The sequence below is a fragment of the Promicromonospora umidemergens genome, assembly GCF_024171995.1.
Classification (GTDB): Bacteria; Actinomycetota; Actinomycetes; order Actinomycetales; family Cellulomonadaceae; genus Promicromonospora; species Promicromonospora umidemergens.
The window spans coordinates 57,672-113,731 of the sequence record NZ_JAMTCT010000015.1; the positions used below are offsets into that span (position 1 = coordinate 57,672).

Below are 56,060 nucleotides of genomic sequence, written 5' to 3' on the forward strand. Positions count from 1 at the left end.
TGCGTTCGCTGTACTGCTTCGCGCGACGTTCGTAGAAGAGCCGGTGCGGCTTGTCCCAGCCGAGGGTGAAGAAGTCTTCCAGCTGCTTGTGGAAGTCCTGCCGCGCGGCCAGGTCCTCAGCACTGACCGGAGTCTGCTGGTTGGTCGCGGCCACGATGCCCTGAATCACGTCCTCGTCCTTCGAGTGCACGATGTGGACGCTGACGTACACCTGATCGGTGAGCTGATCGCGTTCGTGGAACAGCACGTGGCAGGTCTGGCATCCGTTGACGATCTGGAAGTCGTCCAGCACGAAGTTGTCGCCGACCCGGTTCATCTTCCGGGTCACGATGGTGATGCCGTTGTTCATCACGGCGAACCTCTGCCGCTTGACCGGGTCCCGCAGGGTGTCTCGTATGCCGCTGTTGACGGCGTTGTATCCCTGGAAGGCCCGGACGTTGCTCTCGAACAGGTTCTCCCGCAGCTTTCCCGAGTCGTCCTCCAGCACGGTGCGCACCAGCTCCGAAGCGCCGACCAGTCCCACGAACGACTGCTCGACACCCGGAGCCGTCGGCATCGCGAACTGCTTCGGCACCGGCACGGTGACCTCGACGGTGCTGATCGCCTGCTGGTACAGCGCGCGCAGCTCCGGCCGGTTCACACAGCGCACCTCGACCGTCTCGAACCGGTTGAGCTTGCCCAGATGCCTCTCGGCCGATCGCGCCTTGCGGTGGACCATCTCCGCTATCTGATCACCGGTGGTCACATAGCGGACGTGCAGCTCCGGCAGCCGGCCGGCCAGCCGTGCGGGGTCCTGGTACACGGCGTCCAGGCATTCGCGCAGGCCCTTCACGTCGTCCGACACCTCGTACGGGATGGCTTCCGCCCCGCACAGGTGGCCAAGATTCTCCGCGAGGTCCGAGATCACCTTGGTCTCGAACTTGCTGCTGGTCTTGGCCTGGATGATCACCACCTGCACCTGCGGCCGCCTGCGTTCCTGCATCGCCACCTGGACGTCCGTCGGATCCCGGTACATCTGCCCGTCGATCAGCACCGCGTAGGCGTCGATGCCGAGGTCGTTGCCCCCGCCCGTGCGGTATGTGTCGGGGTTGAACGGCTCGTTGTAGTACGAGTTCAGCACGCAGTAGGCGGCGAACGCCTCGAACGCCTCTGCCTCAGGCAGCTCGGTCAGGTCCTGGTCCTGCTGGAAAGCCTCGAGCAGACTCTGGATCACTCTCTCCACGGTGGGTCCCCTTCTTCCTCTCGTGCGCGGACCTCACACCTGCCGGGCGCGGTCGATGACCTCCTCGACGGTCAGCGGGCTCGACGGGTGGTAGCTCAGGCAGATGGGGGTGCGAATCTTCTGAAATGCCAGCCCCTCGGCAACGGCATAGAACTCACCGGTGCCCAGCCGGGAGATGTCTGGTACCGCACTGGACTTCGCGGCTGCCATCTCCCTGGCAGCGGTGATCTGCGACGGACTGTTGAGGAACCCGTACAGCTGCGTGGCGGCGTTGCCGGAGATCCGGTTGTGGATACCGCGTGGCGCCTGCGTGGCGAACACCAGGCCGAGTCCGTACTTGCGGGCCTGCGAGGCCAGCGCGAGGGTGCTGTGCGTGCTCGCGGTCAGCGAACCGGACGGAGCGATGGTCTGCGCCTCGTCCATGACCAGTAGTCCACCGAGCGGCCGGTCCCCGGCGGGGTTCCGCTTGATCCAGGCGAACAGAGCCATCTGGAGCTGGTTGACGAAGCTCTGCCGTTGCTCCTCGGTAGGCAGGCCGATCAGGCTGATCACCGAGATCCGGGCACGTTTCCCCGCCTCGGGGGTGAGCAGCACGCCGGGGTCCACCGGTTCACCGACCCCGCCGAACAACGGATCGTTGATCGTGGCTGCACGCAAGGTCTGCGCCATGTCCGCGGCCATCTCGTGCGCTTTGGCCAGTCGCGTCACGCCATCGGGCAGGTCACCGAGCAGATCCAGGAAGTGGCTGAGCCCTTCGCCGCCCTTGCGTGCGAAGTACTGCAGCGCCTGGTTGAGAACGGCCCGTGAACGCTCGGCCTTCGCAGTCGGACCGTCGGCGCGGGCACGCGGTGCGAGCGCGGCGACCGCCGTGTCAACGGCCTGGCGGAACTCGTCCGGGTCGTCGGCAACCGCGGCGAAATCGGGCAGCGGGCGAAACGCCAGCGGCCGACCGGATTCCCGGCGGGGCGTCCAGACCACGACATCGGTGTTGCGAAGGTAGTCGTCGGCGCGGGCCGCGTCATGGGGTCCCCAAGCATCCGGTGGCTGCGGCCACGGGTCGCCAAGCCGCGCCAGGTCATTGTTGGGGTCGAGCACGATCGCGGACACGCCACGCAGAGCGCACTCCTCGACCAGCCGGCGGATCAGCACTGTCTTGCCCGATCCGGACCCGGCGAAGATCGCCGTGTGCTTCCGCAGCGACTCCAGACTGATCGTCACCGGCGCACCGGTGTCCATCCGGTCACCCACGTGCAGCGTCAACGGATCCGCTGCCGCCTGGCCCGGAGCCACCACCACCGGGTCGGTGGTGTCAGGGGCAACGAACGGCAAGGTTGCGGCGGACGGTTGCGGCATGGGGACCGGCCCTGGTTCAGGACGCGGCGGTTCCGGGTCGTCCCTCGGATCGCCGAACACCGCGCGCAGGAGCGCGGTGCGTCCGGCCGGGCGGCGGCTGAGCAACCATGCCCTGAACCGGGCCGGTGGCTGGGTGCCAGCGAGTCGCTCCAAGGCCGCGAACGTGCGAAGTCCGGTCTCCAGCGTCTCCCTCGACAGCTCGATCACGACCCCGCCGGCCGCCTCGAACTCCTGGACCTTCTGCCGGGTCTTGTTGCCGTTCGACCACTCACCGGTGCGCAACAGGAAGACTTTACGTTTCTGCGCCGATGGGTCCAGCCCCGTGGCGATCAGGACCCGGTCGATCCGATTGATGACCGCCCGCCCGTCTCGCCACCCGATCGCCCGGAACGACCAGTAGATCTTGTCTTCGGTGTCCTCGTCGATGATCCGGTGCACTTCAGCGTGCAGGGCAGGATTTCCGGCGGCCATCGTCTCCAGAGGCAGCACATAACGGAGGCGTTCTTCACCCTGCTCGACGATCCACCACTTCAACGCTGAACGGATAAGGCGCGGTACGTGCTGATCTTCCTGCTTCGGGTCGAGTGACTTTGCGACGTCCGCGATCACGCTCGTATCGTTCACCAAGGCGGTCAGCTGCTCGTCGATCTCGGTGAACGCACCCTGATCTGACGGCAATGGCGCAGGCCCCGGTCGCGGCGTAGGCGTGTCCTTGCCACTCGGCTCGGCAATGCTGGTCAGCTCGACGACGTGGTTCGCGCCCAGGCACGCCCGGAGGTGGGTATCGATCTGGCGGATGAGGCCGCGAGCAGTGAACAGGCCAGAGTCGGCGAACGCTTCCGGCCGTACCGGCCAGGTTGGATAGGGCGGGGTAAATCCGACCTCGCCGAATTTGAGCGCGAACCGCCTTTCGATGAGCGTCCGCCCGATCACTGCTGACGGGACGGTGTCCAGCTGCTCGGCGTGGCGGAACCGTTGCTCGACGGAGCCCAGCGAATGTTGGTGGATTCGCTTCCAGACCGGCTCGGTGCAGGCAACCAGAACCAGTGTCCGACGAGTGACCTCGCGCAGCTCCATGAGCCCGCTGCCGACGTCGTCGAACATCTGCTTCCTGGGCAGACCCATCGATTCAGGTTCAGCGTCAGGTCCCTCGGACGCGGCGCCGTCGGCCGCTCGATCCGATTGCTGGATAAGCGTGTCGATCTGGTCCAGGGCGATCACGCTCGGCCCGGTGAGCGCGATCAGCTTGAAGAGCTCACCGACCGTCTCGTGCGGCTTCCTAGAGGCGGCGCGAATACCCCATTCGGCGCGTTCGCCTACCACCAGCTCGTCTTCCGCCGACAGTAGATAGGCGCTGCCGACCTCCCTGATCGCCAGCGACCTGCTGGCCAGCAGCGTCAGGGCTCGCAGAGTGTGTCCACATTCGAAGGCGAGCTGCTGGTCGACGTCGTCCAGCGCCTCGACGATGCCGTCGAGTCCCGACCGGGTCGGTTCGTCGTGCCCCATGAGCTGCCGGTGCAAGGGTTCGGGCAGATCGAGTCTTTGAGACAGTCCCCGTCGCAGGGCTTCACCCTGCTTGACTCCGTCACGGCCGGGTCGCAGCAGGCCGCCGAGCACGTCGTGCACCACCTTCTGCCAGAAGGCCCGCTCGTGGCGCAGGTCAAGGGCGAAGAAATAGCCGCCCGCCGCCATGACCCGCGACCGTACGGCCGCGACAAGGTGAGTCTTTCCCGAACCGGGCTGTCCGGTGACGACCACGCCGAGCGGGCTCTCCGCGGAGCTGGCCTTGGCGTCGCGGAAACCGTCCATGACCGTACCGAACGCCGAACCGTTGAGGCCTGCGACGTGGGTCTCCGGGTCCTCCCACACGCCGTCCCTGCTGATCGCCCAGTTGACCCTGGTCAGTTCCGCCAGTGCGCCGCGCTCGATCTCCCTCATGGGCGCCCGATAGACATGAGGTGCACGTCCGTGCCTCCCATGCGCAGCGCGGCTGCCCTGTCTGCCTCGGTCAGCGTCTTCTGGTCGAACTCAGGATTGAGCCGCACTTCCCGTTCCAGGACCAGACGCAGCAAGGTGGCGTCCAGGTCGGCACGCGGTATGTCGGCGACGGTGTGCCGCAGCCGCGCAAGGCCGACCCAGGAACCTGGCGTGGCAGCCAGTGCGGCGTACGCGGCACGGATCCGACCTATGATGTCGACGGCGGGCACGGTCGGCTCGTCATCCAGGGCGAAGATGTCCGCGACACGCAGATCGGATCGCGCCATGAAGGCTGCGAACCGGCGGGTCAGCGCGTATTGCAGCCGCGTGGGTTTCGACGCACGCTCCGGAGCGGGGCTGCCCAGCTCTTCCCCACAGCGCCGCCAACCCTCGTCCGTGAGCTCGTGCATCCACGCCCGGTACCGGCCCGTCTGCCACGCCCTGATGTAGCCCAGGTCGACCAAGCGCTCCCGCGCCCTCTTCTCGATCGTGATACCCAGCTCATCTGCTAGCCCAGCGTTGGACACCTCCCGGGTCAGCGTCATCAGCGCGAGCAGCGCCGACCGTTCCGGCAGGTTCAGCTGGGTGTCCGACATGGCGCAAACGTACCTGGATTCCGACTTGACGGGCAGTGTCGTCGCAGGCCACGGCGCAAAACTCACCCGCCTGGTGAGTCTGGGGCCGGGTGTGGAGCTCCGCTTCACCAGATTGCCCTCTTCGAAGTGCCCCGACACTCCAGTGAGTGACCAGCTCAGCCCTAGTCACTGTGGCGTCCCGAGGCTCCCTGAAGGGAGCCACTCGACGTCCCAGCCATCCTCGGTCACGGCGAGCTCGAATTCGCTCATGCCCATGAACCACCAGTCACCGATCGTGGTCAGAGAGCCAGCCTGACCCTCGCAGATGATCGCGATGATCGCGCCGCTCTCGTCCGCTTCGGCAACGACGAACTTGCCCATGTACGGGCCAGCAGTGAAACGGGCGTCGCGTCGACTCGTCGAGCTCACCGTAGGGATCGACATGCGCCTACCGCTCCACGTTCTGCGCGGCGGCACCCTGACCGATCACACCGTCGCGAAACGCCTGGAAGTCCGCCCACCCGTCTCTGCCGCCTTCCTCGATGAACTCGCCAGACGAGCAGTCGAGCGCACTGCACCCGAGGACGTGCGCGGTCTCGCGGACCACCTGGACGACATCGTCGCCACCACCGCGCACGTGCAGCATGATCGACCGGACCGGGTCCTCGCTGCCGATGTTGAACTCGATCGACCAGCCCGACCGCTCGAGGTCGCCCCACGTCGGGTCACTCAGGTCCAGGTCCGCGAACGCAGCCTGCAACCGGCTGAGAACCTCGGCGACCGAACCGATTGGTAGTGGCTCGTAGTCGCGTGGGATCTCCTCGATCGTGGTCTCGGGCGGTGCGTTGAACAGGCTGATGTCCCAGCTCATCGTGCGGCTCCTTCTCGACGTCTCGCAACGACACGCACCGTAGCGGTACCCGCCGACATTCCCGCTGAAGTCGACGTCGGCAAGCATGAGGTTCGCCTCCACCGTGAACACGCTCTGTGGCGCGACGCGGAGGGTGTCGAGGCAGGTCTCGGAGTCGCTGCCGATGGTGATCAGACGCAGTCCCAGGTGATGCGGCCTTCGAGTGTGTCGTGAGAGAGGAAGACGTAGGCGGTGCCGCCGCCGAAGTTCAGGGCGTACGGGTCATCGTCGGTTCCTTCGGCGCCGTCGAGCTGGAGGAAGAACCGCCACGACAGGCCGGGCGGGACCGAGGGGAGGTGCGGCTGCCAGAACACCGGTGTGCCGCCGACATAGCTGCGGGTCGTGTCGGCGCTGTCGTCGAGCTCTTCGTAGGGATCGGGGTACAGCCCGCGCCGTTCGGCGTCGCCCTCTGCGGCCTTCGCGTCGAGGAAGCCGTCCGTAGCCGGGTCCAGGGATGTGAGGTCGACGGACAGCTCGACCGGTACCTCGTCGTCCCAGGTGGTCCCTCGGGTCCACAGCGTGGGACCGGTGGCGGCATCGGCGGTGCGCACGACGTCGGGGACGCGGCCGCCGGGTTGGATGATGACGGCGTTCTCGCCCGCCTCGGGGTCCCCGGTCTCGCGCAGGCCGGGGTCCTCGGCCGTCATGAACAGGTACGCGATCCGGCCGTCACTCTGCGGGACAGGAAACTGCCCGATGAACATCATGAGGGCACCGTCGGTCCGCGACAGCGGCCACTGCGGCGCTTCGAGCCAGACCGGCTGCCCCCCAAGCTTCGCATCGGGCGTGGTGATGGGTTCTGTGGCGGGACGGAAGGACATCCCCAGGCGCGGGGCAAGCCACGCATCGCACGCGCCGGCGACCGTACTGGTGAGCTGCTGCACGGACGCCATCCTGCCGCAGACGTGAATCCCGCCCGGCGCTCCGGGCGATGCTCAGGCGCGGCTCATAGGGTCCAGCCAAAGGGCGTGTGCGTCGTTCGCCGGTGAGGTCGAAATGGCGCCGGCCGGTGCAGGGTGGTCCAGATCGGGTGGTACTACAGTCCTGGTCGTGACGAAGGAGATCCGTGACATCAGGCCGCAGCTCGCCCTGGTGGGGGACGACCTATGGGTGCGGGGATGAGCGCGCCAGGCCCGCAGGAGGGGGCAGCACTGCCGGTGTTCCGGTACCACCCAGACCCGATGGCGACCGGCGCCGTAGCGGCCGAACCGGTGGTTTGCCGGGTGTGCAGGCGGGAGCGGTCGCACCGGTACACCTTGCCCGTCTACTCCGAGCACGACGTGGACTCGGTGTGCCCGTGGTGCATCGCCGACGGATCTCTTGCGGCAAGGTTCGACGCGTTCCTCAACGACATTGCCGGTCACCTGCCGCAGGGTTTTGAGGATGACCCTGACTGGGCCGACTGGTCCACTCCGCCGTACCTCCGGGTCCCGGAGGCAGTCCGCGACGAGGTGTGCCGCCGTACGCCGGGGTTCTCGTCATGGCAGGAGGTCGACTGGTTGGTCTGCTGCAACGACGCGATGCAGTACCTCGGCCTGGCCGACAGCTGCGCGATCGAGCACGAACCCGGGTTGCGGCGTGCTCTGGAAGAGGTCGGCGTACCTGGCGAATTCATCGCTGAGCTGCGCGCCGACACCAACGCCTCGATCCTGTGCCACTGGTTCCGTTGCCTGCACTGCACCACGAGCCGGGGTTTCGTCGACAGCGACTGACCTCTGCCGGAGGTCGTGCACTTCCTACCGCTCGATCCGTTTGCCCGTGCTCCGGCTCATGTCAGCAGCGTGGTGATCGCATCGAGGAGTCTCCGACGCAGGTTGTCGTCGTCCCAGACGAGGCTGTCCCAGATGCCGGAGGTGACGATGCGAGCGTCCTGCTCCGCAAGCGCGCGCAGTCCGGGAACGACATCGGCGTCGCCCATATCGGTGAGCAGGTCTGTGCCATCGATGCTGCCCCACGGACCCGCGATCTCCTCAAGAAGCAGCGGAATGAGACCGGCTGTAGCAGTGCCGGCACGCCAGAGCGCGCGGGCCGCTGGAACCCGTGCAGGGCCGCGGAACGACTCAGTGCGTTCTGCGAGGCCTCGCAATGCTGGGACAAACCGTCCGAGGAGTTCAGGCGGCAGCTCTGCGGACAGCTCGGCCGCTCGGGCTGCGGGCCTCTCACCGGCTCGCAGCACCGCGTCCAGGGTCGGGGCTACGGCGTCGATGTCCCCGACGGCGCGCCAGACGATGCGGGCAGCGGCGACTTGGAGTTCCCGGTCGGGGTAGGTCTCGGCAGCGCGTCCGGTCAGGTGTGCTCGCAGGCGCGGAACCAGGGACGTCGCGTCGGGTCCAGCCTCTGCGACCAGGTTCAGGTCCCAGTCGGTGAGCCGATGACCGTTGTCCAGGAGCCCTGCGGCCACCGCTATCAGCGGCGCAGGCTCCTCACACAGTTGATGCAGGGCGTGGGCAGCCCGTAGCGCGGGAAGCCCGTCGCCGTCGGCCGCCGCGCGGAGCGCAGCCTCGGCGCCACGGGCCGCCGGGCCGATCGCGGCCAGCGCCATGGGAACGGCGTACGGAGCCACGGGGAGTGCGTCGACAAGGACGCCGAGGGCGGGTGCCGCGGCCGGCCCCCAGCCCCTGAGGACTGCGATGAGCGGAGCAGGGCCTCTCGACGATCCTGCGGAAGTCGCCCACTCGACGCGCTCGCTCGCCGAGGCATCAAGCACGATCGCCAGTCGGCCACGGATGGCGGCCAGGAGGTCGGGGGCGAAGGACGGGACGTTGTCGCCGAGCAGCCGCAGCGCGTCTGGCGACCGGCCGCGTTCCCATGCAGCAGTCAGTGCTGGAATGACGCGGTCGTCCCGGAGTCGGGTCAGAACGGCGATCGCCATGTTCGCGGGACCGCGGTGGTCGGTGACGTCGCCGAGCGCGAGGTGCGCCAGTTCCGGCGCCAGGCTGGACACCGCATGGCCGGCGTCGCCAGCTGCCGCGACGGCAGCCGCTACGACGTCGGCGTCGTCGTCAGCCAGAAGTTCGCGGAGCTGCCCAACGGACTCCCGCGCGGCGGACCGGCTCGCACGCGAGCGGAGGGCGAGGTTCTCCGCCTGACGGACACGACTCTGCGCAGAGCCAGTCCCCATCATCGTGACAACAGTCCGCGCAGCAACGGAGTCAAGACGTTCGATCACACCGTCGACCCGCGTGAAGGACTCCGTCCAGGCGCCGTTCCACTCCGCTTCCCGCTCGATCGCGGCCGCGAGGTGTTCCAGCGCCTCGTCAGGCACCGCGCGCCTGGCGTCGAGGAGCGCATGGGCCGCAGCGAGCGGAACGGGGAACGGATCGCGCAACGCGGCCTCGGCCACCGGGATGCCGACAGCAGGATCGACAGCACACAGACCCAGCACGATGCCTGCCTGAACCTGCGGATCGTCCTCAACCTCCCGCCGTGCGGCCAGAGCAGACGCAGCCTTATCCCCGGCGCCCGAGTAGGCAACTGCGTAGGTAGCGGCCTCACGGACCGCCTCTTCGGGGTCCTCCAGCAGCGGTAGGAGCGAGTCCGAGTGGTCTCGCAATGCCTCACGAACCGCGGGTAGGGCGCTGCCGTCGCTCATGTTCGGATCTCCGAACCCGCCCAACGCGAAGCACAGGGCATCCCGGTGGTGAACAGCGCGACCGGCGGCCAGGCCCACGATGAACGGCACCGCGACCGCAGTCACGGGATAGACCGTCCCCTGGTGCCAGATCGAGGAAAAGAACTCATCGAGCGCCTCACCCGCAACCCCCTCGTCCGGCGACGCGAGCCCTCGCAGAATCTCGGCCGCATCGCCCGCGGGCCCATAGGCCCCGCCCAAGCGGTCCCAGTCGATCGTGTCCAGGTCATCGAGCACCGCGCGAGCCTATCCGCTGACCGGCCGACCGAAACCGACATCCGTGCCTTGGCGCGGAGCGAGCGGCCCGTTAGGGCCAAGATCGACGGGTGCCGCGGCGTGGAACGCCAGCCGCTGGTCAGCACCGGCTGCCAGGTCCTCACAGAGCTTGCCGATCGTCAGGAACACCTCCCGCCGGTCCTTCCTGGTGCGGTCAGCGATCATGTCGGCGATGTTCTCCTCCAGGTCTCTGACGCGCTCGCCCGTCCACACCTTGCCGGCGAGAGTGACCAGCAGGTCCTCCAGCCGGCGGTCGGGCACATCCCAAGTTCCATGGGTCACGGCGAATCGCGCCAAGTGCTCGTCGTGGCCCATCCTGAGCAGGATCTGCTGGCCGGCTTCCTCGTGCTCCCGGCCCGGGCCGGTTAATTCAGCACGGTGGACGATCTTGCCGATGTCATGCGTCACAGCGCCGAACTCGACCGCTCGACGGTCGATCTTCAGTTCCGGGAAGGTCTCAGCGACCCCGTCGAGAAGGTTAACGGCGACGTCGTGGACGAGCCGCAGGTAGACCGCGAGACGTATCGGGGTCTCGTGCCCCGACAGTACCCCTGCGAGCCATTCCGGCAACGGCAGGATCCCGGTCATGCCATAGGAGCCCATCAGTAATTCCGGACGGGGCGCAGCGGAGTATTCGTCGAGCCCTGCGTCCCACCGACGCCATGCTTCGCGCCATCCGACGAACGGTCCGCGATTGCCCCACGCCTCGTCGTTGCTTCCCGGAGAGTCGTCCAGGTCAGCGGTCACGAGACGGCGGAGGAACTCCACCATCCCGATGTCGAACCCCACCAGACTTGGAGTCTGGTGACGGCGCCAGACCACGACTGGCCACGTGTCCGGGTCTTCGCCTGGGGCCTGCCCCAGGAACGGTTGACATGTCTTCTTTGATGAGTCAGGCCGCGAGGGCCAGGGTCCGGTCAGCGTAGACGGTCTCGAACTCGATTGGTGTCATGCGGCCCAGGCGGCGTTGTCGGCGGCGTCGGTGGTAGGTCCTCTCGATCCAGGTCACGATCGCCAACCGGAGCTGCTCGCGGGTGGTCCAGGGGCGCCGGTTCAGGACGTTCTTCTGCAGCAGGGAGAAGAACGACTCCATCGCGGCGTTGTCCACGCAGGCTCCGACCCGGCCCATCGACCCGGTGATCTGCTGGGACTTCAGGGCGCGGCGCAGCTTCTTGGACCGAAACTGCGACCCGCGGTCCGAGTGCAGCACCGTGCCGAGCGCGTCTGGGGTCGTGGGGATGACGTCACGCCTGCTCACGGCATGGTCCAGCGCGTCCACGGCCAGGCGGGCCTTCATCCGCGAGTCGATGGAGTAGCCCACGATCCGCCCCGAGTACACGTCCTTGATCGCGCACAGGTAGAGCTTGCCCTCGCTCGTGGGGTGCTCGGTGATATCCGTGAGCCACAACCGGTTGGGTGCACTTGCGGTGAAGTCGCGCTGGACGAGGTCGTCGTGCACGGGCGGGCCGGCCTTACGCCCGGTGCCCTTCTTACGGTGGATCACCGAGACGATCCCGACCTGCCGGCACAACGCATGCATGGTGTTCTCGCTCACGACGTGTCCGGCGTCTTTCAGGTCGTCAGCGATGAGGCGGTAGCCGAACTCCGGGTCATCGGTGTGGATGTCGAGGGCGGCGTTGATCAGGTGGGCCTGACGCCACTGGGCGTCGGTGACCGGCCGGGCCAGCCACTTGTAGTACCCCTGCCGGGAGAAGCCCAGAACCCGGCAGGTCACCGCGACGGGCAGACCGTCAGCGGCAAGCTCTTGGACCAGCGGGTAGGTCATTTTGGGGAGATCTCCTTGGCGAAGTACGCCGCCGCGCGACGCAAGATCTCTACTTCCTGCTCCAGGACACGGTTGCCCTTCTTCAGCTCACGCTGCTCTGCAGACTCGGCCTGCGTGGCACCGGGACGGTTCCCGTCCTCGACGTCTGCGGACTTGAGCCAGCGGCGCAAGCACGACTCGGTGATCCCGAAGTCCTTGGCGACCTGCGCGATCGGCGTCTGTCCCTGACGGGCGACCGCGATCACGTCACGACGAAACCCGGGTGGGTAAGCCTTAGGCACAACAACATCCTTCCAGCACCGACCACAGGCCGGTACGGATCAGATGTCAACCATCCCTGGGGCAATCCCGACCAGCATCTTCAGACCGCAGACTCGATCCAGCGCAGAATCTGAGCGTTCGTCTGCGGTGCGTTCTTGTGCAGCTGCACGTTGTGACCGCTGTCGGGCACGACGATTGACGTGAGGCCGGCCTGGTCCGAGTAGTACGGCCCTTCGTCGGCCAGCATCGTCTGCGGGGTGCACGTGTCGACGGTGCAGTACTGGTCCTTGTCCCCTGTGACCAGGAGGGTGGGCACGTTGATCGCCCGTGAGGGAGAGCGCGCCGTGGGAAGGTTCGCGCCGCCTGCGTCGTCGTCGGACGATTCCTCCTGGCGAACCACGTGGCTCATGCTGTCTCGCGAAGACTTGGAGGAGTCGTTCGTGGCGCCCGCCCAGGTGCCCTGCGCGGACGCCACGAGGTCGCCTACTTGATGACGCGGCCGCCGTCGGCGACGATGACCTGCCCGGTGATGAAGCTGGCCTTGTCGCCAGCGAGGAACGCGATGACCTCCGCGATCTCGGCCGGCTTGGCCGGGCGGGTGATCGCCGCCTGGTCGCGGAGCTTCTGGAACGCCTCTTCACCGCCCATCTCGGTGATGACGGCCTCCGTATCGATGGAGCCCGGTGCGACGGAGTTCACGCGGACGTTGTGCTCGGCGAACTCGGCCGCCCAGCCACGCGTGTACCCGTCGATCGCGGCCTTCTGCGCCCCGTACGTCGCCATGCCCGGCATGGCGAGCATCGACGCGATCGAGGACACGCTGATGATGCTGCCCCACTTCCGCTCGATCATGCCGGGCACGAGCCCCGCCACGAGCTGGAAGGGTGCCTGGATGTTCGTCTCCCACGACTCCGCGTTGCGCTCCACGGTCTGCGTCAGCACCGGTCCCAGTGAATCGCGATAGCTGGCGGCATTGTTGACGAGGACGTCCACGCTGCCGACGGCATCGATCAGCTTCGCGACGCTCTTCCGGTCACCCAGGTCCACCAGCGCGAAGCGGACATCGCCAAAGGCAGCAAGATCGCTCGCGACCTGTTCGCCGCGCTCGGCATTGCGGCCGGTGATGATCACCGACGCGCCCTCCTCGGCGAGCTTGTGCGCTGTCGCCGCACCGATACCGCTGGGAGCCCCTGCTCCGGTGACCAGCGCAACCTTGTTCTCAAGCGACATGACTCTCCCATCTCGGCGCAGTCTTGCCGCGCCTCTCAAGATGTAGCTGTCCGCTACAGCAATAGATCGTTGTGAGCACCCCAGACCCACGGTGGCGCGCTCAGGAAACCGTGAAGGCGCATGCGCGCCAGATTCACGGCGTGGACCGCGGACGAATATCAGGCCAGGCTCGGCATCGGCAGGGACACCGGGCGGCATTCGTCAGGATCTGACGGGCTGGCTAGCGAGCTCCCCGATCCGGTCCATGTTGGCGTATCCCCATTCGCACAACGGGCGCAGCGTCTCGGCGAGACTCGAGCCGAACGGCGTCAGCGAGTACTCGACGTGCGGGGGAAGCTCCTGGAAGTCCTTGCGGACCAGGATGTCGGCTGACTCAAGGTCTTTGAGCGCGCCGATCAGAACTTTCTCCGTCACACCGTCGACGAGGCGGCGCAGCTGGCCGAACCGCTGCGGACCATGCGCGGCGAGCTGCCACAGCACCAGAGACTTCCACCTGCCGCCGACGATGGACAGGGCGGCGTCCAAGCCGGAGTAAAACCCGCGCTCACTCATCTGCAGACACCTTTCCATCGGTCAATCGCTGTTGCCCTCGCTGCCCGAGGTATTCGGGACTCAGGCCTCGGGCCTGGTGCCCGCGGTCAGCGGCCCCGCCACGCGAGCATCTTCTCCAGCTCGGAGAAGTTGTACCCGTTCTCGTCCGGGTGGATCTCAGTGGTGAACAGAGTGACGCCCTCGGCGACGAAGGCTTCAGAGGTGGCTTCGTCGGTCCAGTCGATTCCCCGCTCGATGGTCGCCTCGTCGCGTCCGGCCTTGTCCGCGAGGCCCTTGAGCAATTCGTTCTTGCGACGAAACTCCTCGATGGGCTCGAAGCTGTGCCAGATGTCAGCATGACGCGCCACGATCGGCAAGGTGCGGCGCTCACCACCACCGCCTATCAGGATCGGGATGTCGCGCACCGGGGCCGGAGTCAGCTCCTGCAGCCGGTTCTTGATGCGCACGAGGCTTTCCTCGAAGTGGTCGAAGCGCGACTTGGTCGTGCCGAAGTCGTACTGATAGACGTCGAAGTCCTTCTGGTACCATCCGGTGCCCAGACCGAGGATGAGGCGACCCCCGCTGATGTGGTCGACCGTGCGCGCCATGTCGGCAAGCAGGTCGGGGTTGCGGAAGGCGACAGCTGTCACCAGGAGCCCGATCTCGGCCCTGCTCGTGCTCTCGCCCCATGCCGCCAGAGCGGTCCAGCCTTCGAAGTTGTTGACGTCTGCCTGCACGTCGTGCAGCTGCGGGATGCCGTCGACGATGTCAACGGCGGGCTTGTGGAAGTGGTCGTAGCCAAAGATCGCATCGACGCCCAGCTCCTCGGCGTGCTGCACCGCTCGGCGCCAGGTCGCATAGTCCGGCGTGCCGCCGGGCCACAGCTGAACTCCGATGCGAACGCGGTGGGGCTGGCTCGCGGCGGCCTCGATGTCGGTGGTGCTGGACGTGCCGGGCATGAATGTGCCTTCCGATTGTTCGCTTGATTGCCTCCGCGACACCGGGTCTCGTGCACCCAGACGTGGAACGGGGCTTGACGACCAGGCCTGGTCGCCTGCGCCAAGACCGAGTCAACTGCCGCTGCTTCCCACGGACAAGTACCTACTTTTTTGTAAGTACCCCCCGGCGCGGGTGGCTCAGGGACCACAAACCGGGTGCCAGTCAGTGCGATTGCGATTCCTCGCGCCTCGTCGCCGGAGGTCGCTGCACACCTACGGCATAGAGCCGAACTCCCGAAAGGAGCCCTCATGCCGCACACCAGCCCACCACCCGCCCATCCCACCCGCCTGGTCCCGCTAGCCGACGCCGCCGAGCACCTCCACGTGTCCGTCAAGACGCTGCGTCGCCGAATCGCAGACGGCACCATCGCGGGCTACCGAGTAGGCAGGCTCATCCGGGTCGACCTCGATGAACTGACACAGAGCCTTGTTGTCGCGATCCCATCAGCGCGTTCCATGTGAAACCCAGGACCGGTCGCGGCAGCGCGCACCTTGCGACCACAGCAGCTGGACCTCCTCGCGAGGGAGGTCCAGCCACTCGAGCATCAAGCAGCCCTGTCCCTCTCGGCCTTTGCACGCTCCAGCTCCAGCCGGATCTCCTCCCCCGCCGTCACACTCATCCGCGCAGCGAGCTCGATATCCCGGGCCATCGTCGCCTTCTGATACCGCAGCACCACAGTCACGTCGGAGTGCCCGCCACGCCGCATAAGCTCGGCCAGGGTCGCTCCCTCCTGTGCAATCCGGGTCAGCCCCGTGTGCCTCAGGTCGTGGAACCGGTAGCCGTCCGGAAGTCCCGTCACCGCGCCCCGAGCGGCCGCCCAGATGCCGTTCCATCGCGACGCCGACAGGTACTGGTTACCCCCCACACCCGGCACCACCGGCGACGTCCGTGCTCGCCCCACGTGCTGGTCGAGGTGCTCGCGCAGCCGCTCGATCATGAGCGGCGGGACCGACATCGACCGGAGGCCGCTGTCCGACTTCGGAGCCGTGAGCTTGCCCGTACTCCCGTTCTTCTGCCGCCGAACGTACAGCGTCGCCGCCGTCCGGTCGCTGTTCCAAACGATGTCGTGCCGCTGCAGCCCCAGCACCTCCCCGCGCCGCAGCTGGCACCACGCCGCGAACAGCACGGCGATCCGCCAGGGCTCCGGCACGGCCACGTAGAGCGCGTCGACCTGGGTAGGCGTGGCGACGTCGTCCTCGGGTGTGTGGGCGTCGTCGTGCCGTACGGACTTCCGGGTCGGCGTCGGCACGTCCGGCATCTTCGCGAGCAGCCCGTCACGCACCGCCGCCCTAAGAATCATCTTCAGCACGTCAACGGCGTCACCAGCGATCCCGTTGTGTGGGGCGTCCTCCTTGAGCACCGAGGGCATGGCGACGAGCTTGATCACGAGCGCCCGCACCCGCTCAGTGGAGATCTCCCGGACCTTCACGTCCCCGAGCGGAACCATGAGGTAGTTGCGCACCCGCCCTCGGTACGCAATCACGGTGCCTGGCCGGCGGAGCTTGCCGCCTTTGCCAGGCTCCGTCGCGATGCGCTCCAGCCACCGCTCGGCGTACTCGCGGAAGGTCACGTCCCGCGCGGCTGCGGCCCCAGCGGCGGCCCGCCGCCGTCGCACGGCCTCGCCGGGCGGGAGCCACTCTCCTCGACTGATTGCCGAGTGCACCCCATTGAGCCACTCGCGAGCGTCACCCTTGGTGAGGAACGTCAGCGGCTTGTCGTCCGCGGTCCGCGCCGAGTAGACCTTTTCGTCCGGACCCACATATCGTGCCTGCCAGCGCTTCGAGGGCAGCTTGCGCAGCCTGCCCCATGCCTCTCGCTTTTGCGGCCGTACCTCGGTTTTCGTGCCCATCGTCGGTTCCTTCCTGGTCGTGTCGGCGTGCCTCCTGCGTGCCTCTCGGGGAGGCAATTCGGGGCTCCTCACGTCCATAGGTGTCCACGACACCCCGGGACGCGAAGAGGCCCGGATCCGCGGAATTCCGCGGATCCGGGCCTCTGACCAGGCCGACCGCACAAGGGCGGCCGAGCGACCAACTAGAAGTTGATCATGTGCCCAGCAATACCGTGCACCGTCTCCTGCACAGACTCCGACAGCGTCGGGTGCGTGTGCACGTTGCGTGCCACCTCGTCGGCCGTGAGGTCCCACTTCTGCGCGAGCGTGAGCTCGGGCAGCAGCTCGGAGACGTCCGGGCCGATCATGTGGGCGCCCAGAATCTCGTTGTACTTGGCGTCGGCGACGAGCTTGACGAAGCCCGTGGTGTCGCCGAGGCCGTGCGCCTTGCCGTTCGCCATCGTCGGGAAGTTCGACACCTTGACGTCATAGCCCTCGTCGCGGGCCTGCTGCTCCGTGAGGCCGAAGGACGCGACCTGCGGCGAGCAGAACGTGGCACGCGGCATCATGCGGTAGTCGCCGAGGGGCTGGGTCTCGGCCCCTGCGATGGTCTCGGCGGCGACGACGCCCTGCGCCTCAGCGACGTGCGCCAGCATCAGCTTGGCGGTGACGTCACCGATGGAGTAGATGTGCGGCACGTTGGTCCGCATGACGTCGTCGATGGCGATGGCGCCACGCTCGGTGAGCTGCACGCCGGTGTTCTCGAGACCGAACCCGCTGACGTTGGGCGCGAAGCCGACGGCCATGAGGACCTTGTCGACCACGAGCTCGCCCGGCTTGTCGTCCTTGACGCCCTTGTAGGAGACGGTGACCGACGAGCCGTCGTCCTTGACGGTCTGGACCGCGGTCGAGGTCAGGAGCTTGACGCCCAGCTTCTTGTACTGCTTGGCGATCTCCTTGGAGACGTCAGCGTCCTCGTTCGGCAGCGCACGGTCGAGGAACTCGATGATCGTGACGTCCACGCCGTAGTTCTTCAGGACGTAGCCGAACTCCATGCCGATGGCGCCGGCGCCGACGATGGCGATCGACTTGGGCAGCTCCCGCGTGAGGATCTGCTCCTCGTAGGTCACCACGTTCGAGGACAGCTCGACGCCGGGCAGCAGGCGCACCTCGGAGCCGGTGGCGATGATCGCGTTGTCGAAGGTGACCGTCTCGGTGCCGCCCTTGTTGAGCGCCACCTCGATGGTGTTCGCGTCGCGGAACGTGCCGCGGCCGTCGAGCTCGGTGATCTTGTTCTTCTTCATCAGGAAGTGGACGCCCTTGACGCGGCCGCCGGCCACGTCGCGCGAGCGGTCGAACGCCTTGCCGAAGTCGAACGTGACGTCCCCGGTCATGCCGAAGAGGTCCTTCTGGTGGTTGAAGATGTGCGCCAGCTCAGCGTTGCGGAGCAAGGCCTTCGAGGGGATGCAGCCCACATTGAGGCAGACACCGCCCCAATATTTCTCCTCGATGATCGCAACGGACTTACCGAGCTGGGCAGCGCGGATAGCGGCGACGTAGCCGCCGGGGCCCGCACCGAGGAGTACGACGTCGTAGTGGGAAGCCATGGGACAAGGGTATTAGTGCGCGCCAATCGCCGTGACGTGACTTCGGTCTCGTTCCCGCTACGACCCACGGCACGCCGTCAGCGCACGCTGTCGACGCCCTTGTTCGCCAGCACGTCCGCCGCCTCGTTGCCCGGGTCACCGGCGTGGCCCTTGACCCAGACCCAGCGCACCGTGTGCTGGGCGACCTCGGCGTCGAGCTCCTGCCACAGGTCGACGTTCTTGACCGGCTGCTTGCTAGCGGTCTTCCACCCGTTGCGCTTCCAGCCGACGATCCAGGTCTTCATACCGTTCATCACGTACGACGAGTCGACGTGGATGGTGACCTCGCTCGGCTGCTTGAGCGCCCGCAGCGCCTCGACCACAGCCTTGAGCTCCATGCGGTTGTTCGTGGTGAGCTTCTCCCCGCCGAACAGTTCCTTGGAGTGCTCCCCGGCCTTCAGGAGCGCACCCCAGCCGCCCAGCCCCGGGTTGCCCTTGCAGGCGCCGTCGGTCCACATCTCCACCACGGGTTGCGTCTGTGTCACGGCGCAACCCTAGCTTCGTCAGCGCGGGTACTCGGCCCCGTTGAAGGTCACCCGCAGGGAGTACAGCGAGGTTCCCGCCGTGATGTAGAGGTGGTTGCGCTTGAACCCCCCGAAGGTGAGGTTCGCGACCGGCTCGGGCAGGAGCAGCTTGCCGATCAGGTCGCCGTCGGAAGCGAAGCAGTGCACGCCGTCCCAGGCCGCCGCCCAGATCCGGCCGGCGGTGTCGAGGCGCATCCCGTCGAAGCGGCCGGCGTCGCACGTGGCATGGATCGCCCCACCGGTCAGATGCCCGTCGTCCGTCACGTCGAAGACCCTGATGTGGCTCGGGTCCTGGCGGGTGTCCACCACGAACAACCGCTGCTCGTCGGGCGAGAACGCCAGGCCGTTGGGCCGGACGAAGTCGTCGGCGACGACGGTGACCTCCCCGTCGACCGGATCCACGCGGAACACGTAGCAGGCGCCGTCGAGATCGGAGTCGCCCTTGTTGCCCTCGTAGTCGCCGGTGATCCCGTAGCTGGGGTCGGTGAACCAGACGGACCCGTCGGCCCGCACCACCACGTCGTTCGGGCTGTTGAGGCGCTCGCCGCGGTAGCTGTCCGCCAGGACCGTGAGCGAGCCGTCGTGCTCGGTGCGCGTCACCCGCCGGTTGCCCTGCTCGCAGGTGACGAGGCGCCCCTGGCGGTCGACGGTGTTCCCGTTGGCCTAGCCGGATCCGTGCCGCAGGACGCCGACGGCGCCCGTCGTCTCGTCGTAGCGCAGCAGCCGGTCGTTCGGGATGTCGCTGAAGACGAGGTACCGCCCGCCCGCGAAGTAGGCCGGTCCCTCGGTCTTCCTGGCCTCGGAGAAGTGGCGCTTGATGACGTAGTCGCCGTCACATCCGGTAAACCGCTCATCCAGCGCGACAAACTCGGCAGGAACCGTCTCAGATATAGACACGATTCGGAGATTAGACGAGAGGGCCGATTCTTGTACAGCCATCGTCATCGGTATAGTCCCTGCCATGGATGACGTCGACCGGGAGCTCCTGAAGCTGCTGCAGCAGGACGCGACCACGCCGTACACAGCGCTGGGCAAGTCCGTGGGGCTTTCCGCCGGCGCGGCTCACGACCGGGTGCGCAAGCTCCGAGAACGCGGGGTGATCCGCCGGACGACCATCGAGATCGACCCCGACGCCGTCGGCCGTGGCGTGCTCGCCTTTGTCATGGTCGACGCGAACGCCTGGATGGGCGACCCGTCCACCCGCGACGCGCTGGCCCGGATCGCGGAGATCGAGGAGGCGCACATCGTCGCCGGAGCGGCCTCGGTACTCGTGAAGGTGCGCACGGCGTCCACCGAAGAGCTGCAGCAGGCACTGCGCCGGATCTTCGGCGTCGACGGCGTCACCGGCACCGACGCGATAGTGGTCCTGGAGACGTTCTTCGAGCGCCCCACCCACATCTCGCCCCACCCGATCTGAGGAGTGTCAGAGGCGCGGCGTAGCGTGATCCGTGACGTCGGAAAAGCACCTGGGCCACCCGGAGGAACGGTATGAAGTTCGGATTCATCAGCAGCTTCGGCACGATCGACCAGCACGTCGCTCTGGCTCGCGAGAGCGAGGAGCATGGTTGGGACGGCTTCTTCACCTGGGACGCGATCAGCCTGGACGGTGAGTGGGCGATGCCTGTCTACGACCCGTTCGCCGTGCTCGCCGCCGCTGCCACGGTGACGGAGCGCATCACGCTCGGTGCGATGGTGTTCGCCGTACCACGGCACCGCCCGTGGGAGCTCGCGCAGCGTGCGCTCACGGTGGACCGCCTGTCCGGCGGTCGTCTGGTCCTGCCGGTGGGTGTCGGGGTGACCGACGACCGTGGCTTCACCTCTGCTCCGGGTCAGGCGATGGGTTTGAAGGAGCGGGCAGCGCTGCTGGACGAGACGCTGGCCTGGCTCGAGCAGTCCTGGTCCGGAGAGGGCTTCGAGTTCCAGGGGGAACACATCAGCACCGGCCCGTTCCGCTTTCCCGAGCAGCCGGTGAACGGCCGGATCCCGGTGTGGCCGGTCGGCGTCTGGGACGCTGAGCGGCCGCCCGCCAAGAACCTGAAGCGCACGCTGCGCTGGGACGGGATCGTCCCGCAGCTGCGCGGCACGACGGACGATCTGACGACAGAGCACATCACCGGACTGGTCGACTGGCTCACGGCGCACCGGTCGGACGGGACCGAGGGGAACGGCACGGCGGACGCCCGGAGCGACCGTCCGTTCGAGGTCGTCCTGCAGGGCAAGCTCTCCCCCGACCCTGCCGAGGCCGCAGAGCAGGCCCGCGTCATGGCCGACGCGGGCGTCACCTGGTGGATCGACTCGTGGTGGGACCCGGCCACCGTCACGCCGGAGCTGCTCCTGGAGAAGGTGCGCCAGGGCCCGCCGCCTATCTAGAACGACCGTTGGTCGAGCTTGTCGAGACCGGTCTCGACAAACTCGACCAACGAAGGTTCGGCCGGTGAACGACTGCCCGGTCAGACCGGGCGCGCCGCCTCGATCTCCACGGACGGCAGGTGCCGGGCCGGCAGCGTCTTCGGACGCCACGGCTCCCGGGTCGCCTCGAACGCGGTGATCTTGTCGGCCTGCTGCAGGGTGAGCCCGATGTCGTCGAGCCCTTCCATGAGGCGCCACCGCGTGTAGTCGTCGATCTGGAACGGCACGGTGACGTCGTCGGCCGTCGCGGTCTTGGCCTCGAGGTCAACGGTCACCTCGGTGCCCGGCCTGGTCTCGAGGATCTTCCACAGGATCTCGAGGTCCTCGGGCGAGACGACGCCTGCCACGAGGCCCTGCTTGCCCGAGTTGCCGCGGAAGATGTCGGCGAATCGGGAGGACAGCACGACCCGGAAGCCGTAGTCCTTGAGCGCCCAGACGGCGTGCTCACGCGAGGAGCCCGTGCCGAAGTCCGGCCCGGCCACGAGCACGGAGCCCGCCGAGTACGCCTCCTGGTTCAGCACGAACGAGGGGTCGCCCCGCCACGCGGCGAACAGCGCGTCCTCGAACCCGGTGCGCGTGACCCGCTTGAGGTACACGGCGGGGATGATCTGGTCGGTGTCGACGTTGCTGCGCCGCAGCGGGACGCCGACACCGGTGTGGGTGTGGATCTTCTCCATGGTCGTGCTCCTCTCAGCGCAGCGCGGGCTGGCCGGCAGCGGACCCGCTCGGGGCGGACCCGATCGCTACGGGAATGGGCAGGTCGACGACGGACTCGCCCAGCGGGGACGCGCCCACGCCGTCGAGCGGCGTGCCGTCGAACGTGGTGATGTCGATGGCGTCCGGCAGGTCCAGGTCACCGACGCTCGACAGGGTGCCCCGGATCGCCGTCGCCGCGGCGACCAGCGGCGAGACCAGGTGGGTACGTCCGCCCTTGCCCTGGCGGCCCTCGAAGTTACGGTTCGACGTGGAGGCCGACCGCTCCCCCGGCGCGAGCTGGTCCGGGTTCATGCCCAGACACATCGAGCACCCGGCGTTGCGCCACTCGGCGCCGAACTCCTTGAAGATCACGTCGAGGCCTTCGGCCTCGGCCTGCAGCCGTACCCGGGCCGAGGACGGGACCACCAGGACCCGCAGGGAGTCAGCCTTCTTGCGGCCCTTGACCACCTTCGCGACGGACCGCAGGTCCTCGATGCGCCCGTTGGTGCAGGAGCCGATGAACACCGTGTCGACAGGGATGTCGCGCAGCGGCGTGCCTGCGGTCAGGCCCATGTACTCCAGGGCCTTGGCAGCGGTCTCGCGCTCGCCCTCGTCGGCGATGTCCGCCGGGACCGGCACGGAGGCCGACAGCGGCAGGCCCTGGCCCGGGTTGGTGCCCCAGGTGACGAACGGCTCGAGGTCGGCGGCCTCGAGCACCACCTCGGCGTCGAACCGCGCGTCGTCGTCCGTGCGCAGGGTCCGCCAGTACTCGACGGCGGCGTCCCAGTCCTCGCCCTCGGGCGCGTGGGGACGGCCCTCGAGGTACTCGAACGTGGTCTCGTCCGGCGCGATCATGCCCGCGCGGGCGCCGGCCTCGATCGACATGTTGCAGATGGTCATCCGGGCTTCCATGGACAGCGCGCGGATGGCCTCGCCGCGGTACTCGAGCACGTAGCCCTGTCCGCCGCCGGTGCCGATCTTGGCGATGATCGCCAGGATGATGTCCTTGGACGTCGTGCCTGCGGGCAGCGTCCCGTTGACCGTGATCGCCATGGTCTTGAACGGCGCCAGCGGGAGCGTCTGGGTGGCGAGCACGTGCTCCACCTCGGACGTGCCGATGCCGAACGCGAGAGCGCCGAACGCGCCGTGCGTGGACGTGTGCGAGTCACCGCACACGACGGTGAGACCGGGCATCGTCAGGCCGAGCTGCGGCCCGACCTGGTGCACGATGCCCTGGTCGGCGTCGCCGAGGCTGTGCAGCCGGACGCCGAACTCCTTGGCGTTGGCGCGCAGCGTGTCGATCTGCGTGCGGCTCGTCAGATCGGCGATCGGCCGGTCGATGTCGAGCGTGGGAGTGTTGTGGTCCTCGGTCGCGATAGTGAGGTCGGGTCGCCGCACCTGACGTCCGGCGAGGCGCAGCCCCTCGAACGCCTGAGGGCTCGTGACCTCGTGCACCAGGTGCAGGTCGATGTAGAGAAGATCGGGTGAGCCGCCCTCGCCTCGACGCACCAGGTGCGCCTCCCAGACCTTCTCCGCCAGCGTGCCGGCCATTGCGGTTCGCCTCCCTGTAACTACCTCTGTCAGAAACAACTTTGGGCTTCGACTTGCAATCTCACGTTCCGAGACGGCAATATCGCGGTATGGACGATACTAGCGGAGTCGGCGTCTTGGACAAGGCGGCGTCCGTCCTCGGGGCACTCGAGGCCGGACCGGCCACCCTGGCGCAGCTCGTCTCCTCGACCGGCCTGGCTCGCCCGACGGCGCACCGCCTGGCCGTGGCACTCGAGCACCACCGGCTCGTGGCCCGTGACATGCAGGGCCGTTTCGTGCTGGGTCCGCGCCTCAACGAGCTGGCCACGGCCGCCGGTGAGGACCGCCTGCTGGCGGCTGCGAACCCGGTGCTCATCGCGCTGCGCGACCACACGGGCGAGAGCGCGCAGCTCTACCGGCGACAGGGCGACCACCGCGTGTGCGTCGCCGCCGCCGAGCGCCCGGTGGGCCTGCGCGACTCCATCCCCGTAGGGGCGACGCTCAGCATGAGCGCCGGCTCCGCCGCCCACGTGCTCCTGGCCTGGGAGGAGCCGGACCGCCTGCACCGCGGCCTGCGTGACGCGACCTTCACGGCCACCATCCTCTCCGGTGTCCGACGCCGGGGCTGGGCCCAGTCGGTCTCAGAACGTGAGCTCGGCGTGGCCTCGGTCTCCGCGCCGGTGCGCGGGCCGTCGGGCCGGGTCGTGGCCGCCGTCAGCGTGTCCGGTCCGGTGGAGCGCCTCTCCCGCCAGCCCGGCCGGCTGCACTCGGCCGCCGTCGTCGCGGCGGCGAACAAGCTCACCGAGGTCCTGCACCGGTCCGGCGAGTAGCCGACCGGAGCGGTGCCCACGAGGTGCACGGCTCGTGAGCGGTCTGTAAGCGTCGGTTCGCCACGCCGGGCCTGGTGATTCCCCTGGTCGGGGTGATATCAGTAGTCTCGTCCGAGACGTGTGCACACCAGGGGCGCACGCGGCAACGTCGGAGGAACCTGATGCCGCCCAAGGTGAAGCTCATACTCATCTGGCTCGTCGTGATCTTCCTGCTGTACTCGGTGGTCAACGACCCGGAAGGCTCTGCCAACGTCGTGCGCGCCCTCTGGGACGTCATCTGGGGAGCGATCACGAACATCGGTGTGTTCTTCGAGGAGCTCTTCACCGGGTCCATCGGCCGCTGACCCCGTAGGGTCGGCAGCGAGGCCGACCTTCTGACCGGGCCATCGGTTCGAACCGACGCACCGCAACCGACCACACCTCCGGGGAGACCCGCATGAGCGCTACAGCGGACTTCGTCGTCCCCAACCGCGCCCTGCAGCGGTACATCCTGGCGAACGAGAAGATCATCATCGCCACGCACCGCCACTGGGGCATGCTGTGGGAGCCGATCCTCACTGCGGCGGCCGCCTTCGTGCTGGCCATGGCTCTGCTCGTCGCCGTAGACGCCAACGTCCGGAACGACATGGGCTGGGTATGGCTGCCGTTCGCCGTCCTGGGCGGGCGCCTGCTGTACAAGTGGCTGGAGTGGCGGGCCCGGTGGTTCGTCATGACCGACCGCCGGCTGCTGCTGCTCGACGGTTTCCTGGTCCACCGGGTGGCGATGATGCCGTCGGAGAAGGTGACCGACCTCGGGTACGAGCGCACGCCGCTGGGCCAGCTGCTCGGCTACGGCACCTTCCTCTTCGAGACCGCCGGACAGGACCAGGCCCTCGACCGGGTCACCTGGGTACCCCGGCCGGACTCCCGGTACCGGCTCATCATCGCGTCGCTCTTCCACCCGGACGCCGCTGACGCCGAAGCGGCCGCGCAGGCCAACCCGGACATCCGGCCGGAGGCGAGCCTGTCGGCGGACGCATCCTCCGCACTCTCGCCGCCCTCGCTCATGCCGCGGATAGGGCGGCGCAGCAACCCGCCGACGCAGCGCATCGAGCTACCGACCGCCCGGAGCGGTGCCGACCCGGACAGCATGGCCGAGGAGAGCACGGCCAAGGACACGACGATCCCCGCGAGCACCGACCCCACCGGGGTCACCTGGTCGGGGACGGGCAGCGGCACGCACGACGAGCACGTGCCCGGCGGACCCACCGCCGACCCGAACGCCTCGGAGGTGCGGCCCGAGCCGTTCATCGAGGGCGGCAAGGACCCGAAGATCCGCTGAGCGGGGCCAGGGACCCGATACGGCCCGAGACGGCGAAAGGCCCGGTCCGCGTGGACCGGGCCTTTCTGCTGTACCCCCAGTGGGATTTGAACCCGCGCTACCGCCGTGAGAGGGCGGCGTCCTAGGCCGCTAGACGATGGGGGCCCGAACGGATCCGCCGACCGAAGCCGGTGGACCTGCGTACCCCCAGCGGGATTTGAACCCGCGTTACCGCCGTGAGAGGGCGGCGTCCTAGGCCGCTAGACGATGGGGGCCTGAACTGCCGGTCAAGGACCGGTTGTCGGTGAGAACCGTAGCGCACCAGGTCGCCGATCTGCATCGACTGCGGTGCGCTGCGCTCTGCGCTGGGGTACCAGGACTCGAACCTAGACTAAGTGAACCAGAATCACTCGTGCTGCCAATTACACCATACCCCATGGGGGTAATAACCGTCTGGATACACCTGTTTCCGACAGGCTTTCCGTGGAGGCCTTACCGCTGGAGAACACTACCTGACCTCGGACGGTGGTCAAAACGGAAAGAGCGTGCTGTCCGTCACGCAGGGGCGATCGGGCTGGTGAGGCGGCTCGGAACGGCACGAGACGGCGCCGAGAACGCCCTCTACCTGGTGCTGTAGCCGAGGGCCGCCGGGAGGTCCGCCAGCGTCTCGATCACCACGACCCCCGCTGCCCGCAGCGTGACCGGGTCCTGCGGGTCCCGCAGGACGCCGTCAGACAGCCCAGGACAGCCGTGGTAGCCCGGACCCCGCCGGTGACCCGGCCGGTCCAGCCAGACGCCCGTCAGGCCCGCCCCGTGGGCCGCCAGCGCGTCCACCGTGGGCTCGTCGCCCACGTACGCCGTCCGGGCCGGCTCCGTACCGAGCAGCCGCGCGCCCTCGAGGAACACCCGGGGGTCGGGCTTGCCGAAGCCGAGCGTGTCGACGCCGACCAGCACGGGCAGGTCATGGAGCCCGGCCAGCTTCAGCTTGCGCTCCTGCAGCTCCGCCGCGGCGTTCGTCACCACGCCGACCCGGATCCCCGCCGAGACGACCGCGTGGACGGCGGCCAGGGCGTCCGCGTGCGCCGTCCACGACTTCTCGAAGGTGCCCCAGAACAGCGCGTCCCAGGCCACGAAGGACGACTTCGTGACGGGCGCCCCGCCGAACGTCTCGTGCAGCAGCACCGCCCGGAGCCGGCGCTGCGTCACGTGGTCCAGCTCGCCGCTCGTGTAGCGGTGGTAATAGCCGCCCGGGTCCGTGCGCCAGTGCGACAGGATCTCCGGTTCCCGCTCGGGCGGGACGTGCGGCAGGTACGCCGACCGCACCGCAGCCAGCGCCAGCGCGAAGGCCCCCTTGGTGTCGACGAGGGTGTCGTCGACGTCGAACAGGATGCCGTCCGTCGTCATGCCCTCACCAGGGGACCCACCGCCGCCGCCGTGGGCTCGGGCACCACCAGGGCCGGCCGCCGCCGTCGGGCCCACCACAGCAGCACGGCGGCCGTGATGACCGTGCCCGCGATGCTGACAGCACCCTCGGCGGGCGCCACCTCGGTGATCAGGAGCGAATCATCGAGGCCGTCGTAGGCGATGGCGAGGCCGAACGCCAGCAGGTTGTTCGCCACGTGCATCGCGACGGCGATCTCCAGCCCGCCGGTCCGCCAGACGAGAAGGCTCGCGATCAGGCCGAACACCAGGCGGTCGCCGAACAGCCACGGGCTCTGCGTGCCGTGCGCGAGCGCGAACAGGAGCGCCGTCACGAGCGCGGGCACGATGATCGCGAGCCACCGCCACCGGAGCATGCTGCCGATCCACTGCGAGAGCCAGCCGCGGAAGAAGTACTCCTCCCCGGCCGCCTGCAGCGGTGTGGTGAGCACGATCACGGCGGCGAGCCCCAGCCAGCCGGACGCCGGGGTGAGCGGCCACCAGCCGGACTCCTCAGTGCCCGGGTCGGCCCCCGAACCTGCATCCGGGCCGGCCGACCCCGTGCCGGCGTCGGCCGTGAGCCCCAGCTGGGTCAGGAGGAGGTCACCGGCGAAGGTGAGCGGCACCAGGAGGAGCAGCGCCACCCCGATCCCGCCGAGCAGCAGTCGCCAGCGCACCCGCCCCAGGACGGACGAGACCAGCCCCGCACGCCGGGCCTGCGCCCACGTCGCCACCAGGGCGAGGGGGATGCCGAGCGCGAGGCTGAGGTTGGTCACGAGCAGACCCGCCGGCGAGACGAACCACGCGTCGCTGAGCGACGACGGTTCCGGCAGCTGCACGCCCACCGCCTGGCCGACGAGGAAGACGACCACGTACAGCAGCATCACCCCGACCAGGAGGACCACACAGGCCACGACCGCGGCCAGCCCGAGCAGCGGCCGCCACCACCTGTGGCGCGGCCCACGCAGGGCCTGTGGATACTCGCGCGTCGTGTGGAGCATCTCTGCTGTGGACATCGCGGCGTCAGGCGTCATGGCGTCGGTCACCCGAGCACGGTAGACCAGAACCCCGGACGAGGGTGAAATACCGCCCGTGTCCCGCACGAACCGGAGCGCCGCCGGCCAGGGCCGACGGCGCTCCGGTGCACTGCCGGCGGATCACTCCGCCCCGGCAGGCACCTCTTCCGACGTCCGGGCGGCGGTCTCGGTCAGGCGGGCCAGCGCCGCGTCGATGCGCGTGAGCGTGCGCTCGCGGCCGAGCACCTCGAGCGACTCGAACAGCGGCAGGCCGATCCGGCGGCCGGTCACGGCGACGCGGACAGGGGCCTGGGCCTTGCCGAGCTTCATGCCGTGCGCCTCACCCACCGCGGTGACGGTGTCCTTGAGCACCTCGGCCGTCCAGCCGGCGAGCGCCGGGTCGGCCAGGGCCGTACGCACGTCGGCGAGGAGCTCGGCGGCACCGGCCTTCATCGCCTTGTTCCAGGAGTCCTCGTCGAGGACCGGGGCGTCGAGGAACAGGAAGTCGACGTTGCTCGTGATCTCGGACAGCAGGGCCACCCGGGAGTGGGCGAGCGGCGCGACGGCGTCGAACACCTCGCTGTCGAACTGCTCCTCGGTCCACGGCGCGTACGGGGCGTGCAGCCACGGGCCGCAGGCCGTCGTGAACTCGGGGACGCTCAGGGCCCGGATGTACTCGCCGTTGAAGGCGGTGAGCTTCTTGATGTCGAAGAACGCCGACGAGGAGTTGATGTCCTCGACGCGGAACCGGCGCACGAGCTCGTCGAACGGGAGGATCTCCTCGTCGTTGCCCGGTGCCCAGCCCAGCAGCATCAGGTAGTTGACCATGGCGTCGGGCAGCACGCCCTCGGCCAGGTAGTCCTCCAGCGCCACCTTGTCGCGGCGCTTGGAGAGCTTCTGCCGCTTCTCGTTGACGATCACGGGCATGTGCGCCCACTGCGGCGGGGTCTGCCCGAGGGCCTCCCACAGCAGCTGCTGCTTCGGCGTGTTGGGCAGGTGCTCCTCGGCACGCATGACGAGGGTGATGTGCTCGTCGATGTCATCCACGACGTTGGCCAGCAGGAAGACCGGCGAGCCGTTGCCGCGCGCGATGACGAAGTCCTCGAGGTTCTTGTTCGGGAACGTCGGGTTGCCGCGGATCAGGTCGACGACCCGCGTCTCGCCGTCGTCGGGCGTGCGGAACCGCAGGGCGCGGCCCTCTGCGTACTCCAGGCCCCGGTCGCGGCAGAAGCCGTCGTAGCCGGTCTGCTGGTTGCCGGTGCGCGCGAGGACGGCGTCGCGGGTGCAGTCGCAGTAGTACGCCTTGCCCTCGGCGAACAGGCGCTGGGCGGCCTCCTTCTGGATGCCGGCGTTCTCCGACTGGAAGTACGGCCCCTCGAACGCCGGGTCGTCCTTGGTGATGCCGAGGGCCTCCATGGCCGACAGGATCCCGTCCACCCACTCGGGCTGGTTCCGCGAGGTGTCCGTGTCCTCGATGCGCAGCACGAACGTGCCGGCCTGCTGCTTCGCCACCGCCCAGTTGAACAGCGCGGAGCGGGCGCCGCCCACGTGGAACATGCCGGTCGGGGAGGGCGCGAAGCGGACCCGCACGGCCGCATCGGCTGCCGGGTCGGTCGAGGTGTCGGTTGCTGAAGTCACGAGCCCAAGCGTAGGCGCTTCACGTACCTGCGAGCCGGGACCGGCACCCCGCCCGTCCTCGGTCGCGGGCCAGGGCCACCGGCTCGGTCAGGTCGGGGTTCGGCAGCGCGTCGAGCGCCCACCAGCGCACGTCGAGCGACTCGTCCGAGACGACCGGCTCCGCACCGGCGTCCGCCACCGCGACGAACCGCACGTCCAGGTGGTGCACCGGGCGAGCCGCGTCACCGGTGCCGGGCCGGCAGAACGGCACCACGTGCTCGTCCAGGTGCACCGGCACCGGATCGACCGCCAGCGGCAGCCCTGACTCCTCGCGCGCCTCCCGTTCGGCGGCGCCGGCCAGGGTCGTGTCCCCGGCCTCCAGGTGCCCGCCGAGCTGGAACCACAGCTTCGCCTTGCCGTGCAGAGTGAGCAGCACGCTGGCGCCGTCGTGCGAGAGCACGATGGTCGACGCCGTCAGGTGGTCCGGTACGGAGCCGCGGAACACACCGTCACGGTGCGCCTCGAGGTGCCGCACGTACCGGGCCCTGAGCAGCTCCTGCCCCGGCGTCGGCCCGGTCCAGGAGCGCAGCACCCTGAGCGCGTCGCCGTGCAGCGACGCGCCGTCGACCGCCGGCACGTCAGCGGCGCACGATCGGGTTGGCCAGGACGCCCAGGCCCTCGACCTCGCACTCGACGCGGTCACCGTGGTCGATCCTGCCGACGCCGGCGGGCGTCCCGGTGAGGATCACGTCGCCCGGCAGCAGCGTCATCGCCTCGGAGATGTACGACACGAGGAACGGCACGTCGAACACCATGTCGCGGGTCCGGCCGTCCTGGCGCGGCTCGCCGTTGACGCGCGAGCGCACGCCGACGTCCTCCGGGTTGAGGTCGGTGTCGATCCACGGGCCCAGCGGGCACGAGGTGTCGAAGCCCTTGGCGCGGGCCCACTGCCCGTCGGTGCGCTGGGCGTCGCGGGCCGTCACGTCGTTCGCGACCGTGTAGCCGAGGATGTACGACGACGCGTTCCGCGGCGTGACGTCCTTGCACACCTTCGAGATCACGACGGCCAGCTCGGCCTCGTACGAGACCTCCTGCGTGAAGTCCGGCAGCACGACCGGGTCGTCGGGGCCGACCACCGACGTGTTCGGCTTGAAGAACAGCAGGGGGCTGGCCGGGACCTCGCCGCCCATCTCCTTGGCGTGGTCGACGTAGTTCTTGCCCACGCACACCACCTTGGAGCGGGGGATCACCGGGGCGAGCAGCCGGACGCCGTCGCCCAGCTCTACGCGCTCGCCGGTCGGCATGGCCGGCATGTACAGGGGGTCGCCGCCAAGGACGGCGAGGAAGGTCCTGTCGCCCTCCTGCTGCACGAGAGCGAAGCGGGGATCGTTTCCGGTGGTGAATCTAGCGATGCGCACGTGCCCCAATCTACGTCCACGTCGGTCGTGGGGCGTCAGGCGCGGGCCAGGACCTCGCCGTTGAGGACCGCGAACCAGCCGTCCGGCGCCGCCGCCCACTCGCGCCAGCCCTGGGCGAGCTGCTCGAGGGCGACGTCGTCCGCGAGCGCCGAGTCCTTGGCCTGGACCGCGAAGTTGGACTGGGTGCAGCGTTCGGCCCACAGGCCGCCCCACCAGGTGCGGTCGTCGGGGGTCGCGTAGCACCAGACGCTCGCGCCGGGCTCGATCGACGCCGGGTCGAAGCCGGCGTCGCGCACCCAGGAGGCGAGGCGGCGCCCCGCGTCGGGCTCGAAGCCGTAGGTGTGCGTGACCTCGTGGTAGAGCATGTTCCACTCGGTGAGCTCCGGGGACTCCGGGAACCAGGTCATGGCCTCGTAGTCAGCGTCCCGCACCGCGACGAACCCGCCGGGCCTGGCGACGCGCTTCATCTCGCGCAGGGCGGCGACGGGGTCGGACAGGTGCTGCAGCAGCTGGTGGGCGAAGACGACGTCGAACGAGTCGTCCTCGAACGGCAGCTCGTACGCGTTGGCGTGCTCGAAGCTGATGTTCTTGGTGCCGTGGGCGTCGGCGAGGCCGCGGGCGGACTCGAGCACGTCGTCGGACGCGTCGACGCCGACGACGCTGCCTGCCGTGAGCCGTTCGGCCAGGTCGACGGTGACGGTGCCCGGGCCGCAGCCGACGTCGAGCAGCGTCATGTCGGAGAGCAGGTGCGGCAGGAGGAAGGCCGCGGAGTTGGCCGCCGTCCGACGCCGGTGCGAGCGCAGCACGGACTCGTGGTGCCCGTGCGTGTACGACTCGGACTCCTTGGTCAGGTCCTTCACCGCGCCCGGGTTGTTCAGGCTGGAGAGGCTGCTCGGGGCGTCGACCGCGTCGATCGGGTCGGTCCCTGCGGGCTGGGCCTTGTCCAGGACCCTGCCCCTGGGTGTCTCCCTTGGCATGTCGCTGGACGTCTCACTGCGGGCCATGTCGTGCTCGTTGGCGCTGCCGGTCATGGGCGCACTGTATGTGCGCCGTGCGGGGCGGCACATCTGCATTCTCATCCCTCGGGACGGTCTGTCCAGCGGAAACGACGGCGTGGCTGGTGCACGGCGGCTCCGTGGACACGGAAGGATGCCCGCATGCCCACGCTCGCCCAGCCGTCCGACCGGCCTGCCGCGGCCTCCCGTCGCACCTTCGGCGGTGCGGTCCGCGGTGCCGTCCGCGGAACCGCCGGCCGGATCGGCCGCAACCTGCTCGGCGGCCCCGACCGGGTCGTCGGGGCCGACGTCGCCCGCGGTATCGCCGTGCTGGGGATGTTCACGGCGCACGTTGGCGTCACCTCAGCGGACGTCGGCACGCTCGGGGGCTGGCTGGGCCTGGCGCACGGCCGGTCCTCGATCCTGTTCGCGACGGTCGCCGGGCTCTCCCTCGCGCTGTTCACCGGCGGCTCCGAGCCGGTCAGGGGCACGGTGATGCGCACGGCGCGGTCGCGGATCCTGGTGCGGGCCGTCCTGCTGCTGGCGCTGGTCGCGGTCCTTGACCTGTTCGGGACGCGCGTGCTGCTCATCCTCGGCTTCTACGCCGCGTACTTCGTGCTCGCATGTCCGTTCCTGCGGATGCCACCGGGACGGCTCGCCGCGACAGCCGTACTGATCGCGGTACTCGGTCCGGTCCTCGTGTACTACGGGCCGGAGGTGCTGGCCCGGGCCGGGCTCCGCGCGCCGCACGACGGTTCCGGCGCCGCCACCGACTTCCTCCTCACGGGGCACTACCCCGCCCTGGTCTGGATGGCGTACGTGCTGGCCGGGCTCGCGCTGGGACGCTGCGACCTGCGGTCGCCGGTGCTGCACCTTGGCCTGGTCGCCGGCGGGTTCGGGCTGGCCGCCGTCAGCTCGCTCGCCTCGGCGGCCCTGGTGGCCGACGCCGGCGGGGCGGAAGCCATCGAGAGCCGCCTCGCCATGACCTCGGCCGAGTACGTCGTGCCGGCGTCCGCCTGGTCCGATCCCTGGCCGCCGCTGGCCGGCCTGTACGTCGAGGGCCCGCACGACGACACGATGTTCGAGGCCCTGGGGTCCGGCGGGTTCGCGCTCGGCGTGCTCGGGCTGTGCCTGCTCGTCGGGGCGGGCGTTCGCGGCGCTCCGACGACGTGGTTCGCGCGCCTGCTGCGCTGGGCCCTGCTGGTCGTGGTGCCGCCGCTGGCCGCCGTCGGCGCGCTGGCGCTCACCGTCTACTCGGTGCAGATCCTCACCATCTGGTGGTGGACCCGCACCTACTGGGACCTGCTCGACCCCTCGACCAACGAGCCGCTCGGGTGGATGGTGCTCATCACCCTGCTCGCGGCGACGGCGTGGCGGGCGCTGCTCGGCCGGGGCCCGCTGGAGCGGCTGTTCGGCCGGGTCGCGCGGACGGCCTTTCCAACGGTCCCCGACCGGCCGGCCGGCTAGAAGCTGACCTGTCCGACGATCGTCGTGACGGTGTCGCCGCCGACCCACACCTCGCCGTCGGGCAGCTTCTCGACGTGCACCCGGCCCGTGCGGCCAAGGGCCGTGCCCTGCGAGGCGACGTACGACGACGGCAGCACGTCCCCGCCGAGCCACTGCCCGATGCCGGCGTTCAGGCTGCCGGTCACCGGGTCCTCCCCCACACCGATGGACGGCACGAACGCACGCACCTCGACGGCCGGTTCCTCCGAGCCGCTGCCGCCGGCACGGTGCTCGCCGACCACACCCACCCCGTACTCCCCGACCACGCCGAGCCTCAGGTCGCCCATCGCCACGAGGTCGGGCTCCAGGGCGAGCACGGCCCCGGCGTCGCGGAGCTGGACCGCCACCCAGCCAGGGCCGTTGTCGACCCACGCCGAGCGGACGACGTCGGACACGTCGATGCGCAGGGCCCGCGCGATCTGGACGACGTGGGCGTCGTCGACGGGGCCCGACCGCAGCAGCGGCGGCGCGGCGAACGCCAGGCGCTGGCCCTCCGTGATGCCGTCCCGCCGCAGCCGGACGAGGCCCACGCCGCACTCCTGGACCACGCCCTGCCCGCTGGGCTCACCGCCTGCCTCCAGCCACGCGTGCGCGGTGCCGAGCGTCGGGTGCCCTGCGAACGGCAGCTCACCGCCCGGCGTCCAGATCCGCACGCGATAGTCGGCGCCGCCGGCCCGCCCGCCGTCCGTCGGCGTGAGCAGGAACGTGGTCTCCGAGAGGTTGGTCCACCGGGCGAAGGCGGCCATCTGGTCGTCGGTGAGGCCGTCGGCGTCGTGCACGACGGCGACCGGGTTGCCACCCGTCGGGACCGGGGAGAAGACGTCGACCTGGCGGAACGGAAGGCTCATGCGGCTCACGCTACCGACCTCCGCGCTCGTCAGACCGGGAAGATCTGGTCCAGCTCCGCGAGATCCTCCGCCGTCGGCGTCCAGGTCCAGGCCTGCGCGTTGGCGCGCACCTGCTCGGGCCGCGTGGCGCCCGCGATCACCGACGAGACCTCGGCCCGGGACAGCAGCCACGAGAACGCGACATCGGTCTCGGTCACACCGCGCTCCCGGCAGAACGTGCCGAACCGGTCGAGCGCCTCCCACGGGGCGGTCTCCAGCAGGTGGCGCTTCGCGGTGACCAGCCGGGTGCCGTCGGGCCGCGCACCGCCCGAGTACTTGCCCGTGAGCAGGCCGTTCGCCAGGGGGAAGTACGGCAGCAGCCCGATCCCGTACGCCTTCGCCGCCGGCAGCACCTCACGCTCCACGCCGCGGGACAGCAACGAGTACTCGTTCTGCGCGGAGACGAACCGGGTGCCGCCGCCGGACCCCAGCGACCGCGCCACGTGCTCGGCGTCGGCCACCTGCCAGCCCTTGAGGTTCGAGTGGCCCACGTAGCGGACCTTGCCCGAGCGGACCAGGTCGTCGAGCGCGGCGAGCGTCTCGTCGACCGGGGTCGCGGGGTCGGGCGTGTGCAGCTGGTAGAGGTCGATCCAGTCGGTACGGAGCCGGCGCAACGACGCCTCCGCGGCACGCACGATGTACCGGCGCGAGCCGCGCGCCCCGAAGTCGGCGCCGTTCGCGCCCCGCACGTCGAGGCCGAACTTCGTGGCGACCAGGACGTCGTCGCGCCGGCCCTGGAGCGCGGCGCCGAGCAGCTCCTCCGAAAGGCCGGGCCGTGCGCCGTAGCTGTCCGCCGTGTCGAAGAAGGTCACCCCGGCGTCGACAGCGGCGTCGACCAGGGCTCTCGCACCCTCGCTCGTCTCGGAGGCGGTGCCGGTGCGGCCGAGGTTGTTGCACCCAAGCCCGATGACGGGAACGGACAGGCCGGAGCGCCCCAGGCGCCGCAGAGGAAGGTCGGACATGCTGGCACCCTACGACGGCCCACGACGGGGACGACGGCCGAATCGGGCGGCAGTCTCCGATGGCCAGTTCCGGCCGTCAGTCCACTCTCTTCGAAACCTAAGTTTCTTCGCTTTCGGCGGCCTGAAAGCGAAGAAACTTAGGCCTCGAAGAGAGTGGACTGGCCGGTCTGGTGGGGGTGGCGGCAGGGGTGGCGGCAGGGGTCCGGCTCGATCAGGCGACCGCGGCTTCGGCCTTACCCTGGAGCGGTGAGCACAGTCCTCGGCGAGCTGGCAGCGCCCGGCGCGCGCGGCGCCGTCGTGCGCCCTGCGGGAACGGCACCCGTCCGGGTCCTGGGTACCGCGGAGTGGCTGCCCGTCGCAGCCGCGCACGCAAGGCGGGCGGACGACCTCACCGCCGTCTGGCGCGCCGCCCGAGCCGCCGGACGGAAGCACGCGATCGAGGACTTCCTCTTCACGTACTACCCCACCCGGATCGCGCACCTGCGCCGCTGGCACCCCGGCGCGGGGTTCACGCTCACGCTGCCCGACGGCGGGCCGGGCGCCCCCGAGGCGGAGGCCACCGACCCGGACGACCGGACCACGTGGCGATGGCACGAGACCACCACGGACGAGACGGCCACGGACAGCGCCGGCGACGGCGCCAGCACCACCACGTCCCGCAGCGTCACGCTCGACCTCGCCGCCTTCCTCGCCGACCGTGGTGACACGGTCCGGTACGTGCGCGAGCTGCTGTCGGCGACGGCGGCGCGCCCTGGGACGTTCGGCTGCTTCGGGCTGCACGAGTGGGCGATGGTCTACCGCGACCGGGCGGCCGACCGTGACCAGCGGCACCCGCTGCCGCTGCGGCTCGGGCACGCGGGCACGGACGCCGTCGTCGAGGCGAACCCGGTGCGCTGCTCGCACTTCGACGCCTTCCGGTTCTTCACGCCCGAGGCGACGGACCGCAACCAGCTCCGGCCCACGCGTGCCACACAGGTGGGCATGGAGCAGCCCGGCTGCCTGCACGCCAACATGGACCTGTACAAGTGGTGCCTCAAGCTCGGCCCCGCCGTACCCGGCGACCTGCTGCTGGACGCGTTCGAGCTGGCCCGCGACATCCGGTGGACCGACATGGCCGCGTCCCCGTACGACGTGTCCGAGTACGACGTCGCCGCCGTCGAGATCGAGACCCCGCACGGCAAGGCCGAGTACGTGCGGCGGCAGCGGGAGTACGCGCGGCGGTCCGACGAGCTGCGCTACCGGCTGATCGAGGTCTGCGACACGGTGCTCGGCACCTCCCCGGCGTTTCCCTGAGTAGGTAGTTGCCCTACTTGTCCTGGCCCCGCGCGCTTTCTAGCGTCGATGACGTCGCACCCCAGCACACAGGAGCAATTCAGGGAATTCCCAACTTCACACCACGAGGTGAGCCCCATGAGAGTCACCGCACTGCGCACTCCCGTCGCCAGAGCCGTCCTCGGCGCCCTCGCCGTCCTGGCCTTGACGCTCACGGCGCTGGTCGCCGCACCGCGCTCCATGACCCCAACGGCCCAGGCCCACGGCTGGGTCGTGTCACCGCCGAGCCGCCAGGACCACTGCGCCAAGCGCACGGTGAGCTGGACCTGCAACGGCGTCGAGTACGAGCCGCACAGCGTCGAGGCACCCAAGGGATCGATGCTCTGCTCCGGAGGGAGCCGCTTCACCACCCTCGACAACGACTCGCTGCCCTGGCCACGCACGACCATCGGCAGCACGCACACCTTCCAGTGGACGCTCACCGCGAGGCACCGCACGTCCACCTGGGAGTACTTCGTGGACGGCCGGCTCTTCAAGACCGTGAACGACGGCGGCGCCCAGCCCGGCGCGACCGTCACCCACACGCTGACGGGCCTGCCGAGCGGCAACCACAAGATCCTCGCCCGGTGGAACGTGTTCGACACCGGCAACGCGTTCTACGCGTGCGTGGACGTGAACGTGGGCGGCACGGGGTCGCCCGAGGACCCGACCGACCCGCCCGCCGAAGAGTGCACTGCCGCCGCGTGGGACTCCGCCGCGACCTATCTGGGCGGCGACCAGGTCACCTACTCGAACCACACGTACCAGGCCAAGTGGTGGACGCGGGGCGAGATCCCGTCGTCCAGCGACGTCTGGGTGGACCAGGGCGCCTGCTGACCGGACGGCCCAGGAGCCACGGCGCAAGACCCACAGCAACGCTGCTGCACGGCGGCCGGTGCCCGACGTCGGGCACCGGCCGCTGCCGTGCGTGAGCGAGGCTGCCGTGCCTGAGCGCGAAGGTACGGGGAAGCGCGTACGAATTCACCCTCATTGTCAGGAATGCTGACATTTCCTAGGTTCAGTGGGTACCGAATTTCACCCGGCGCCGTGAGCTCCCTCCGGGGCTCGCCGGCACCGACGGCCCGCATCCGACCGACGGAAGGCAAGACAGTGAACCGTGCACGCACTGCCACCCGGCAGACCAGACTCCTGTTCTCCGCCCTCGCAGCGTTCGCGCTCGCGGCGGGCTTCATCGTCGCCGCCCCGAGCGCGGTCCTGCCGCAGGCGCAGGCCCACGGCTGGATCACCAGCCCGCCGAGCCGCGCCGACCACTGTGCCACCGGGAACGTCAGCTTCGACTGCGGCGGCCTGCAGTACGAGCCGCAGAGCGTCGAGGCGCCGAAGGGCTCGATGCAGTGCTCCGGCGGCAGCCGCTTCACCGTGCTCGACAACGGCTCGCTCGCCTGGCCGCGCACCAACGTCAGCGGTCAGACCACGTTCCGGTGGACGCTCACCGTCCAGCACCGCACGTCCACCTGGGAGTACTTCGTGGACGGCCAGCCCTTCAAGACCGTGGACGACGGCGGCGCCCAGCCCGGCGCGACCGTCGAGCACACGCTGACCGGGCTGCCTGCCGGTGACCACACCATCCTGGCCCGCTGGAACATCGCCGACACGGCGATGGCCTTCTACCAGTGCGTCGACGTCACGGTGACGGGCTCGGCAGCGGCGACGACGTCGTCGACCGAGGTGGCGACGGAGCAGGCGACCCAGCGGGCGCTGCCGAGCGCCGTGGCCGCACGGGGCGCCGTGACCGCCGTCTGACCGTAGGCCGCTCGACCGGACCGCACTGGCCGGACCGCACCGACCGGACCGCCACCGAGACCGCCCAGCCCGAGGCCGGGTGCCCGACGCCGATCGCGCCGGGCACCCGGCCTCCCGCATGTCGCCCAGTACCCGCGAGCGCCCCGGATCAGGAGCACCTTTTCACCCGCTCTATGGAACGATGGGGCCGTGTCGAGCGTGTCCGTCGGCATCGGTCCGACGCCCGTCGAAGTACCGCCCGTCGTATATGCCCTGGCAAGCCGGCTGTGGTCCGGTGCGACGGTCGTGCCCGTGTGGCGCAACGAGTACGGCGGCCTCACGGTCCGGCTCGAGGCGGGGGGTGCGTGCCGGAGCTCGTACCTCAAGTGGGTGCCCGACGGAGCGCCCTGTCCCGACCCGCTCGCCGAGGCCGACCGGCTGGTCTGGGCCGCCTCGTTCGTCCCGGTCCCCCGCGTGCTGGACGTCGGGCGCGGCCCGCACGGCTCGTGGCTGCTCACGGCGGCCGTCGAGGTCCGGGGCACGCCGGCGACGTCGGCCATCGAACCCCGGTGGCGCGCCCTGGCCGCGCGGTCCGCGATGGCGGTCGGAGCGGGCCTGCGCCGTTTCCACGACGGGCTTCCGACGGACACCTGCACGTTCGTCCGGACGGCGCAGACCCGCGTCGCAGCCCTCAGCGCTGTCCCGACCGGTCTCCCGAGCACGGCGGACCGCACGACGACGGCGGTGGCCGTCGATGCCCCGCCACCGGTCGACCGGGCCGTCGTCTGCCACGGTGACGCCACCGTGTCGAACACGCTCCTCGACCAGGCCGGCCAGTTCGCGGCCCACGTCGACGTCGGCGACCTGGGCGTGGCGGACCGCTGGTCGGACATCGCGGTGACCACGCGCAGCGTCACCCGCCGCTACGGGCCCGGCCTGGAACCGCTCGTGCTCGCTGCCTACGGCGTGGCGCCCGACCACGAGCGCACCACGTACTACCGGGCGCTGTGGGACGCCGAGGAGGCCGTCCGTATCCGAACCAGGGTGACGCCGGTAGGCGAGCCGACGTGGCGGGCGGGACGACGCGGTAGGTGACCGTGGCAGGTCAGCGACGGCGCGCGTCGTAGACGCGGTGCATCAGCAGCTCGATCGGTCCGCGCGGCCACCGCCGGAGCCAGAGCGGCGCCACGACCATCAGCGCCAGCGAGATCCCCGCCCAGATCGCCACGGCCTGCCAGGGGCCGCCGCCGCCGGCGAGGCCAAGGCCCCAGTCGTAGCAGAGCGCCGAGGCCAGCACGTTCTGCAGCACGTAGCACGACAGCGCCGTCCGCCCGACCGCCTCGACCCCGCGCCGGAGCAGGCCGGCCGGGCTTCGACGCGGCGCCGGCGCCTGCGCACCTGCCTGGACGCCGTGCTGGGCCCGCGCCTGGGCACGCGTCTGGGCACGCGTCTGTGCGCGGTCGACGAGGGTCGTGCCCAGCGCCAGGATGCCGAGGGCCACCAGGGGCGGGACCAGGTAGCGATCCACGAGGAACCAGTCCGGCCCGGCCCAGGTCGTCAGCGCGTTGAGCGGGAGGCCCGCCCCCAGCCCTGCCCAGGCGAGCCGGCGACGCAGCCGCGCCCCGCCCGTCGAGAACATGCCCGCACGCACCAGGCGTGAACCCACCAGGAACAGGACGGTGGCCGACGGCACGATCAGGATCAGCTCGATCCGGAACACGTCCAGGTGCGTGATCCGCAGCAGGACCTGGTCGAGCCAGCTGGCCGTCGACAGCGCGGCAGTCGAGGAAGCGGCCGTATCGGTGGGCGCCCCTCCGCCGGCCGCGTCCGTGTCCTGCGCCACGCTGGACAGCACGAGCAGCGCGGTGACCGAGACGATCCCCGCGACATAGGTCGCGGCCAGCACGCCACCCCAGGCGCGCACCACCCGGTCGCTCCGCCCGATCAGGTAGGCGGCCAGCAGGGAGGCGATCGCGTACCCCATCAGGACGTCGAACTCGAAGACGAGGATGTAGTGCAGCAGGCCCTCGAGGAACAGGATGCCCGCGCGCAGCGCGTACCGGCCCGGCCAGGGCAGGCCACGCCTGACCATGGACCGGTACTGCAGCTCCAGGCCCACCCCGAACAGCAGGGTGAGGAGCCCGAGGAACTTCCCGTTGACCAGCGCCAGCAGCACCCGCTGCACCGGATCGCTGCTGGCGAAGCCGTCGGAGATCCACTCGGCGGGCCCGCCGGGCGTCGTGAAGATCCAGATGTTGCTGGCGAGCGTGCCGAGGATCGCTACCCCGCGGAGCACATCGAGGGCGACGATCCGGCCCGCGGCGCCTGGAGCGCTCGGCGTGGCCGGCATGGCCGGCGCGTCCGGCGCGCGGGCCGACAGCGCCTTCGCAGGTGGCGTGCTCGGTGGTGTGGTGGCAGGCATGCCACGACCTTCTCGTGGCGGGCCGGCACCGTCGTCGGCCGAACGGGCGATCTCCGGACGCCGCGCGTACATCGTTCGGAGGACCTCGGGGCTGCGCTCACCGGCGCGGACGCCCGCGTTCGCGTCGTGGCGGCCCGACCGGTTCTGGCACGCTGACCACATGACGATCCCCACCGGCGCGGTCACTGTGCCCGACGTCGTGCGTGAGATCGCCGGCGACGCCCTCATCACGCCGGCCTGGAGCAACGAGCTCGGCGGCCTCACGTTCCGCATCGACCCGGTCGACTCCCTGGACGGGACGGCACCTGGCACCGCCTGGCGGCATGCCACCTTCGTGAAGTGGGCGCCTCGCACGGAGCGGGCGGCGGCAGAAGGGGTCGATCTCGTCGACGAGGCAGCACGGCTGCAGTGGGCGGAGCGGTACACGCCGGTGCCGCACGTTCTCGAGGTCGGCGCCGACGAGGACGCCGAGTGGCTGGCGACCACGGCGATCGAGGCGAGCTCCGCCGTCGACCCCCGCTGGCTGGCCGACCCCGAGACGGCCGCCCGGGCGATCGGGGCCGGGCTGCGCGCGCTCCACGACGCGCTGCCCGTCGACGAGTGTCCCTGGACGTGGAGCATCGGCGACCGGATCGCCGTCGCCGAGACCCGGGCGGCCCGCGGCCATCCGGCCGACGGCTGGTCCCTCGAGGCGCGGGCACGCCTCCTCGACGCCCCGGACCACGACCGGCTCGTCGTCTGCCACGGTGACGCCTGCGCACCCAACACCCTGCTCGCCGACGACGGCAGCTGGGCGGCGCACGTGGATCTTGGCGCCCTCGGCATCGCCGACCGCTGGGCCGACCTGGCCGTCGCGACCTACAGCCTGGGCTGGAACTACGGCCCCGGTCACGACCATCTGGTCTACGAGGCGTACGGGATCGACGAGGATCCGGACCGGGTCGCCTACTACCGCCTCCTGTGGGACCTGGGATGAGCCGGCCGACCGCCGACGTCGCCGACGCGTTCTTCGCGGCGCTGCGGTCGGGGCGAACCCGCTACACCGTCGAAGCCTGATCCGCGCGCCGGGCCCGGTGCGCTGCCTGGGCGTTGCGGTTGCTGCACGTCGTCGAGCAGTAGCGGCGTGACCGGTTGCGGGAGAGATCAAGGACGATCCCCACGCAGTCGCTGTCGGCACAGACCGTGAGGCGGGACAGCTCGTCGTCCCGGATCACGTCGATCATCGCCATCGCGGTCTCCACGAGGATGCGGGTGGCGAACGGGGCGTCGGTCGGCACGGCGTGGATGTGCCAGTCCTCCGGCGGGTGCCGCACGAGCTGGGGTACCGCCCCTGCCGTGGCCAGCATCTCGTTGACCAGGCCTGCGGCCGAGTCGCGGTCGGCGGTGAGCAGCTCGCGCAGTCTCGGCCGGAGGCCCAGCACCTGACTGAGCTCGGCCTGCGTACGGTCGCGCCGCCCCGTATAGGCGTGCTCGACGAAGAACGCGTCGAGATCCGCGACCGTCGCGATCGTGACCGGGGGCTCACCGCCGTTCACCAGCGCGACGGCGGACTGGAGCGCCCCCTCGGTGTCATGAGTGAAAACCACATTGACACATTACCCTGACGCCCATAACGTCAGGACCTATGAGCGCTGTGACACCTGACACCGACCGAACGGGCAGCACCGGCAGACCGGGTGCCGGCCGGTTCGGTGCTGGCCGGTTCGGTGCCGGCCGAGCGCCGGGTACCCGCCGCCTGACCACGGGACTCGCGCTCGCCGGCGTCTCGGCGGCGGCGTTCAGCCTGTCGGGGGTGTTCGCCAGCGGGCTGCTCGACACCGGCTGGAGCCCCGGCGCCATGGTCCTCGTCCGCGTCGCCATCGCGGCGCTGGTGGTGCTCCCGCTCGGCATCATGTCGCTGCGCGGGGACTGGCGGCCCGTACGCCGCAACCTCGGCCTGATCGCCGTCTACGGCGCGGTGTCGGTGGCGGGCTGCCAGTTCGCCTACTTCTCCGCCGTGCAGCACATGCCCATCGGCCCGGCCCTCCTGATCGAGTACACGTCGCCGGCGGCCGTCGTGCTCTGGTTCTGGCTGCGGCACGGCCAACGGCCCACGAGAGCCACGATCGCCGGCACGCTGCTCGCCGCCGCCGGGCTGGTGCTCGTGCTGGACCTCGTCTCCGGCGTGCCGGGCGCAACGGAGGTCAGCCCCGTCGGCGTCGCCTGGGCGCTGCTCGCGATGCTCGGGGTCTCCACCTACTTCGTCATCAACGCGAACGTCGATACCGGCCTGCCGCCGTTCGCCCTGGCCGCGGGCGGCCTGACCACCGCAACCCTGGCGCTCGGCCTGCTCGGCGCGACCGGGATCATGCCGCTGACCTACAGCACGGCGTCGCCGGTCTACGCGGGCGCCGAGGTGCCCTGGTGGCTGCCGGTGGTCGGGCTCGGCATCGTGACCGCCGCCCTCGCCTACGTCTCGGGAATCGCCGCGGGCCGCCTCCTGGGACCTCGCCTGTCGTCCTTCGTCGGGCTGTTCGAGGTGGTTGCCGCCATCGGCTTCGCCTGGCTGCTGCTCGGCGAGCTGCCCCGCACCGTCCAGCTCGTCGGCGGTGTCCTGATCCTCGCCGGCGTGGTCGCGGTCCAGGCCGGCGAGAAGCGGACGAGCGTCGAGCCGACGGTCGTCCCGGTTCCCGAGCCGTCGACCGACGAGCCCCGCACCTGACAGCCTTCGCCCGCCTGCAACAATGGGCAGCACCATGACGGCGCCCTCTTCGACAACCTCGACCTCCTCGACAGCCCTCTCGACCACCGGTGACCCCGGCTCGTCGTCGGGCACCCCGAAGCCGGCCGGGACCTTGATCCCGTACCTGCCCGCACCCACGGGCAAGGACCCTGATCCGGACGTGCTGTTCGAGAGCTTCTCCGAGTGGGCAGCCGCAGGCGGGCGAGCGCTCTACCCGCACCAGGAGGAGGCCCTCCTGGAGGTCATGACGAGCTCCCACGTCGTCCTCGCGACGCCGACGGGCTCGGGCAAGTCGATGGTCGCGATGGGTGCGCAGTTCGCCGCCCTGGCGGCCCACCGCTCCGGCAGGGGCGGCCGCACCTACTACACGGCCCCGCTGAAGGCCCTGGTCAGCGAGAAGTTCTTCGACCTGGTGGCGGCGTTCGGCTCGAAGAACGTCGGCATGATGACCGGTGACTCCGCGGTGAACCCGGACGCCCCGATCATCTGCTGCACGGCGGAGATCCTCGCGAACGTGGCGCTGCGCCACGGTGACAGCAACGGCAGCGACGGCGGCCCCACCGACGAGGACGCCATCGCCCAGGTGGTCATGGACGAGTTCCACTACTACGGCGACCCGCAGCGCGGCTGGGCCTGGCAGGTGCCGCTGCTGGAGCTCAAGGACACGCAGTTCGTCCTCATGAGCGCCACGCTCGGCGACACGTCCCGCCTCCGCGAGGACATCGAGGAGCGCACCGGCCGGCCGGTCGCCGAGGTGGCGGGGGCCGAACGCCCCGTGCCGCTGACCTTCTCCTACGTCGTCGAGCCCCTTACCGACGTCATCCAGGAGCTCGTCACGACCCACCGCGCCCCGGTGTACGTGGTCCACTTCACCCAGAAGGACGCCGTCGACCGGGCGCAGTCGATGCTGTCGATGAACGTGTCGAGCAAGTCCGAGAAGGAGGCCATCACCGCGGAGATGGGCGCCTTCCGCTTCGGCACCGGGTTCGGCAAGACGCTCAGCAAGTTCCTGCGGCACGGCGTCGGCGTGCATCACGCCGGCATGCTGCCGAAGTACCGCCGCCTCGTGGAGCGCCTCACGCAGAAGGGCCTGCTCAAGGTCGTGTGCGGCACGGACACCCTGGGGGTCGGCATCAACGTGCCGATTCGCACGGTCCTGCTGACCAGCCTCGTGAAGTACGACGGCGAGCGCATGCGCCACCTCAGCGCGCGCGAGTTCCACCAGATCTCCGGCCGCGCGGGCCGCGCCGGGTACGACACCGTCGGCGAGGTGCTCGTCATGGCGCCCGACCACGTCATCGAGAACCGCAAGGTCCTGGCCAAGGCGGGCGACGACCCGAAGAAGCTCAAGAAGATCGTGCGCAAGAAGGCGCCGTCGGGCTCCGTGAACTGGACCGACGCCACCTTCGAGCGCCTGCGCGACGCCGATCCCGAGCAGCTCGTCTCCCAGTTCCGCGTGAACCACGCGATGGTGCTCAACGTCCTGGCCCGCGCCTCCTCGCGCCCGGGCGCGCACGCCGGCACGAGCGACCCCGTCGACGCCATGCGCCACCTCCTGACGGCGAACCACGACACGGAGACGCAGCAGGCCGAGCACGTGCGCCAGGCGCTGCGCATCTACCGCTCGCTGCGCCTCGCGGGCGTCGTCGAGAAGGTCCGGGTCCCCGGGCCCGACGGCGCCCTGCGCCCGTCGGCCCGCCTCATGGTGGACCTCCCTCGCGACTTCGCGCTGAACCAGCCGCTGTCCCCGTTCGCCCTTGCGGCCATGGACCTGCTCGACGTCGAGAGCGCGACGCACGCGCTCGACGTCGTCTCCGTCATCGAGGCCACCCTCGACGACCCCCGCCAGGTGCTCATGGGCCAGCAGAACAGGGCGCGCGGCGAGGCCGTCGCCGCGATGAAGGCCGAGGGGATCGAGTACGAGGAGCGCATGGAGCTCCTCGAGTCGGTCACGTGGCCCAAGCCGCTGGCCGACCTGCTGGAGCCGGCCTTCCAGACCTACCGCCGCACCAACCCGTGGGTGGCGGACGCCGAGCTCTCCCCCAAGTCGGTGGTGCGCGACATGGTCGAGAAGGCCATGACGTTCACCGAGATCGTGAGCGTGTACGGGCTGGAGCGCACCGAGGGCGTGGTGCTGCGGTATCTCGCCGACGCCTACCGCGCGGTACGCCAGGTGGTCCCCGAGGAGCACCGCACCGAGGAGGTGCAGGAGATCATCGAGTGGCAGGGGGAGCTCGTGCGGGGCGTCGACTCCTCGTTGCTCGACGAATGGGAGCGCTTGGCGAACCCCGTGGACGACGACGCCGACCTCGTGACCGACGGCGAGCTGGCCGGCGCCGGCGCCGAGGCTCCCGTCCGACCCGTCACCGGCAACCCGCGCGCGTTCCGTCGCCTGATCCGCAACGCGATGTTCCGCCGCGTCGAGCTGGTCGCACGCGAGTCGTACGGGGCGCTGGCCGCGCTGGGTGGCGGCTGGGACGCTGACGCCTGGGGCGAGGCCCTGGACCCCCTGTTCGAGGAGCAGGGTGACGACGCCGTCGGGATCAGCGCCGAGGCGCGGTCTGCCGCACTGCTGACGATCCTCGAACCCGGCGCGGAGCTGCCCGGCAGCGCCGGAGGCGACACCGCCCGCGTGGAGCCAGGCACCTGGTGGGTACGGCAGGTGCTGGACGACGCCGATGCCAACCGTGACTGGGCCATCACCGCACAGATCGACCTCGCGGCGAGCGACGAGGCCGGCGAGGTCGTCCTGACCGTGCTCGACGTCGGCCAGATCTGAGCGGGTCCGTCCCGGGCGAGACGGCTCGGGACGGCATCCGTCCGCAGAATGGCATTTGGGTTAATCTTTACCATTCGGTGCATCTTTCGTACACTTCTGTCAATTGACCCAGGGTCAGCAACGCCGCCGGCCCGGTCCGGACGACAGGAGTGTCTCCATGCGCTTCCGCACCGCCGCACTCATCGCGCTCTACTCGCTCATCGTTCCCCTCGCTCTCGTCGGCACAGCGACACCTGCCGCCGCCGCACCCGTGGCCGCACCCGTGGCCGCCGACGGACCTGGCGACGGCGCACCGTGGGTCGTGACCCTCGGCGACTCGTACATCTCCGGGGAGGCCGGCCGCTGGGCCGGCAGCTCCAACGCCGACTACCGCCGCGCCGACGCGCTCGGCCGGCACGCCTACCACGACAACGCCAGCGGCACCGGCGAGGTCATCGCTGGTTGCCACCGCGCATCCTCCGCCGAGGCCTACATCGGCGGGGGCGTGAACGGTCTCAACCTCGCCTGCAGCGGGGCCACGACCGCCACCTCGACCGGCCGGTACTTCAAGCCAGGGATCGACTTCTACGACGGCTCAGCGGGCCAGGGCCAGGCCCTCATGCTGCAGGAGGCCGCTGCCACCAGGAACGTCCGCATGGTCGTGGTCTCGATCGGCGGGAACGACTTCGAGTTCGCGAGCGTCGTCCAGACCTGCGTGGTCAACTTCCTGACCTCACCGTCCTGGTGGAAGAACTACTGCCACGACGACAGCTCGGTCGCGGCCAACTTCACCGCCGCGAACGTCGCCGCCGTCCGGTCCCGGGTGGCGGACTCCCTCGGCAACGTCGCGACCGCGATGAGCAATGCCGGGTACAGCACCGACCAGTGGACGCTCGTGGTCCAGACCTACCCGTCGCCCGTGCCGAACGGCTCTGGGCTCCGGTACTCCGAGTCCGGTTACACGCGCCAGTTCACGGGCGGGTGCGGCCTCTGGAACCGGGACGCCGACTGGGCCAACGCCACGGCCCTACCCACCATCAACGGTGCGCTGCTCGGTGCCGCGTCCGACGTCGGGCTGCCGAACGTCCGCACCCTCGACATGGCGCACGCGTTCGACGGCAAGCGGCTGTGCGAGAACGGCGTCGGGCTGTACGAGGAGGTGGGCCTGCCCGACTGGCGGTCGCCGGGCGCCGTCGACCGGACCGAATGGGTCAACCAGATCCGCACGGTCAGCACGATCGGCGACTCGCCGTACTCCGTGCAGGAGTCGCTGCACCCCAGCTACTGGGGGCAGCTCGCGATGCGCAACTGCCTGCGCCAGGTCTGGAACGCCGGAGACCCGCGCAGCGGGAGCTGCACCATCGGTAACCTCGGCGCGGCCAGGCTCACGCCGTCGGGCGAGCCGTCGATGACCCTGGGGCCGCTCGACAAGGGCTGAACGCGGCAGTCTCCCCGCAGCCGACTGCAGACCTGGTCTGCAGTCGGCTGCGGGGCTCGTTCAGCCGGCCAGACCGACCAGGCCGCGGCCGAGCGTCGCGAAGCCGCCGAGGTAGGCGAGCGTCACGAGGACCTTGCGCGTTGCGCTCGCCGAGATCCGCCCGACGAGCAGCTCGCCAAGGCCGATGGACGCCACGAGGGCTACGCCGATCGTCACCCACTCCCACACGGCCAGGTCCGGGAACGTGGCGTCGGCGACCAGGAGCTTGGCGGTCATGGCGGCTATCGCGTTGGTCAGGAAGATGGGCTGGGCGGTGGCCGCGAACGCGCGGGGGTCCCAGCGGTCGAGCACGGAGTACACGGCGATGGGCGGGCCACCGATCCCGGCGGCGACGCTGCCGAACCCGGCCGCCGCACCCGTGATCAGGAGCGGCAGGCGCGCTTCCGGTGCGAAGGGGCGCTTCGTCCCGCGCAGGCGCGAGGTGACCAGGGCGAGCGTCATCGCCAGCACGACGACGCCGCCGACGCCGATCTCCAGGGCGGGCGCGCTGGCATCCCGGATCAGCAGCGCCGCCGGCACGCTGACCAGGATCGACGCCGTCACGAGCCAGCCGTAGCGGCGCCAGTCGACGCCACGGACCGTGCGCCAGAACACCAGCAGCGCCATCATCGCGCCCACAAGATTGACGAACAGCACGCCCTCGATCGGGCCGAGGAGCAGGACGATGAACGGACCGGCGACGAGCCCGAAGCCCATGCCTGCCACACGCTGCAACGAACCCCCGACGAGGATGGCGAGGATCAGTAGAGCGAGCACGCCCCCACGTTAACCGAGTAGTTCCCGACCGGATTCTGCGGGATTGCGCGGGGACGCGACGGCGAGGGCGACGGCACGCTCGCCCGGGAGATCCGTGCGCCGCCGGGCACCGGAGGCGGCAGAATCGCGTCGTGGCGAAGAACTCGGAGAGCAGAGCGAACAGGGCGACCACCAAGAAGGCTGCGCGCGCCGGTCACGGGACCCCGGCCGTGGTGTCGCTCGAGAAGGCAGGCGTGCCGCACACGCTGCACCCCTACGAGCACGACCCGTCGAGCGACCTGAGCTTCGGGATGGAGGCGGCGGAAGCGATCGGCGTCGACGCCCCGCAGGTGTTCAAGACGCTGCTGGCCGAGGTCAACGGGAAGCTCGTGGTCGGCATCGTGCCAGTCGACCGCAGGCTCGACCTCAAGGCCCTGGCCCGCGCCGTCGGTGGCAAGAGAGCCGCGATGGCGGAGCCCGCGACGGCCGAGCGCGCCACCGGATACGTGGTCGGCGGCATCTCGCCGCTGGGCCAGAAGACCCGGCACACCACGGTGCTGGACGAGTCCGCCCAGGCGTACGACGTCGTCTACGTCTCCGGCGGCCGGCGCGGGCTCGACGTATGCCTCGCGCCGGCCGCTCTGCTCACGCTCACCGCCGGGCGAACGGCCCCGATAGCCCGCGACTGAGCCCAACCAGTCCCGTACCAGCCGATCAGGCCGAGACGGTCTTGCGGTAGGTCGGCAGCAGGGCGTCGCCGGCCACGATCTGCTTGCCCAGGGGCATGAGGGAAACCGGGATGAGCTTGAGGTTGGCCCAGGCCATCGGGATGCCGATGATCGAGATCGCGAGCGGGATCGCGGTGATGATGTGCCCGAGGGCGAGCCACCAGCCGGCGACGATCACCCAGATCACGTTGCCGACCAGGGCCAGCGCACCGGAGCGCGGGCTCTCGACGACCTCACGCCCGAACGGCCACAGGGCGTAGCCCGCGATGCGGAAGGAGGCGATACCGAACGGGATGGTGACGATGAGCAGGCAGCAGATGATCCCCGCGAGCATGTATCCGAGCCACAGCCCGAACCCCGCGAAGATGACCCAGATGATGTTCAGCAGCGTCTTCATGGGTCCATCCTTCCGTAGGGCGGCGGGTCACCGGAACCGGGAAACCCCCTGATCCCACCCTGAGCCGCCCGCAGCCGCCCGTGCGGCTGCGCGGACCCGCCGAAATAGACTCGGCCCGTGCCCGACCAGTCCACGCCCTCCACGCCCCAGCACCCCGCGACCGGCCCCGGCTCGGTCGCCGCCCGGCTCACGGTCGTCCGCGACCGCATCGCCGCGGCCGCCGTAGCCGCCGGGCGCGACCCGGGCGACGTGCGCCTCCTCGTCGCGACCAAGACGCAGCCGCCCCAGGCCGTGCTCGAGGCCCTGGCGGCGGGTGTCGACCTGATCGGCGAGAACCGGGTGCAGGAGCTCGTCGCGAAGGCGCCCGCCGTCGCCGACCGTCTCGCGGCGGGCACGCTGGAGGTCCACATGATCGGTCATCTGCAGCGCAACAAGATCAACCAGGTCCTGGCCACGGCCACGGGGCTGGAGACCCTGGACTCGCTGGACCTCGCCCAGGCGATCTCGGACCGCTGCGTGCGCGACGGCCGCACCGGCGACCGTGCGCTGGACGTGATGGTCCAGGTGAACGTCACGGGCGAGGAGAGCAAGTCCGGCATAGCGCCCGACGACGCCGGCGCGCTCGCCACCTCCGTCGCCGCGCTGCCGGGCCTGCGGCTGACCGGGTTCATGACCATCGGTGCGCACCTGGACTCCTCCGCCGAGCACAGGGTCCGCGCCGGGTTCGCCCGGCTGCGCGCGGTGCGCGACGAGGTCCTCGCGTCGAGCGCTCCGGGCACGGAGTCCGCTGGCGAGCTCTCCATGGGCATGACCGGGGACCTGGAGCTCGCGATCGCCGAGGGCGCGACCATCGTGCGGGTGGGCACTGCGGTGTTCGGCCCACGCGGCACCGTGCCGGCGCCCGTCCGCCGCGAGTGACCGCCGCCACTGTTTGACGCAGGTCACAGACGTGCGGGGCACGGACCGATAAGGTCCATGGTCTCCCCATCAACTCCTTGGAGTGATCGCGCCATGCCCACGGCCACCCTGCTGCGCCCCGCCACTGACGCCGATATCTCACGCCTGGTCACCCTGAACAACGCCGCGATCCCCGCGGTCCCGGACACCCCGGCCGCCGACATGGCCGAGCTGCTCGACGTCGCGTCGCTCGCGCTGGTCGCCGTCGACCCCAACAGCCCCGCGGACCCGCTCGGCTTCGTCGTCGCGCTCGAGAGTGGCGAGGACTGGCCGGGCGAGAACTACGCCTGGTTCGAGGAGCGCGGGCTGGACCACCTGTACGTCGACCGCATAGTGGTCGGCGAGGGTGCGCGCGGCCGCGGCATCGGTCAGCTCTTCTACGACGCCGTGTTCGACGCCGCACGCACTGCCGGCCACGAGGTCGTCACCTGCGAGGTCAACCTGAACCCGCCGAACCCCGGCTCGATGCGCTTCCACGGCCGGCTCGGGTTCGAGGAGCGTGGGCAGCAGCTCACCAAGGGCGGAGACGTGCTGGTCGCGAAGCTGGCGGCCGACGTCGGCAGCGCCGGCGCAGACGACGCCGCAGGCCGCGCCGCCAAGCGCCGGGCCGCGACGAGCCGTGCGACGACGACCGGGACGAGCCGGACCGGCGTGCCGACCATCGCGCCAACGGGAGCACGGGCAGCGCTCACGACCGCCGCCGTCTGACGCTGCGGGCCCCTGGTCCCTGGGTGAGGAGTCCGCTACCTCCAGGTAGCGGCGCCGAACCGCAACCTCTGCGTCTAGCAGTCCGCCCCGCGGCGCGGAACCGCACGTCGCGAGTCACCGGCGGTGCCGAACCGCAGGGAACACGTGCACTGAACCCCGTATGGACTCGTAACCTTCAGTTGGCGCCCACCCGGGGCACGCAAGTTGCGGTTCGGCACCTCACAAGCGCCCACCCAGACACACAAGTTGCGGTTCGGCACCCCAGGACCGCCCACCAGACGCTCAAGTTGCGGTTCGGCCCACGAACCGCAACCTGAGCACCGCCGAACAGATCACCGCTGTGCGGGGTCGATCCCTAGGGTTGCCAGGGCCTCGCGGACCGACGGGCCGCCGATCCGGCCCGGCTCCACGGCCAGTGCCCGCGTCGCCACGGACCGGTCGACGCCCGCCACGAGCATCACGAGGGCGGCCCGCAGGTCGCCGTCCGTGGCGGCCAGCGCGTTCGCGCACACGTCCGACTCCAGGTTCGTGGCCTGCGTGAGCAGGCGGACCAGGCGTTGGCGCAGCTTGGCGTTGGTCGCGAGCACCTCGACCATGAGGTTCGAGTACGTCTTGCCGAGCCGCACCATGACCGCCGTCGAGAAGGTGTTGAGCACCATCTTCTGCGCGGTGCCCGCCTTCATGCGGGTGGACCCCGTGATGGCCTCCGGACCGGTGTTCACCAGGATCGGCACGTCCGCCTTCGGCGCCAGGGCGGCGAACGGGTTGGACGCGAGCAGCACGGTCCGCGCCCCGCGCGCACGGCCCACGTCGAGCGCTCCCCCGACATACGGGGTGCCGCCGCTGGCGGCGATACCGAACACGATGTCGGCGGGCCCGACGTCGGACACCAGCGCCCCGCCTGCCTCGATGTCGTCCTCCGCGCCCTCGGCCGCCTTCTTGAAGGCGTTCAGCCCGCCCGCGAGATGCGGCACGAACATCTCCTCGCCGACGCCGTAGGTGGGCAGCAGCTCCGCGGCGTCGAGCAGGCCCATGCGGCCAGACGTGCCCGAACCCACGTAGTGCACCCGTCCCCCGGCGCGGATGCCCTCCACGGCCAGGTCGATCGCCTCGACGATGCGCGGGTGCGCCGCGCGTACCGCGGCGATGACGGCAGCGTCCTCGTCGGTGATCATGCGCACCATCTCGGCCGTGGAGACCACGTCGATGTCACGTGTGCGCGGGTTGCGCTCCTCGGTGGGTGAGACCGGGCGCGGCGCCGCCTGTGCGTGCCGTTCGAATCCCGCCTCCGCGATCATCGGCGAGCTCCTTTCGTTCTACCTGCTGTGTGCTCTTGGACCCTGTGCTGCTCATGGCTCATAGCTGCTCATCGCTCATCGTCGCTCGTCACCGCTGCTGTGCTGGTCTTCGCCGTCCTGCCGGCCTGTCTGTCCCCGGAGGCGCTCGACGGCGGCCCTCGCGTTCGCCCGCCCCGTCCCGCACGCCACCACCACCGCCGGGCCACCACCGCTCAACGTCCCGAACCAGTCCGCCACCGGACCGGGAAGACCCGTGTGGACCACGACAAGATCCGGCCGGACCGCCCAGAGCTGCTCCAGGCGGGCTCGTTCGGCCGAACCCGGGACGGGCTCACGAGTGATCACGACCAGTGGTTCGGAGCGAGACGCGTGATGGACGGTGCCCTCAGGAAATTCTGCGCCACGTTCGGTCCCGGCCTTGTCGAGATCCGCCGTTACACGGTACCGGGAGAATCGGGTGATTAGCACCGCAAGTCCATGTTGATCCAGGCCGAGTTCCACCGGCTCCCCATCGACGGCACTGTCGACGGCCCGTTCCCCGGCCCCGTCCTCGGCCCCGTCCTCGGCCACGTCGCCCGGAAACACCCTGGCCCCCGGCCACGTCGCGGTGATGGCTGCCTGCACGTGCCGAGCCTTGCGTCCGGCGGCATGGTCCAGCCGGGTCCGCAGGTCGACCACGTCCGGCTCGGCCGTGGACGCGAGCGGCACCAGGCGCCCGCCCCGCACGTGCACGACGGCGTCCGCGATCCGCGCTCCCAGCTCGGACAGGTCCGCGAGCGCCTCCGTCGCGACGTCGACGCCGGTCGCCGGTCCGGCGGCGGCCCGCCGTTCGCGGACCGCCGTCACGAGGGCCTGGGTGCGTGCCCTGGACTCCTCGAGTCGCTCGACGGTCAGCCGCCCGGTGGCCACTGCCTGGCTCAGCGCGTCGTACGACTCGGTGTACAGGGCGGGGTCCAGGCCGAGGCAGAGCAGGTCGGCGCCGGCCTCGACGGCGCGGACGGCGGCCTCCCCCACGGAGCCGGTGAGCTGGCGCAGGGCGCCCATGTCGAGGGCGTCGGTGATGATCGGCCCGTCGTGGCCGAGCTCGCGCAGCAGGCGCGTCGCGGCCGGCTCGACGGAGGCGGGCGCCGGCCCGAGGGCGGGGAAGAGCACGTGGGCGGTCATGACGGCGTCGAGGGCGGACCGGCCGGCGTCCCTGCCCTCGGGCCGCAGGGCCCGCGCGAACGGCACGAGGTCACGCGTCCGCAGGAGGTCGAGCGGTTCGTCCACGACGGGTAGGCCGATGTGCGAGTCCACGGTGGTGGCGCCGTGCCCGGGGAAGTGCTTGCCGCACACTCCGACGCCTGCGCTGCGCACGCCGCGCGCGAACGCGATGCCGTGCCGGGCGACGTCGTCGGGCGTGGTCCCGAAGGCGCGCACACCGATCACCGGGTTGTCCGGCTCGGAGACGACGTCGAGCACCGGGCCGAGGAGCAGGTCGATGCCGGTCGCCGCGAGCAGCCGGCCCAGTGCCCGGCCGGCGTCCAGCGAGACGCTGCAGCCGCCCGGGTAGGCGCCGAGCGCCGCCGCCCCGGGCAGGGACGAGCCGTGGACGGCCTCCAGCCGCGACACGTCGCCGCCCTCCTCGTCCACGGCGATGACCAGGTCGGGCGAGATCGTGTGCAGCGCGGCGGACAGGGTCGCGGTGGTGGCGACGTCGGGCGTGTTCCGCGCGAAGTAGACGACGCCGGCCAGGCCCGCGCGGGCGGCGTCGGCCAGCCAGCCCGGGACGAGCGTGCCCTCGAAGCCGGGCAGGAGCACGCCGTTGACGGCGCGCTCCGTACGGGCCGGCCCAGCGTGCTCAGCGGTCATGCCTTCACGGCCCCCGCCGTGAGACCAGAGGCGAGGCGTCGCTGGACCAGGATGAAGAAGATCATCACGGGCACGGTGATGATCGTGGACGCCGCCATGATGGCGCCCCAGTCGTTGGAGTGGATGCCGAAGAACGAGTGGAGGCCGATCGCCACCGTGTAGCTCTCCGTGGCGCCGCCCAGCATCGTCATGGCGAAGATGAACTCGTTCCACGCGGTGATGAAGCTGAAGATGCTGGTGGCGACCAGGCCGGGTGCCACGAGTGGCAGCAGGACCGACCAGAACATGCGGCCCCAGCTCGCGCCGTCGAGGTAGGCGGCCTCCTCCAGCTCGACCGGGACCGCGGCGACGAAGCCGCGCAGCATCCAGATGCCGAACGGGAGCGCGAGCGCCACGTAGACCACGACGAGGCCGATCAGGGTGTTGAGCAGCTGCAGGTCGCGGACCTGGACGAACAGCGGGATGACGAGCGCCTCGAGCGGCACCATCTGCACGATCAGCACCATCATGAGGATCTGGGTGCGCATCTTGAACCGGAAGCGCGCCACCGCGACGGACGCCAGCAGCGCGAGGACCGACGAGACGACCACCGTGCCGAGCGCTACCAGCAGGGAGTTGCGCAGGAAGGTCCCGAAGCCGCCCTCGGTGAGCACGAACACGTAGTGGTCGAGCGTCGGTTCGGCCGGCCAGAAGCTGCTGGTGTTCCCGGCCTGCGCGTCCAGGGAGCTGTTCAGCATCCAGTAGACGGGGAACAGCGTGAAGACGAGCAGCAGGGCGACGAGCACGCCCTTGCCGAGCTGGCGCAGCGGCGAGCGGCGTGCGGTGCGCCGCAGCGGGCGGTTGCCGCTCATCGTTCCTCCTCCGCCAGGACGGCGCGGACGTAGACGGCGGTGATCGCGAGCAGCAGCAGGGTCAGCAGCACGGCGATCGCCGAGCCGAAGCCGTACCGGTTCTGCCCGAACGACTCGACGTACGACCACACGCCGAGGTTCAGCACGGACCGGTTCGATCCCGCGCCGCCGGGCATGAGGTACACCTGCGCGAACACCTTGAAGTCCCAGATGGTCGACAGGATGATCACGACGGCGAACACCTGCCGCAGCTGGGGCACGATGATCGAGAAGAACCGGCGGAACGCGCCGGCGCCGTCCATCTCGGCGGCCTCGAGCATCTCCTTCGGCACCCCGAGCAGGCCGGCGAGCACGGTGACCGCGACGAACGGGAACCCGTGGTGGATCACGTTGAGCAGGACTATCGCGTAGAACGACCACCGGTCGGTGAACCAGTTGGTGGGGTCGTCCAGCAGGCCGAGCCCCATCAGGACGTCGTTGAAGACGCCGCGGTCGGCGTCGAAGATCCACACCCACACGTACGTGCCGGTGACCGCCGGCATGGCCCAGGCCGCCATGATCGCGCTGGACGTCACCGTGCGCCAGAAGGTGCCGAGCGAGGCGAGCAGCACCGCCACACCGGTGCCGAACGCGACGGTGCCCACGACGGACAGGACGGCGAACCCCACGGTGTTGGGCAGCACCACGGTCCACAGCTCCGGCGACGCCAGGATCTCGGCGTAGTTCTCCAGGCCGATCCAGCTCAGC

At 70.1% G+C, this 56,060-nt stretch carries 54 protein-coding genes, 3 tRNA genes and 1 pseudogene (2 of these 58 cut by a window edge); 19 read left to right on the forward strand and 39 right to left on the reverse strand.

What is annotated here, in order from left to right; genetic code table 11:
• The 6 genes from APR04_RS31100 to APR04_RS20625 form a co-directional block, all read right to left on the reverse strand.
• Positions 1 to 1,213: the 5' portion of an AIPR family protein gene (locus tag APR04_RS31100; protein WP_253873767.1), read on the reverse strand. It extends 512 nt beyond the left edge of the window; 1,213 of the gene's 1,725 nt are visible here — the first part of the coding sequence; its start codon is at positions 1,211 to 1,213; the stop codon falls past the left edge of the window.
• 42 nt (positions 1,214 to 1,255) lie between these two features.
• Positions 1,256 to 4,513, reverse strand: a complete 3,258-nt coding sequence (locus tag APR04_RS20605; protein WP_253873769.1) for a helicase HerA domain-containing protein — start codon at positions 4,511 to 4,513, stop codon at positions 1,256 to 1,258.
• Positions 4,510 to 5,148 carry a hypothetical protein gene (locus tag APR04_RS20610; protein ID WP_253873771.1) on the reverse strand — a complete coding sequence of 213 codons (639 nt, stop codon included), beginning with the start codon at positions 5,146 to 5,148 and terminating at the stop codon, positions 4,510 to 4,512. Before APR04_RS20610 ends, APR04_RS20605 begins: the two co-directional genes overlap by 4 nt.
• Before the next feature lie 165 nt (positions 5,149 to 5,313).
• Positions 5,314 to 5,508, reverse strand: a complete 195-nt coding sequence (locus APR04_RS20615; protein ID WP_253873773.1) for a hypothetical protein — start codon at positions 5,506 to 5,508, stop codon at positions 5,314 to 5,316.
• A gap of 67 nt (positions 5,509 to 5,575) precedes the next feature.
• Positions 5,576 to 5,998: a hypothetical protein gene (locus tag APR04_RS20620; protein WP_253873776.1), complete on the reverse strand. Its 423-nt coding sequence runs from the start codon at positions 5,996 to 5,998 to the stop codon at positions 5,576 to 5,578.
• Between the two features lie 170 nt (positions 5,999 to 6,168).
• Positions 6,169 to 6,921, reverse strand: a complete 753-nt coding sequence (locus APR04_RS20625) for a hypothetical protein (protein ID WP_253873778.1) — start codon at positions 6,919 to 6,921, stop codon at positions 6,169 to 6,171.
• A 234-nt stretch (positions 6,922 to 7,155) separates the two neighbouring features.
• Here APR04_RS20625 and APR04_RS20630 point away from each other — a divergent pair, with 234 nt between their 5' ends.
• The gene (locus APR04_RS20630; protein WP_253873780.1) at positions 7,156 to 7,749 is read left to right on the forward strand and encodes a CbrC family protein; all 594 of its coding nucleotides are present in this window, start codon (positions 7,156 to 7,158) and stop codon (positions 7,747 to 7,749) included.
• Positions 7,750 to 7,805: 56 nt separating this feature from the next.
• Here APR04_RS20630 and APR04_RS20635 read toward each other — a convergent pair whose 3' ends face one another.
• The 7 genes from APR04_RS20635 to APR04_RS20665 all read right to left on the reverse strand — a co-directional run bounded on the left by APR04_RS20635 (position 7,806) and on the right by APR04_RS20665 (position 14,753).
• Complete coding sequence (locus tag APR04_RS20635) at positions 7,806 to 9,905, reverse strand: hypothetical protein (RefSeq protein ID WP_253873782.1); 2,100 nt, start codon at positions 9,903 to 9,905, stop codon at positions 7,806 to 7,808.
• 9 nt (positions 9,906 to 9,914) lie between these two features.
• A complete protein-coding gene (locus APR04_RS20640) occupies positions 9,915 to 10,733 on the reverse strand; it encodes an HD domain-containing protein (protein ID WP_253873784.1) in 819 nt (272 codons plus the stop codon).
• A 103-nt stretch (positions 10,734 to 10,836) separates the two neighbouring features.
• Positions 10,837 to 12,011, reverse strand: a protein-coding gene (locus APR04_RS20645) for an IS3 family transposase (RefSeq protein WP_253873786.1) whose coding sequence is annotated in 2 segments (ribosomal slippage) — positions 10,837 to 11,738 and positions 11,738 to 12,011 — 1,176 coding nt in all. Because the reading frame shifts where the segments join, the coding sequence is not laid out codon by codon here.
• An 80-nt stretch (positions 12,012 to 12,091) separates the two neighbouring features.
• Positions 12,092 to 12,400, reverse strand: a complete 309-nt coding sequence (locus APR04_RS20650; protein ID WP_253873788.1) for an alpha/beta fold hydrolase — start codon at positions 12,398 to 12,400, stop codon at positions 12,092 to 12,094.
• A 74-nt stretch (positions 12,401 to 12,474) separates the two neighbouring features.
• Entirely contained in the window at positions 12,475 to 13,221 is a 747-nt protein-coding gene (locus APR04_RS20655) for an SDR family NAD(P)-dependent oxidoreductase (protein ID WP_253873790.1), read from the reverse strand.
• Between the two features lie 201 nt (positions 13,222 to 13,422).
• Complete coding sequence (locus APR04_RS20660) at positions 13,423 to 13,773, reverse strand: winged helix-turn-helix transcriptional regulator (RefSeq protein WP_253873792.1); 351 nt, start codon at positions 13,771 to 13,773, stop codon at positions 13,423 to 13,425.
• 86 nt (positions 13,774 to 13,859) lie between these two features.
• Positions 13,860 to 14,753, reverse strand: coding sequence for an LLM class F420-dependent oxidoreductase (locus tag APR04_RS20665; RefSeq protein WP_253873794.1), 894 nt, complete (start codon positions 14,751 to 14,753; stop codon positions 13,860 to 13,862).
• Between the two features lie 246 nt (positions 14,754 to 14,999).
• On the opposite strand from APR04_RS20665, the gene APR04_RS20670 reads away from it, so the two are divergent.
• Entirely contained in the window at positions 15,000 to 15,212 is a 213-nt protein-coding gene (locus APR04_RS20670; protein ID WP_253873796.1) for a helix-turn-helix domain-containing protein, read from the forward strand.
• 83 nt (positions 15,213 to 15,295) lie between these two features.
• Here APR04_RS20670 and APR04_RS20675 read toward each other — a convergent pair whose 3' ends face one another.
• From APR04_RS20675 to APR04_RS20695, 5 genes and pseudogenes are all read right to left on the reverse strand, one after another.
• Positions 15,296 to 16,600: a tyrosine-type recombinase/integrase gene (locus tag APR04_RS20675; protein WP_253873798.1), complete on the reverse strand. Its 1,305-nt coding sequence runs from the start codon at positions 16,598 to 16,600 to the stop codon at positions 15,296 to 15,298.
• Positions 16,601 to 16,782: 182 nt separating this feature from the next.
• The gene (gene lpdA / locus APR04_RS20680; protein ID WP_253873800.1) at positions 16,783 to 18,186 is read right to left on the reverse strand and encodes a dihydrolipoyl dehydrogenase; all 1,404 of its coding nucleotides are present in this window, start codon (positions 18,184 to 18,186) and stop codon (positions 16,783 to 16,785) included.
• A gap of 77 nt (positions 18,187 to 18,263) precedes the next feature.
• Positions 18,264 to 18,710, reverse strand: a complete 447-nt coding sequence (gene rnhA / locus APR04_RS20685; protein WP_425569913.1) for a ribonuclease HI — start codon at positions 18,708 to 18,710, stop codon at positions 18,264 to 18,266.
• Positions 18,711 to 18,728: 18 nt separating this feature from the next.
• Positions 18,729 to 19,397, reverse strand: a pseudogene (locus APR04_RS20690) (SMP-30/gluconolactonase/LRE family protein); the annotation flags it as partial.
• A gap of 15 nt (positions 19,398 to 19,412) precedes the next feature.
• Positions 19,413 to 19,646 (reverse strand): hypothetical protein, encoded by a 234-nt coding sequence (locus tag APR04_RS20695; RefSeq protein WP_253873805.1) that lies wholly within the window; start codon positions 19,644 to 19,646, stop codon positions 19,413 to 19,415.
• Between the two features lie 64 nt (positions 19,647 to 19,710).
• Between APR04_RS20695 and APR04_RS20700 the strand changes: the two genes are divergently transcribed.
• Complete coding sequence (locus APR04_RS20700) at positions 19,711 to 20,166, forward strand: Lrp/AsnC family transcriptional regulator (RefSeq protein ID WP_253873807.1); 456 nt, start codon at positions 19,711 to 19,713, stop codon at positions 20,164 to 20,166.
• A gap of 71 nt (positions 20,167 to 20,237) precedes the next feature.
• A complete protein-coding gene (locus APR04_RS20705; protein ID WP_253873809.1) occupies positions 20,238 to 21,119 on the forward strand; it encodes an LLM class flavin-dependent oxidoreductase in 882 nt (293 codons plus the stop codon).
• Between the two features lie 80 nt (positions 21,120 to 21,199).
• Here APR04_RS20705 and leuD read toward each other — a convergent pair whose 3' ends face one another.
• Together leuD and leuC are read right to left on the reverse strand one after the other, a co-directional pair.
• Positions 21,200 to 21,835 carry a 3-isopropylmalate dehydratase small subunit gene (leuD, locus tag APR04_RS20710; RefSeq protein ID WP_253873811.1) on the reverse strand — a complete coding sequence of 212 codons (636 nt, stop codon included), beginning with the start codon at positions 21,833 to 21,835 and terminating at the stop codon, positions 21,200 to 21,202.
• 13 nt (positions 21,836 to 21,848) lie between these two features.
• On the reverse strand, positions 21,849 to 23,405 hold the full coding sequence (gene leuC / locus APR04_RS20715) for a 3-isopropylmalate dehydratase large subunit (protein WP_253873813.1): 1,557 nt from the start codon (positions 23,403 to 23,405) through the stop codon (positions 21,849 to 21,851).
• A gap of 89 nt (positions 23,406 to 23,494) precedes the next feature.
• On the opposite strand from leuC, the gene APR04_RS20720 reads away from it, so the two are divergent.
• The 3 genes from APR04_RS20720 to APR04_RS20730 all read left to right on the forward strand — a co-directional run bounded on the left by APR04_RS20720 (position 23,495) and on the right by APR04_RS20730 (position 25,535).
• The gene (locus APR04_RS20720) at positions 23,495 to 24,214 is read left to right on the forward strand and encodes an IclR family transcriptional regulator (protein WP_026365378.1); all 720 of its coding nucleotides are present in this window, start codon (positions 23,495 to 23,497) and stop codon (positions 24,212 to 24,214) included.
• A 161-nt stretch (positions 24,215 to 24,375) separates the two neighbouring features.
• Entirely contained in the window at positions 24,376 to 24,558 is a 183-nt protein-coding gene (locus APR04_RS20725) for a hypothetical protein (RefSeq protein WP_253873815.1), read from the forward strand.
• Between the two features lie 92 nt (positions 24,559 to 24,650).
• The gene (locus tag APR04_RS20730) at positions 24,651 to 25,535 is read left to right on the forward strand and encodes a PH domain-containing protein (protein WP_253873817.1); all 885 of its coding nucleotides are present in this window, start codon (positions 24,651 to 24,653) and stop codon (positions 25,533 to 25,535) included.
• Positions 25,536 to 25,606: 71 nt separating this feature from the next.
• Here the strand turns inward: APR04_RS20730 and APR04_RS20735 are convergent.
• The 9 genes from APR04_RS20735 to APR04_RS20775 all read right to left on the reverse strand — a co-directional run bounded on the left by APR04_RS20735 (position 25,607) and on the right by APR04_RS20775 (position 32,015).
• Positions 25,607 to 25,679: transfer RNA gene (locus APR04_RS20735), tRNA-Glu, on the reverse strand.
• Between the two features lie 37 nt (positions 25,680 to 25,716).
• Positions 25,717 to 25,789 (reverse strand) — tRNA-Glu (locus APR04_RS20740).
• Between the two features lie 90 nt (positions 25,790 to 25,879).
• A tRNA-Gln gene (locus APR04_RS20745) sits at positions 25,880 to 25,951 on the reverse strand.
• A gap of 184 nt (positions 25,952 to 26,135) precedes the next feature.
• Positions 26,136 to 26,918, reverse strand: coding sequence for an HAD family hydrolase (locus APR04_RS20750; RefSeq protein ID WP_253873819.1), 783 nt, complete (start codon positions 26,916 to 26,918; stop codon positions 26,136 to 26,138).
• Complete coding sequence (locus APR04_RS20755) at positions 26,915 to 27,979, reverse strand: CPBP family intramembrane glutamic endopeptidase (RefSeq protein ID WP_253873821.1); 1,065 nt, start codon at positions 27,977 to 27,979, stop codon at positions 26,915 to 26,917. Before APR04_RS20755 ends, APR04_RS20750 begins: the two co-directional genes overlap by 4 nt.
• A gap of 111 nt (positions 27,980 to 28,090) precedes the next feature.
• A complete protein-coding gene (gene gltX / locus APR04_RS20760; protein ID WP_253873823.1) occupies positions 28,091 to 29,587 on the reverse strand; it encodes a glutamate--tRNA ligase in 1,497 nt (498 codons plus the stop codon).
• A 19-nt stretch (positions 29,588 to 29,606) separates the two neighbouring features.
• Entirely contained in the window at positions 29,607 to 30,203 is a 597-nt protein-coding gene (locus tag APR04_RS20765) for an NUDIX hydrolase (RefSeq protein ID WP_253873826.1), read from the reverse strand.
• A 1-nt stretch (position 30,204) separates the two neighbouring features.
• A complete protein-coding gene (locus APR04_RS20770; protein ID WP_253873828.1) occupies positions 30,205 to 30,984 on the reverse strand; it encodes a fumarylacetoacetate hydrolase family protein in 780 nt (259 codons plus the stop codon).
• Between the two features lie 35 nt (positions 30,985 to 31,019).
• Positions 31,020 to 32,015 (reverse strand): class I SAM-dependent methyltransferase, encoded by a 996-nt coding sequence (locus APR04_RS20775; RefSeq protein ID WP_253873830.1) that lies wholly within the window; start codon positions 32,013 to 32,015, stop codon positions 31,020 to 31,022.
• Between the two features lie 126 nt (positions 32,016 to 32,141).
• Here APR04_RS20775 and APR04_RS20780 point away from each other — a divergent pair, with 126 nt between their 5' ends.
• A complete protein-coding gene (locus APR04_RS20780) occupies positions 32,142 to 33,446 on the forward strand; it encodes a heparan-alpha-glucosaminide N-acetyltransferase domain-containing protein (protein WP_253873832.1) in 1,305 nt (434 codons plus the stop codon).
• Here APR04_RS20780 and APR04_RS20785 read toward each other — a convergent pair.
• Positions 33,443 to 34,333, reverse strand: coding sequence for a PhzF family phenazine biosynthesis protein (locus tag APR04_RS20785; protein WP_253873834.1), 891 nt, complete (start codon positions 34,331 to 34,333; stop codon positions 33,443 to 33,445). The two genes, APR04_RS20780 and APR04_RS20785, sit on opposite strands and share 4 nt — an antisense overlap.
• Positions 34,334 to 34,362: 29 nt before the next feature.
• The gene (locus APR04_RS20790) at positions 34,363 to 35,334 is read right to left on the reverse strand and encodes an aldo/keto reductase (protein WP_253873836.1); all 972 of its coding nucleotides are present in this window, start codon (positions 35,332 to 35,334) and stop codon (positions 34,363 to 34,365) included.
• 246 nt (positions 35,335 to 35,580) lie between these two features.
• Between APR04_RS20790 and APR04_RS20795 the strand changes: the two genes are divergently transcribed.
• From APR04_RS20795 to APR04_RS20810, 4 genes are all read left to right on the forward strand, one after another.
• The gene (locus APR04_RS20795; protein WP_425569911.1) at positions 35,581 to 36,627 is read left to right on the forward strand and encodes a 3-methyladenine DNA glycosylase; all 1,047 of its coding nucleotides are present in this window, start codon (positions 35,581 to 35,583) and stop codon (positions 36,625 to 36,627) included.
• A gap of 117 nt (positions 36,628 to 36,744) precedes the next feature.
• The gene (locus APR04_RS20800; protein ID WP_253873838.1) at positions 36,745 to 37,482 is read left to right on the forward strand and encodes a lytic polysaccharide monooxygenase; all 738 of its coding nucleotides are present in this window, start codon (positions 36,745 to 36,747) and stop codon (positions 37,480 to 37,482) included.
• 273 nt (positions 37,483 to 37,755) lie between these two features.
• Positions 37,756 to 38,409 carry a lytic polysaccharide monooxygenase auxiliary activity family 9 protein gene (locus tag APR04_RS20805; RefSeq protein ID WP_253873840.1) on the forward strand — a complete coding sequence of 218 codons (654 nt, stop codon included), beginning with the start codon at positions 37,756 to 37,758 and terminating at the stop codon, positions 38,407 to 38,409.
• A 189-nt stretch (positions 38,410 to 38,598) separates the two neighbouring features.
• Positions 38,599 to 39,483, forward strand: a complete 885-nt coding sequence (locus APR04_RS20810; RefSeq protein ID WP_253873842.1) for a phosphotransferase — start codon at positions 38,599 to 38,601, stop codon at positions 39,481 to 39,483.
• A gap of 10 nt (positions 39,484 to 39,493) precedes the next feature.
• On the opposite strand, the gene APR04_RS20815 is transcribed toward APR04_RS20810, so the two are convergent.
• The gene (locus APR04_RS20815; protein ID WP_253873844.1) at positions 39,494 to 40,810 is read right to left on the reverse strand and encodes a DUF418 domain-containing protein; all 1,317 of its coding nucleotides are present in this window, start codon (positions 40,808 to 40,810) and stop codon (positions 39,494 to 39,496) included.
• A 160-nt stretch (positions 40,811 to 40,970) separates the two neighbouring features.
• Here APR04_RS20815 and APR04_RS20820 point away from each other — a divergent pair, with 160 nt between their 5' ends.
• Positions 40,971 to 41,786 carry an aminoglycoside 3'-phosphotransferase gene (locus APR04_RS20820; RefSeq protein ID WP_253873846.1) on the forward strand — a complete coding sequence of 272 codons (816 nt, stop codon included), beginning with the start codon at positions 40,971 to 40,973 and terminating at the stop codon, positions 41,784 to 41,786.
• 61 nt (positions 41,787 to 41,847) lie between these two features.
• On the opposite strand, the gene APR04_RS20825 is transcribed toward APR04_RS20820, so the two are convergent.
• Positions 41,848 to 42,396 carry a CGNR zinc finger domain-containing protein gene (locus APR04_RS20825; RefSeq protein ID WP_253873848.1) on the reverse strand — a complete coding sequence of 183 codons (549 nt, stop codon included), beginning with the start codon at positions 42,394 to 42,396 and terminating at the stop codon, positions 41,848 to 41,850.
• A gap of 38 nt (positions 42,397 to 42,434) precedes the next feature.
• On the opposite strand from APR04_RS20825, the gene APR04_RS20830 reads away from it, so the two are divergent.
• From APR04_RS20830 to APR04_RS20840, 3 genes are all read left to right on the forward strand, one after another.
• On the forward strand, positions 42,435 to 43,511 hold the full coding sequence (locus APR04_RS20830; protein ID WP_253873850.1) for an EamA family transporter: 1,077 nt from the start codon (positions 42,435 to 42,437) through the stop codon (positions 43,509 to 43,511).
• Positions 43,512 to 43,545: 34 nt separating this feature from the next.
• Positions 43,546 to 46,311 (forward strand): DEAD/DEAH box helicase, encoded by a 2,766-nt coding sequence (locus APR04_RS20835; RefSeq protein ID WP_253873852.1) that lies wholly within the window; start codon positions 43,546 to 43,548, stop codon positions 46,309 to 46,311.
• A 157-nt stretch (positions 46,312 to 46,468) separates the two neighbouring features.
• Entirely contained in the window at positions 46,469 to 47,728 is a 1,260-nt protein-coding gene (locus APR04_RS20840) for an SGNH/GDSL hydrolase family protein (RefSeq protein ID WP_253873854.1), read from the forward strand.
• Positions 47,729 to 47,788: 60 nt separating this feature from the next.
• On the opposite strand, the gene APR04_RS20845 is transcribed toward APR04_RS20840, so the two are convergent.
• Positions 47,789 to 48,544 (reverse strand): TSUP family transporter, encoded by a 756-nt coding sequence (locus APR04_RS20845; RefSeq protein WP_253873856.1) that lies wholly within the window; start codon positions 48,542 to 48,544, stop codon positions 47,789 to 47,791.
• 131 nt (positions 48,545 to 48,675) lie between these two features.
• On the opposite strand from APR04_RS20845, the gene ybaK reads away from it, so the two are divergent.
• Positions 48,676 to 49,212: a Cys-tRNA(Pro) deacylase gene (gene ybaK, locus APR04_RS20850; protein ID WP_253873858.1), complete on the forward strand. Its 537-nt coding sequence runs from the start codon at positions 48,676 to 48,678 to the stop codon at positions 49,210 to 49,212.
• 25 nt (positions 49,213 to 49,237) lie between these two features.
• Here ybaK and APR04_RS20855 read toward each other — a convergent pair whose 3' ends face one another.
• Complete coding sequence (locus APR04_RS20855) at positions 49,238 to 49,648, reverse strand: YccF domain-containing protein (RefSeq protein WP_253873860.1); 411 nt, start codon at positions 49,646 to 49,648, stop codon at positions 49,238 to 49,240.
• A gap of 117 nt (positions 49,649 to 49,765) precedes the next feature.
• Between APR04_RS20855 and APR04_RS20860 the strand changes: the two genes are divergently transcribed.
• Positions 49,766 to 50,566 carry a YggS family pyridoxal phosphate-dependent enzyme gene (locus tag APR04_RS20860; protein ID WP_253873862.1) on the forward strand — a complete coding sequence of 267 codons (801 nt, stop codon included), beginning with the start codon at positions 49,766 to 49,768 and terminating at the stop codon, positions 50,564 to 50,566.
• Between the two features lie 93 nt (positions 50,567 to 50,659).
• Complete coding sequence (locus APR04_RS20865; protein ID WP_253873865.1) at positions 50,660 to 51,313, forward strand: GNAT family N-acetyltransferase; 654 nt, start codon at positions 50,660 to 50,662, stop codon at positions 51,311 to 51,313.
• Between the two features lie 332 nt (positions 51,314 to 51,645).
• Here APR04_RS20865 and murQ read toward each other — a convergent pair whose 3' ends face one another.
• From murQ to APR04_RS20885, 4 genes are all read right to left on the reverse strand, one after another.
• A complete protein-coding gene (murQ, locus tag APR04_RS20870; RefSeq protein WP_253873867.1) occupies positions 51,646 to 52,611 on the reverse strand; it encodes an N-acetylmuramic acid 6-phosphate etherase in 966 nt (321 codons plus the stop codon).
• A gap of 75 nt (positions 52,612 to 52,686) precedes the next feature.
• Entirely contained in the window at positions 52,687 to 54,462 is a 1,776-nt protein-coding gene (locus APR04_RS20875) for a glycoside hydrolase family 3 N-terminal domain-containing protein (RefSeq protein WP_253873869.1), read from the reverse strand.
• Positions 54,459 to 55,313 carry a carbohydrate ABC transporter permease gene (locus APR04_RS20880; protein ID WP_253873871.1) on the reverse strand — a complete coding sequence of 285 codons (855 nt, stop codon included), beginning with the start codon at positions 55,311 to 55,313 and terminating at the stop codon, positions 54,459 to 54,461. Before APR04_RS20880 ends, APR04_RS20875 begins: the two co-directional genes overlap by 4 nt.
• On the reverse strand, positions 55,310 to 56,060 hold the 3' portion of the coding sequence (locus tag APR04_RS20885) for a carbohydrate ABC transporter permease (protein ID WP_253873975.1). 170 nt of this gene lie beyond the right edge of the window; only the last 751 of its 921 coding nucleotides appear in the window; its start codon lies off the right edge, out of view — the gene reads right to left on this strand; the stop codon is at positions 55,310 to 55,312. The genes APR04_RS20880 and APR04_RS20885 overlap by 4 nt, the downstream gene beginning before the upstream one ends.

Bases quoted from the DNA above. Each gene is read 5' to 3' on its own strand.
- APR04_RS20605 (WP_253873769.1), bottom strand. From the start codon at position 4,513: ATGAGGGAGATCGAGCGCGGCGCACTGGCGGAACTGACCAGGGTCAAC.
- APR04_RS20610 (WP_253873771.1), bottom strand. From the start codon at position 5,148: ATGTCGGACACCCAGCTGAACCTGCCGGAACGGTCGGCGCTGCTCGCG.
- APR04_RS20615 (WP_253873773.1), bottom strand. From the start codon at position 5,508: ATGGGCAAGTTCGTCGTTGCCGAAGCGGACGAGAGCGGCGCGATCATC.
- APR04_RS20620 (WP_253873776.1), bottom strand. From the start codon at position 5,998: ATGAGCTGGGACATCAGCCTGTTCAACGCACCGCCCGAGACCACGATC.
- APR04_RS20630 (WP_253873780.1), top strand. From the start codon at position 7,156: ATGAGCGCGCCAGGCCCGCAGGAGGGGGCAGCACTGCCGGTGTTCCGG.
- APR04_RS20650 (WP_253873788.1), bottom strand. From the start codon at position 12,400: ATGAGCCACGTGGTTCGCCAGGAGGAATCGTCCGACGACGACGCAGGC.
- APR04_RS20655 (WP_253873790.1), bottom strand. From the start codon at position 13,221: ATGTCGCTTGAGAACAAGGTTGCGCTGGTCACCGGAGCAGGGGCTCCC.
- APR04_RS20660 (WP_253873792.1), bottom strand. From the start codon at position 13,773: ATGAGTGAGCGCGGGTTTTACTCCGGCTTGGACGCCGCCCTGTCCATC.
- APR04_RS20670 (WP_253873796.1), top strand. From the start codon at position 15,000: ATGCCGCACACCAGCCCACCACCCGCCCATCCCACCCGCCTGGTCCCG.
- APR04_RS20675 (WP_253873798.1), bottom strand. From the start codon at position 16,600: ATGGGCACGAAAACCGAGGTACGGCCGCAAAAGCGAGAGGCATGGGGC.
- lpdA (WP_253873800.1), bottom strand. From the start codon at position 18,186: ATGGCTTCCCACTACGACGTCGTACTCCTCGGTGCGGGCCCCGGCGGC.
- APR04_RS20700 (WP_253873807.1), top strand. From the start codon at position 19,711: ATGGATGACGTCGACCGGGAGCTCCTGAAGCTGCTGCAGCAGGACGCG.
- APR04_RS20705 (WP_253873809.1), top strand. From the start codon at position 20,238: ATGAAGTTCGGATTCATCAGCAGCTTCGGCACGATCGACCAGCACGTC.
- leuD (WP_253873811.1), bottom strand. From the start codon at position 21,835: ATGGAGAAGATCCACACCCACACCGGTGTCGGCGTCCCGCTGCGGCGC.
- leuC (WP_253873813.1), bottom strand. From the start codon at position 23,405: ATGGCCGGCACGCTGGCGGAGAAGGTCTGGGAGGCGCACCTGGTGCGT.
- APR04_RS20720 (WP_026365378.1), top strand. From the start codon at position 23,495: ATGGACGATACTAGCGGAGTCGGCGTCTTGGACAAGGCGGCGTCCGTC.
- APR04_RS20725 (WP_253873815.1), top strand. From the start codon at position 24,376: ATGCCGCCCAAGGTGAAGCTCATACTCATCTGGCTCGTCGTGATCTTC.
- APR04_RS20730 (WP_253873817.1), top strand. From the start codon at position 24,651: ATGAGCGCTACAGCGGACTTCGTCGTCCCCAACCGCGCCCTGCAGCGG.
- APR04_RS20750 (WP_253873819.1), bottom strand. From the start codon at position 26,918: ATGACGACGGACGGCATCCTGTTCGACGTCGACGACACCCTCGTCGAC.
- APR04_RS20775 (WP_253873830.1), bottom strand. From the start codon at position 32,015: ATGACCGGCAGCGCCAACGAGCACGACATGGCCCGCAGTGAGACGTCC.
- APR04_RS20780 (WP_253873832.1), top strand. From the start codon at position 32,142: ATGCCCACGCTCGCCCAGCCGTCCGACCGGCCTGCCGCGGCCTCCCGT.
- APR04_RS20785 (WP_253873834.1), bottom strand. From the start codon at position 34,333: ATGAGCCTTCCGTTCCGCCAGGTCGACGTCTTCTCCCCGGTCCCGACG.
- APR04_RS20790 (WP_253873836.1), bottom strand. From the start codon at position 35,334: ATGTCCGACCTTCCTCTGCGGCGCCTGGGGCGCTCCGGCCTGTCCGTT.
- APR04_RS20800 (WP_253873838.1), top strand. From the start codon at position 36,745: ATGAGAGTCACCGCACTGCGCACTCCCGTCGCCAGAGCCGTCCTCGGC.
- APR04_RS20815 (WP_253873844.1), bottom strand. From the start codon at position 40,810: ATGCCTGCCACCACACCACCGAGCACGCCACCTGCGAAGGCGCTGTCG.
- APR04_RS20820 (WP_253873846.1), top strand. From the start codon at position 40,971: ATGACGATCCCCACCGGCGCGGTCACTGTGCCCGACGTCGTGCGTGAG.
- APR04_RS20830 (WP_253873850.1), top strand. From the start codon at position 42,435: ATGAGCGCTGTGACACCTGACACCGACCGAACGGGCAGCACCGGCAGA.
- APR04_RS20835 (WP_253873852.1), top strand. From the start codon at position 43,546: ATGACGGCGCCCTCTTCGACAACCTCGACCTCCTCGACAGCCCTCTCG.
- APR04_RS20840 (WP_253873854.1), top strand. From the start codon at position 46,469: ATGCGCTTCCGCACCGCCGCACTCATCGCGCTCTACTCGCTCATCGTT.
- APR04_RS20855 (WP_253873860.1), bottom strand. From the start codon at position 49,648: ATGAAGACGCTGCTGAACATCATCTGGGTCATCTTCGCGGGGTTCGGG.
- APR04_RS20865 (WP_253873865.1), top strand. From the start codon at position 50,660: ATGCCCACGGCCACCCTGCTGCGCCCCGCCACTGACGCCGATATCTCA.
- murQ (WP_253873867.1), bottom strand. From the start codon at position 52,611: ATGATCGCGGAGGCGGGATTCGAACGGCACGCACAGGCGGCGCCGCGC.
- APR04_RS20875 (WP_253873869.1), bottom strand. From the start codon at position 54,462: ATGACCGCTGAGCACGCTGGGCCGGCCCGTACGGAGCGCGCCGTCAAC.
- APR04_RS20880 (WP_253873871.1), bottom strand. From the start codon at position 55,313: ATGAGCGGCAACCGCCCGCTGCGGCGCACCGCACGCCGCTCGCCGCTG.